This is a genomic window from Nocardia sp. CA-136227, assembly GCF_050955695.1.
Taxonomy (GTDB): Bacteria; Actinomycetota; Actinomycetes; order Mycobacteriales; family Mycobacteriaceae; genus Nocardia.
On record NZ_CP192081.1, the window covers coordinates 6037310 to 6093114 of the forward strand.

Annotated in this window: 57 protein-coding genes and 1 pseudogene (1 of these 58 cut by a window edge); 27 read left to right on the forward strand and 31 right to left on the reverse strand. The window is 66.5% G+C overall.

The genetic code is table 11. From position 1 onward, the window contains the following. Positions 1 to 302: 302 nt before the first annotated feature. Both ACQP06_RS28010 and ACQP06_RS28015 read left to right on the forward strand, forming a co-directional pair. Positions 303 to 899, forward strand: a complete 597-nt coding sequence (locus tag ACQP06_RS28010; RefSeq protein WP_433667532.1) for a hypothetical protein — start codon at positions 303 to 305, stop codon at positions 897 to 899. Between the two features lie 70 nt (positions 900 to 969). After that, positions 970 to 1467 (forward strand): hypothetical protein, encoded by a 498-nt coding sequence (locus tag ACQP06_RS28015; RefSeq protein WP_433667534.1) that lies wholly within the window; start codon positions 970 to 972, stop codon positions 1465 to 1467. 99 nt (positions 1468 to 1566) lie between these two features. On the opposite strand, the gene ACQP06_RS28020 is transcribed toward ACQP06_RS28015, so the two are convergent. After that, the gene (locus ACQP06_RS28020; RefSeq protein ID WP_433667536.1) at positions 1567 to 2250 is read right to left on the reverse strand and encodes a GntR family transcriptional regulator; all 684 of its coding nucleotides are present in this window, start codon (positions 2248 to 2250) and stop codon (positions 1567 to 1569) included. An 89-nt stretch (positions 2251 to 2339) separates the two neighbouring features. On the opposite strand from ACQP06_RS28020, the gene ACQP06_RS28025 reads away from it, so the two are divergent. Genes ACQP06_RS28025 through ACQP06_RS28035 form a run of 3 tightly spaced genes read left to right on the forward strand, consistent with a single transcriptional unit; the run spans position 2340 to position 3990 of the window. Further along, positions 2340 to 2873 carry a YbhB/YbcL family Raf kinase inhibitor-like protein gene (locus ACQP06_RS28025; protein WP_433667537.1) on the forward strand — a complete coding sequence of 178 codons (534 nt, stop codon included), beginning with the start codon at positions 2340 to 2342 and terminating at the stop codon, positions 2871 to 2873. Next, the gene (locus ACQP06_RS28030; RefSeq protein ID WP_433667539.1) at positions 2870 to 3130 is read left to right on the forward strand and encodes a hypothetical protein; all 261 of its coding nucleotides are present in this window, start codon (positions 2870 to 2872) and stop codon (positions 3128 to 3130) included. Before ACQP06_RS28025 ends, ACQP06_RS28030 begins: the two co-directional genes overlap by 4 nt. Positions 3131 to 3147: 17 nt before the next feature. Further along, entirely contained in the window at positions 3148 to 3990 is an 843-nt protein-coding gene (locus tag ACQP06_RS28035; RefSeq protein WP_433667540.1) for an SDR family NAD(P)-dependent oxidoreductase, read from the forward strand. 135 nt (positions 3991 to 4125) lie between these two features. Here the strand turns inward: ACQP06_RS28035 and ACQP06_RS28040 are convergent, their stop codons facing one another. Continuing rightward, entirely contained in the window at positions 4126 to 4506 is a 381-nt protein-coding gene (locus ACQP06_RS28040) for a hypothetical protein (protein WP_433667542.1), read from the reverse strand. Between ACQP06_RS28040 and ACQP06_RS28045 the strand changes: the two genes are divergently transcribed. Continuing rightward, positions 4477 to 4956 (forward strand): hypothetical protein, encoded by a 480-nt coding sequence (locus ACQP06_RS28045; RefSeq protein ID WP_433667544.1) that lies wholly within the window; start codon positions 4477 to 4479, stop codon positions 4954 to 4956. The genes ACQP06_RS28040 and ACQP06_RS28045 overlap by 30 nt on opposite strands. A 95-nt stretch (positions 4957 to 5051) precedes the next feature. Here the strand turns inward: ACQP06_RS28045 and ACQP06_RS28050 are convergent, their stop codons facing one another. Further along, on the reverse strand, positions 5052 to 5339 hold the full coding sequence (locus tag ACQP06_RS28050; RefSeq protein WP_433667546.1) for a hypothetical protein: 288 nt from the start codon (positions 5337 to 5339) through the stop codon (positions 5052 to 5054). A 1258-nt stretch (positions 5340 to 6597) separates the two neighbouring features. Between ACQP06_RS28050 and ACQP06_RS28055 the strand changes: the two genes are divergently transcribed. Continuing rightward, complete coding sequence (locus ACQP06_RS28055; RefSeq protein ID WP_433667548.1) at positions 6598 to 7299, forward strand: hypothetical protein; 702 nt, start codon at positions 6598 to 6600, stop codon at positions 7297 to 7299. Positions 7300 to 7517: 218 nt separating this feature from the next. On the opposite strand, the gene ACQP06_RS28060 is transcribed toward ACQP06_RS28055, so the two are convergent. Next, positions 7518 to 8186 (reverse strand): hypothetical protein, encoded by a 669-nt coding sequence (locus tag ACQP06_RS28060; protein ID WP_433667549.1) that lies wholly within the window; start codon positions 8184 to 8186, stop codon positions 7518 to 7520. A 332-nt stretch (positions 8187 to 8518) separates the two neighbouring features. Then, the gene (locus ACQP06_RS28065; protein WP_433667551.1) at positions 8519 to 8815 is read right to left on the reverse strand and encodes a hypothetical protein; all 297 of its coding nucleotides are present in this window, start codon (positions 8813 to 8815) and stop codon (positions 8519 to 8521) included. Positions 8816 to 9170: 355 nt separating this feature from the next. Between ACQP06_RS28065 and ACQP06_RS28070 the strand changes: the two genes are divergently transcribed. Beyond that, positions 9171 to 9476, forward strand: a complete 306-nt coding sequence (locus ACQP06_RS28070; RefSeq protein ID WP_433667553.1) for a hypothetical protein — start codon at positions 9171 to 9173, stop codon at positions 9474 to 9476. Positions 9477 to 9514: 38 nt separating this feature from the next. Here the strand turns inward: ACQP06_RS28070 and ACQP06_RS28075 are convergent, their stop codons facing one another. After that, entirely contained in the window at positions 9515 to 10159 is a 645-nt protein-coding gene (locus ACQP06_RS28075) for a hypothetical protein (RefSeq protein ID WP_433667554.1), read from the reverse strand. A gap of 948 nt (positions 10160 to 11107) precedes the next feature. Here ACQP06_RS28075 and ACQP06_RS28080 point away from each other — a divergent pair. Beyond that, positions 11108 to 12016 carry a MerR family transcriptional regulator gene (locus ACQP06_RS28080; protein WP_433667556.1) on the forward strand — a complete coding sequence of 303 codons (909 nt, stop codon included), beginning with the start codon at positions 11108 to 11110 and terminating at the stop codon, positions 12014 to 12016. An 86-nt stretch (positions 12017 to 12102) separates the two neighbouring features. Here ACQP06_RS28080 and ACQP06_RS28085 read toward each other — a convergent pair whose 3' ends face one another. From ACQP06_RS28085 to ACQP06_RS28110, 6 genes are all read right to left on the reverse strand, one after another. Then, positions 12103 to 13056 carry an NAD(P)-dependent alcohol dehydrogenase gene (locus ACQP06_RS28085; protein WP_433667558.1) on the reverse strand — a complete coding sequence of 318 codons (954 nt, stop codon included), beginning with the start codon at positions 13054 to 13056 and terminating at the stop codon, positions 12103 to 12105. Positions 13057 to 13223: 167 nt separating this feature from the next. After that, the gene (gene galK, locus ACQP06_RS28090; RefSeq protein WP_433667560.1) at positions 13224 to 14312 is read right to left on the reverse strand and encodes a galactokinase; all 1089 of its coding nucleotides are present in this window, start codon (positions 14310 to 14312) and stop codon (positions 13224 to 13226) included. Then, positions 14312 to 15400 (reverse strand): galactose-1-phosphate uridylyltransferase, encoded by a 1089-nt coding sequence (galT, locus tag ACQP06_RS28095; RefSeq protein WP_433667561.1) that lies wholly within the window; start codon positions 15398 to 15400, stop codon positions 14312 to 14314. Before galT ends, galK begins: the two co-directional genes overlap by 1 nt. Beyond that, positions 15397 to 16191 carry a DeoR/GlpR family DNA-binding transcription regulator gene (locus tag ACQP06_RS28100; RefSeq protein ID WP_433667563.1) on the reverse strand — a complete coding sequence of 265 codons (795 nt, stop codon included), beginning with the start codon at positions 16189 to 16191 and terminating at the stop codon, positions 15397 to 15399. Before ACQP06_RS28100 ends, galT begins: the two co-directional genes overlap by 4 nt. Before the next feature lie 50 nt (positions 16192 to 16241). After that, positions 16242 to 16514: a hypothetical protein gene (locus ACQP06_RS28105; RefSeq protein ID WP_433667565.1), complete on the reverse strand. Its 273-nt coding sequence runs from the start codon at positions 16512 to 16514 to the stop codon at positions 16242 to 16244. 35 nt (positions 16515 to 16549) lie between these two features. Next, positions 16550 to 18253, reverse strand: a complete 1704-nt coding sequence (locus tag ACQP06_RS28110; RefSeq protein WP_433667567.1) for a sodium:solute symporter family protein — start codon at positions 18251 to 18253, stop codon at positions 16550 to 16552. A 128-nt stretch (positions 18254 to 18381) separates the two neighbouring features. On the opposite strand from ACQP06_RS28110, the gene ACQP06_RS28115 reads away from it, so the two are divergent. Continuing rightward, a complete protein-coding gene (locus ACQP06_RS28115) occupies positions 18382 to 19185 on the forward strand; it encodes an aldose 1-epimerase (protein ID WP_433667569.1) in 804 nt (267 codons plus the stop codon). A 27-nt stretch (positions 19186 to 19212) separates the two neighbouring features. Here ACQP06_RS28115 and ACQP06_RS28120 read toward each other — a convergent pair whose 3' ends face one another. Genes ACQP06_RS28120 through ACQP06_RS28130 form a run of 3 tightly spaced genes read right to left on the reverse strand, consistent with a single transcriptional unit; the run spans position 19213 to position 22634 of the window. Then, positions 19213 to 19500 carry a hypothetical protein gene (locus tag ACQP06_RS28120; protein ID WP_433667571.1) on the reverse strand — a complete coding sequence of 96 codons (288 nt, stop codon included), beginning with the start codon at positions 19498 to 19500 and terminating at the stop codon, positions 19213 to 19215. A 59-nt stretch (positions 19501 to 19559) separates the two neighbouring features. Further along, on the reverse strand, positions 19560 to 21269 hold the full coding sequence (locus tag ACQP06_RS28125) for an aldehyde dehydrogenase family protein (protein ID WP_433667573.1): 1710 nt from the start codon (positions 21267 to 21269) through the stop codon (positions 19560 to 19562). A 9-nt stretch (positions 21270 to 21278) separates the two neighbouring features. Next, positions 21279 to 22634: a flavin monoamine oxidase family protein gene (locus tag ACQP06_RS28130; RefSeq protein WP_433667574.1), complete on the reverse strand. Its 1356-nt coding sequence runs from the start codon at positions 22632 to 22634 to the stop codon at positions 21279 to 21281. A 113-nt stretch (positions 22635 to 22747) separates the two neighbouring features. Here ACQP06_RS28130 and ACQP06_RS28135 point away from each other — a divergent pair, with 113 nt between their 5' ends. From ACQP06_RS28135 to ACQP06_RS28145, 3 genes and pseudogenes are all read left to right on the forward strand, one after another. Continuing rightward, entirely contained in the window at positions 22748 to 23398 is a 651-nt protein-coding gene (locus ACQP06_RS28135) for a TetR/AcrR family transcriptional regulator (protein ID WP_433667575.1), read from the forward strand. 176 nt (positions 23399 to 23574) lie between these two features. After that, positions 23575 to 23766: pseudogene (locus ACQP06_RS28140) on the forward strand (FAD-dependent oxidoreductase); the annotation flags it as partial. Positions 23767 to 24169: 403 nt separating this feature from the next. Then, a complete protein-coding gene (locus tag ACQP06_RS28145; RefSeq protein ID WP_433667577.1) occupies positions 24170 to 24835 on the forward strand; it encodes a flavin monoamine oxidase family protein in 666 nt (221 codons plus the stop codon). A gap of 24 nt (positions 24836 to 24859) precedes the next feature. Here the strand turns inward: ACQP06_RS28145 and ACQP06_RS28150 are convergent, their stop codons facing one another. Then, a complete protein-coding gene (locus ACQP06_RS28150) occupies positions 24860 to 26371 on the reverse strand; it encodes a multicopper oxidase family protein (protein WP_433667579.1) in 1512 nt (503 codons plus the stop codon). 94 nt (positions 26372 to 26465) lie between these two features. Beyond that, positions 26466 to 27401 carry a MerR family transcriptional regulator gene (locus ACQP06_RS28155; RefSeq protein ID WP_433667581.1) on the reverse strand — a complete coding sequence of 312 codons (936 nt, stop codon included), beginning with the start codon at positions 27399 to 27401 and terminating at the stop codon, positions 26466 to 26468. A gap of 107 nt (positions 27402 to 27508) precedes the next feature. Here ACQP06_RS28155 and ACQP06_RS28160 point away from each other — a divergent pair, with 107 nt between their 5' ends. The 3 genes from ACQP06_RS28160 (at position 27509) to ACQP06_RS28170 (ending at position 30504) form a co-directional block, all read left to right on the forward strand. Then, a complete protein-coding gene (locus ACQP06_RS28160; protein ID WP_433667583.1) occupies positions 27509 to 28144 on the forward strand; it encodes a TetR/AcrR family transcriptional regulator in 636 nt (211 codons plus the stop codon). A gap of 88 nt (positions 28145 to 28232) precedes the next feature. After that, positions 28233 to 29366: a phosphotransferase family protein gene (locus ACQP06_RS28165; protein ID WP_433667585.1), complete on the forward strand. Its 1134-nt coding sequence runs from the start codon at positions 28233 to 28235 to the stop codon at positions 29364 to 29366. A 49-nt stretch (positions 29367 to 29415) separates the two neighbouring features. Further along, positions 29416 to 30504 (forward strand): TIGR03857 family LLM class F420-dependent oxidoreductase, encoded by a 1089-nt coding sequence (locus tag ACQP06_RS28170; protein ID WP_433667587.1) that lies wholly within the window; start codon positions 29416 to 29418, stop codon positions 30502 to 30504. A gap of 33 nt (positions 30505 to 30537) precedes the next feature. On the opposite strand, the gene ACQP06_RS28175 is transcribed toward ACQP06_RS28170, so the two are convergent. Further along, on the reverse strand, positions 30538 to 31851 hold the full coding sequence (locus ACQP06_RS28175; protein ID WP_433667589.1) for a family 1 glycosylhydrolase: 1314 nt from the start codon (positions 31849 to 31851) through the stop codon (positions 30538 to 30540). Between the two features lie 125 nt (positions 31852 to 31976). On the opposite strand from ACQP06_RS28175, the gene ACQP06_RS28180 reads away from it, so the two are divergent. Further along, positions 31977 to 33299, forward strand: a complete 1323-nt coding sequence (locus ACQP06_RS28180) for a DUF2252 domain-containing protein (RefSeq protein WP_433667590.1) — start codon at positions 31977 to 31979, stop codon at positions 33297 to 33299. On the opposite strand, the gene ACQP06_RS28185 is transcribed toward ACQP06_RS28180, so the two are convergent. Both ACQP06_RS28185 and hrpB read right to left on the reverse strand, forming a co-directional pair. Beyond that, positions 33283 to 33948 (reverse strand): quinone oxidoreductase family protein, encoded by a 666-nt coding sequence (locus tag ACQP06_RS28185; RefSeq protein WP_433667592.1) that lies wholly within the window; start codon positions 33946 to 33948, stop codon positions 33283 to 33285. The genes ACQP06_RS28180 and ACQP06_RS28185 overlap by 17 nt on opposite strands. 249 nt (positions 33949 to 34197) lie before the next feature. Further along, positions 34198 to 36672 carry an ATP-dependent helicase HrpB gene (hrpB, locus tag ACQP06_RS28190; protein ID WP_433667594.1) on the reverse strand — a complete coding sequence of 825 codons (2475 nt, stop codon included), beginning with the start codon at positions 36670 to 36672 and terminating at the stop codon, positions 34198 to 34200. Positions 36673 to 36817: 145 nt separating this feature from the next. Between hrpB and ACQP06_RS28195 the strand changes: the two genes are divergently transcribed. Beyond that, positions 36818 to 38377 carry a DUF4185 domain-containing protein gene (locus tag ACQP06_RS28195; RefSeq protein WP_433667596.1) on the forward strand — a complete coding sequence of 520 codons (1560 nt, stop codon included), beginning with the start codon at positions 36818 to 36820 and terminating at the stop codon, positions 38375 to 38377. Positions 38378 to 38501: 124 nt separating this feature from the next. Further along, positions 38502 to 39611, forward strand: a complete 1110-nt coding sequence (locus tag ACQP06_RS28200) for a HoxN/HupN/NixA family nickel/cobalt transporter (protein ID WP_433667598.1) — start codon at positions 38502 to 38504, stop codon at positions 39609 to 39611. 1 nt (position 39612) lies between these two features. On the opposite strand, the gene ACQP06_RS28205 is transcribed toward ACQP06_RS28200, so the two are convergent. Continuing rightward, a complete protein-coding gene (locus ACQP06_RS28205) occupies positions 39613 to 40986 on the reverse strand; it encodes a cutinase family protein (RefSeq protein WP_433667600.1) in 1374 nt (457 codons plus the stop codon). A gap of 267 nt (positions 40987 to 41253) precedes the next feature. Between ACQP06_RS28205 and ACQP06_RS28210 the strand changes: the two genes are divergently transcribed. Continuing rightward, positions 41254 to 41808 (forward strand): DUF1772 domain-containing protein, encoded by a 555-nt coding sequence (locus ACQP06_RS28210; RefSeq protein WP_433667602.1) that lies wholly within the window; start codon positions 41254 to 41256, stop codon positions 41806 to 41808. 84 nt (positions 41809 to 41892) lie between these two features. Next, positions 41893 to 42030, forward strand: a complete 138-nt coding sequence (locus tag ACQP06_RS28215) for a hypothetical protein (RefSeq protein ID WP_433667603.1) — start codon at positions 41893 to 41895, stop codon at positions 42028 to 42030. A gap of 21 nt (positions 42031 to 42051) precedes the next feature. Here the strand turns inward: ACQP06_RS28215 and ACQP06_RS28220 are convergent, their stop codons facing one another. Next, a complete protein-coding gene (locus ACQP06_RS28220) occupies positions 42052 to 42759 on the reverse strand; it encodes a ubiquinone/menaquinone biosynthesis methyltransferase (protein WP_433667605.1) in 708 nt (235 codons plus the stop codon). 1 nt (position 42760) lies between these two features. Beyond that, positions 42761 to 43333, reverse strand: a complete 573-nt coding sequence (locus ACQP06_RS28225) for a TetR/AcrR family transcriptional regulator (RefSeq protein ID WP_433667607.1) — start codon at positions 43331 to 43333, stop codon at positions 42761 to 42763. 164 nt (positions 43334 to 43497) lie between these two features. On the opposite strand from ACQP06_RS28225, the gene ACQP06_RS28230 reads away from it, so the two are divergent. Beyond that, on the forward strand, positions 43498 to 43896 hold the full coding sequence (locus ACQP06_RS28230) for a DUF6463 family protein (protein ID WP_433667608.1): 399 nt from the start codon (positions 43498 to 43500) through the stop codon (positions 43894 to 43896). A 52-nt stretch (positions 43897 to 43948) separates the two neighbouring features. On the opposite strand, the gene ACQP06_RS28235 is transcribed toward ACQP06_RS28230, so the two are convergent. Beyond that, positions 43949 to 44173: a hypothetical protein gene (locus ACQP06_RS28235; protein ID WP_433667609.1), complete on the reverse strand. Its 225-nt coding sequence runs from the start codon at positions 44171 to 44173 to the stop codon at positions 43949 to 43951. A gap of 154 nt (positions 44174 to 44327) precedes the next feature. Between ACQP06_RS28235 and ACQP06_RS28240 the strand changes: the two genes are divergently transcribed. Both ACQP06_RS28240 and ACQP06_RS28245 read left to right on the forward strand, forming a co-directional pair. Further along, positions 44328 to 44546 carry an EF-hand domain-containing protein gene (locus ACQP06_RS28240; RefSeq protein WP_433667611.1) on the forward strand — a complete coding sequence of 73 codons (219 nt, stop codon included), beginning with the start codon at positions 44328 to 44330 and terminating at the stop codon, positions 44544 to 44546. A gap of 319 nt (positions 44547 to 44865) precedes the next feature. After that, positions 44866 to 45576 (forward strand): histidine phosphatase family protein, encoded by a 711-nt coding sequence (locus ACQP06_RS28245; protein ID WP_433667613.1) that lies wholly within the window; start codon positions 44866 to 44868, stop codon positions 45574 to 45576. 408 nt (positions 45577 to 45984) lie between these two features. On the opposite strand, the gene ACQP06_RS28250 is transcribed toward ACQP06_RS28245, so the two are convergent. The 4 genes from ACQP06_RS28250 to ACQP06_RS28265 form a co-directional block, all read right to left on the reverse strand. After that, positions 45985 to 46416 carry a hypothetical protein gene (locus tag ACQP06_RS28250; protein ID WP_433667615.1) on the reverse strand — a complete coding sequence of 144 codons (432 nt, stop codon included), beginning with the start codon at positions 46414 to 46416 and terminating at the stop codon, positions 45985 to 45987. Positions 46417 to 46690: 274 nt separating this feature from the next. After that, positions 46691 to 47647 carry an AraC family transcriptional regulator gene (locus ACQP06_RS28255; protein ID WP_433667617.1) on the reverse strand — a complete coding sequence of 319 codons (957 nt, stop codon included), beginning with the start codon at positions 47645 to 47647 and terminating at the stop codon, positions 46691 to 46693. 1058 nt (positions 47648 to 48705) lie between these two features. Continuing rightward, positions 48706 to 49515, reverse strand: coding sequence for an acyl-CoA thioesterase domain-containing protein (locus ACQP06_RS28260; RefSeq protein ID WP_433667619.1), 810 nt, complete (start codon positions 49513 to 49515; stop codon positions 48706 to 48708). A gap of 54 nt (positions 49516 to 49569) precedes the next feature. Further along, positions 49570 to 50838, reverse strand: a complete 1269-nt coding sequence (locus ACQP06_RS28265; protein ID WP_433667620.1) for a cytochrome P450 — start codon at positions 50836 to 50838, stop codon at positions 49570 to 49572. A 150-nt stretch (positions 50839 to 50988) separates the two neighbouring features. Between ACQP06_RS28265 and ACQP06_RS28270 the strand changes: the two genes are divergently transcribed. Both ACQP06_RS28270 and ACQP06_RS28275 read left to right on the forward strand, forming a co-directional pair. After that, positions 50989 to 52191: a cytochrome P450 gene (locus ACQP06_RS28270; RefSeq protein WP_433667622.1), complete on the forward strand. Its 1203-nt coding sequence runs from the start codon at positions 50989 to 50991 to the stop codon at positions 52189 to 52191. Positions 52192 to 52196: 5 nt separating this feature from the next. Further along, positions 52197 to 53093: a TIGR03619 family F420-dependent LLM class oxidoreductase gene (locus ACQP06_RS28275; RefSeq protein WP_433667624.1), complete on the forward strand. Its 897-nt coding sequence runs from the start codon at positions 52197 to 52199 to the stop codon at positions 53091 to 53093. Between the two features lie 1261 nt (positions 53094 to 54354). On the opposite strand, the gene ACQP06_RS28280 is transcribed toward ACQP06_RS28275, so the two are convergent. Continuing rightward, positions 54355 to 54531 carry a hypothetical protein gene (locus ACQP06_RS28280; protein WP_433667626.1) on the reverse strand — a complete coding sequence of 59 codons (177 nt, stop codon included), beginning with the start codon at positions 54529 to 54531 and terminating at the stop codon, positions 54355 to 54357. Positions 54532 to 54561: 30 nt separating this feature from the next. Between ACQP06_RS28280 and ACQP06_RS28285 the strand changes: the two genes are divergently transcribed. Beyond that, complete coding sequence (locus tag ACQP06_RS28285) at positions 54562 to 55101, forward strand: hypothetical protein (RefSeq protein WP_433667627.1); 540 nt, start codon at positions 54562 to 54564, stop codon at positions 55099 to 55101. A gap of 158 nt (positions 55102 to 55259) precedes the next feature. Here ACQP06_RS28285 and ACQP06_RS28290 read toward each other — a convergent pair whose 3' ends face one another. Next, positions 55260 to 55454, reverse strand: coding sequence for a ferredoxin (locus ACQP06_RS28290; RefSeq protein ID WP_433667629.1), 195 nt, complete (start codon positions 55452 to 55454; stop codon positions 55260 to 55262). A gap of 345 nt (positions 55455 to 55799) precedes the next feature. Further along, positions 55800 to 55805, reverse strand: the end of a protein-coding gene (locus ACQP06_RS28295; protein ID WP_433667631.1) for a MarR family winged helix-turn-helix transcriptional regulator. It continues 507 nt past the right edge of the window; only the last 6 of its 513 coding nucleotides appear in the window; the start codon falls outside the window, past its right edge — the gene reads right to left on this strand; it ends in the stop codon at positions 55800 to 55802.

The window sequence follows — 55805 nt, forward strand, 5'->3', positions numbered from 1 at the left end:
GTCCATCGATCGCACCATAATGCCGAATGCTGTGCGGTTCACAGCCGCGATATTCCTTGCTCGCCGAACCGCTCCGCGTCTACCGTCGTCCGGCTGCGGCGCACTGACATGCCGCCTACCCCGCTGACCGAACCGGCCAGCGCGCGTAGCGGAAGATCAACCGGCAGAGCCGATCCGATGCCTGCGGAACGTCCGCTACTGCCGAATGGCGTGCGTTAGAGACCGGCATCGGCGACGTGCTCGCAGGAAATTCCCGAAGGCGTACATTTGGCAGGGGTACCGATCCAGGACAGGATCAGGGTGTGGGTGTCGATATCTATCCAGCCATCGCGCACTGGGATCGTGTAGCCGAGACCTTGAATGTGTCCGGTATCCAAGGTATCTGGCGCCTGTTCAACCTTCTGCCTGACGGGGACGACAACGAACCCGACGATGTTCGACTGCGGTGGCCGCTGATCGTTGACCCCTGGTACGCCGAATGCACATTCCGTGGATTGGGCTCGACAGGCTCGTACAAACCCCACTTCTTCCTGGGCGAACTATGGGAACACACGCGTGAACGGCCCAACGCGCCAGCCGATGTCGTGGCCATGTTCGATCAGTTCATCGGTCGACTGCTGCTCGACGAACCTCCTGCACGAGTCGATCTATCGGAGCTGTTGCCCCCGCAGGCCGAGCTGATGAACTGTTTTCCACCGAGCGAAGTCCGCAGACTCGCCCGGCTGTGGCGCGAGTGCTCGGATCGGATGGGTGTGCTGGGGCCAGCCATCGCCGCCCAGCTCACCGAAGATCGCTGGTTCGGTGATGTCAAGCATGTGCTTGCGTTGCTGCAGGATTGGGGCGCCGTGCTTCATGAGGCCGAGTCCCGAGGCTGGGGTTTGTTCTACCTGACGTCGTGACGCACATCCCCTCATGCCGCGTCCCGCGCGTCTGCTCGGGCGGTTCGCCGGGACCGCGGCATCGTGAAGGATGGCTCCCTCCTCCGACCTCGATGTCACCTTCGCCGGTGACGACCTCGTGCTCCGGCTGGCCGCCCTGGCTTACCTCGCCCGCTTCTCCGCGGTATCGCGGATCCACACCAAATCCGATCTACGCCTGTACTTCCAGTGGTGTACCGACCACCAACTGACCCCGCTCGCGGTCGCGCGAACCGAGATCGAACGGTACATGCGGTGGATGCAGGAAGTCCGCCGCTTCAAACCCGCGACCATCGCCCGTCGCCTGGCAGTGGTCGCGGGCTTCTACCGCACCTGCGTCATCGACGGAGTCCTGGACCGCTCGCCGGCGCAGTACGTGCGCCGACCGCGGGTATCGAACGAGTCACCGACGCTTGGGCTTTCGCATCTGCAGTTCGAGGCGCTGCTGTGCGCGCGGCCCGCGACTCGGACAACCCGCCGGACTTCGCGCTGGTCGCCATGCTCGGACTGCCCGGCTTGCGGATCAGCGAAGCCTGCCGCTGCGACGTGACCGACCTCGGGGAAGAACACGGCCACCGCGTCCATGGCATCGGCTACATGACGCCTCAAACATCCGCACATGCCGAATTGAGTCTGTTCGTCGGACGAGTCAGCCTTCTTGCTCTGTCAGTGCGGCCGTTGTCAGGGTGAGGTGTTGAGTCAGTATGTCGGCGGCGGTGTCGGTGTCACGTGCCAGCGCCGCCTCCTCCAATCGGCGATGCTCGTCAATGCCGTCGCGCTCAGGGTCACGGTGTGCTGACAAGCGGCGGGCCAGCTCGCTCGCGACCCACAGCCGGTCGAAGGTTTCCAGCAACACCGCATTGCCGCACCCTTCCAAGAGCGTGCGATGGAATGCCCGATGGGCCTCGGCCCATTCTTCGCTGTAGTACTCGCCGTTCTGCGGGGTGAATACCGGCGTGCGCGCCAAGCGGTGGTGGGCAGCCCGTACGTCTCCTTCCCAGTTGACGTCACCACGTTCGATCGACATGCGTAGCAGGACTGGCTCGATGGTCCGGCGGGCCTCCCCGATCTGTTGCCAGCGGTGAGCGGAAAGAGCTGGTACGGCGAAGCCGCGATTGGTCAGCCGTTCGGCCAGGCCCTCGCCAACCAGCCGCACCAGCGCCTCGCGCACCACAGCCAGGCTCACACCGTGTCGCTTGGCTAGATCCTGCGGTTTGAGCGCGTCACTGGGCGCGTACTCGCCGCGCATGATCGCGTTCCGCAGTTGTGCGTAGACCTGCTCGGAAAGCATCTGCTTCGCCGGCTGGGTTGGGCTGGGGATTGTCCGAGTCATCACTTGATCATAGACGATTTGACAAATCATCGATTATTTCTGTTATCGTCGATCTTGCACATCCGGTACGACTCGAAAGGCGCGACACGATGAGCGCAAACGATCCCTTCGCACGCCTCCCCGAGGCAGCCGCATTCACGGTCACCAGCACCACAGTGAGCGACTGTGCCGCCTGGCCACCCGCGCAGTGGTCCTCCGGCGCCCCCGGCGGTAAAGACATTTCCCCGCAGTTGAGTTGGACTGGCGCCCCAGCGGGTACCAAGAGCTACGCGGTTACCGTGTACGACCCCGATGCCCCCACCGGCTCCGGGTTCTGGCACTGGGCTGTCGCCAACATCCCGGCCACGACCACGACCCTTCCCGAGGGCGCCGGAGACGACGCGGGCAGCGGCTTGCCGGTCGGCTCCTTCCAATTGCCGAACGACGCGCGCCTACCTCGATACATCGGTGCGGCACCGCCGGCAGGGCACGGTAAGCATCGCTATTTCGTCACCGTGCATGCTCTGGATGTGGATGACATCGGCATCGCCTCCGACTCCACGCCAGCTCTGCTCGGCTTCGCCATCGCCGGCCACATCCTGGGCCGAGCCACGCTCGTCACCACGGCGGAGACAGTGCAGTGAATTCGGTTCGAATCGCCGGTTCCGCCGCCAACGCGGATTCGTTGTCGATGACCGAGTCGATCCCCTGTGATGTCGAGATCATTCGTCACTCGCAGCGCGACGGCGACGCCATCGTCCGCTGGGCCGAGGTCATCGTGAACGGCATACCGATGCCGGCCACCGGCGAGCCGCGGGTCGTTCACACGCCTCTCGGCACGCATGTCGCGCTCGACCTGACCGCAACTTCGGTCAGCATCCGGACCGAGGACCGGACATGAGACTTCAAGGAAAAACTATGAGCGACAACGATATCGACCGCATGGACGATCGCACCGTGCTGATCACGGGTGCGACGGACGGACTCGGCCGCGAACTCGCCGTGCGGCTCGGCGCAGCAGGTGCCCGGCTGATCCTGCACGGCCGCAACCCCGATCGGGCCGCAGCGGTCGCGGCCGAGGTGACAGCCGCGAGCGGGCACGCTCCGCTGATCATCCTGGCCGACCTGTCACGACTCGCGGAGGTGGACCGGCTGGCTGACGAGATCATCGCCTGCACTCCACGATTGGATGTTCTCGTGAACAATGCCGGCACCGGTGGTCGGTCGGACGGGAAACGCGAACTCAGCGCCGATGGCAACGAATTACTGTGGGCGGTCAACCATCTGGCTCCGTATCGGCTGACCCGGCGCTTGCTTCCGCTGCTGCAGGCAGCGACACCGGCGCGGGTGGTGAACGTGGCCTCCGCCGGGCAGCAGGAGATCAACCTCGACGATCCGACCCCCGAGCACGGCTACGACGTGTACACCGCCTACTGCCGAGCCAAGCTGGCGATGATCATGGCGACCATCGAGTACGCCGAGGAACTCGACGGAACCGGTGTCACCGTGAACGCCCTGCACCCGGCCACTCTCATGCCGACGACTATGGTGCTGGACGCCGGTGTGACGCCGCTCAGCACTCTCACCGAAGGCGCGGACGCGACCCTCCGGCTGATCTGCGATCCGGGCCTGTCGCAGACGACAGGCCGGTATTTCGACGGCACCAGGCAGAGTCATCCGCACGCGCAGGCCGACGATCCGAAGGCGCGCCGTCGCCTGCTCGAAATCAGTGACACCGCTGTCGTTTCGGCAGTCGGCTGAGGTGGTGGGCTGAGGCGGTGGGTCGCGGGACCCACCGACCCACCACCCCGACTCTGCAGATTGTGTCCTTCGCCGAACGCACTACATTGCCGCATACCGCGCTGACCGAACCGGCCAGCGCGGGCGGGGCGAAGATCAACGGGCCGAGCCGATCCGAGGCCGGCCGGACGCACTGAAATGCCGGGTGGAGCGCGTCCTGGTGCCTATTCGGCGGCGTTCGGAAGGCGATTGCCAGCGGCGTGTGGATGGGTGGATCAGTTGGTCTCGGGGATGGTGATGCCCTCGGGTGCGCGGTCGAATCGCAGTCCGCGCCAGGATGGATGGCGCAGCCCAGTGCGCGGTGACCGCGATCGACGACGGTACCGCGCCGGCGACCGGCGGCGTCGCGGTGGACAGTGCCAGCAGCTCGAGGTGCAGCGAGCGGCGCGCGGAGTCGGAGAACCCGGTCCCGACCGAGCCGAGGAGCACCAACTGCCCGTCCTGGTCGTGGGCGGCGACGAGCAGGGATCCGAACACCTCGCCGCCGGCGTGGCCGGGCAGCCATCCGACGACGACCGCTTCGGTCGCGCGCCGCAGCGGGAGTTTCCGCCAGGCCTGAGACCTTCCGGCCCGGTATGTGGAGACGCGTACACCGCCTACTGCCGCGCCGAGCTGGCGATGATCATGGCAACCATCGACTATGCCGAGGAACTCGACGGAACCGGTGTCACCGTGAATGCCCTGCACCCCGCAACCCTCATGCCGACGACCATGGTGCGCGAAGCCGGTGTCACACCGATCGGCACCGTCGCCGAAGGCGCAAACGCCACTCTCCGCCTGATCTGCGATCCAAGCCTGGCCCAGACAACAGGCAGGTGTTTCAACGGCACCCGACAGAGCCATCCGCACACACAGGCAGACGATCCGGCGACACGCCGACGGCTACGCGAAATCAGCGACACAGCAATCGGTTTGGTCGTGACATGAGCACCTGGTGGGCCGGGAGGTCGCGCACCCCTCCCGGCCCACCATCATGCTGAAGGGTGCGTCGGATACCTCAGAGCCGGGCATCGCACCCCGAATCAGGAGCCGGACTTGGACTGGCCCGCGGTGCCGTTGATCAGACTGAGGATGTTGATGATGGCGTGGCTGCCGTTGTCGAGTGCCGAGCTGCCGGAGTCGAGCATGGCAGAACCGGAGGACGAGCCTGCCGAACCCGAGGACGAGCCGGCGTCAGCCGAACCAGAGGACGAGCCTGCCGTACCCGCGCCGGTGGCGGGAGAGCCGGCAGCGGAGGCCGCCGCGACCGGGCCGAGGAACAGGGCGGCGGCCGAGAGGGTCGCGGCGGCAACAATCTTGCGAGAGAACATGTAGGGAGCTTCCTTTCACAGTCCAGATAACGACGCCATCACGACGCACACCAAAATGTTATGAAGAAGAAACCCGCAAAACCACTCCTGGTTCTGTGCGAATAATCACCGTTAACAATGGGCAAACAGCGAATTTTGCCGAGGTAAATCTATTTGATCTTCATTCCGCCCCCGAATTCGATGATCGAATTCGATTGCTTTTTCTACGGCTCCGCGTATCGGGCTGCGGCGGAGGAGATTTCGTATCGGACCTCCGATCCCGGCCCGGCGCGACCTCGAGCTGAACGACCCGCTCGGGGACCCGTTGATATGGCGGCGATCCGCCGTTCCCGAGTGAACGCGAGGGCGCGACATGCTCAGAGGACGATGCCGTCCTCGACGTCTCTCCCATCCTGTGCTACTCGGGCCAGCGGCTCGGCGCAGCGCGTACCGCGCGCCGCCGCACCCCTGGCTCGGTGCGGTTCGGCGTCACCTGATCGCGAAGTGATCAGCTGAAGTGGCCGATGCCGTCAGCGGTGAGTTTGCGGAGCACGCGCTCGACGCTGGCGGGGTCGCGTCCGGTGAGTACAGCGAGTTGGTTGCCGTCCGAGGGGCCCACCGCCAGACGCCCGGACGACCCGAATCCGGGGCGGCGCGCCGGCGGTGCTACACGTTGCCGCCGCCCGTGTTGGCGGTGCAACCGGTAGGCGAGAACAAGCACAGCAGGAGGGCGAGGACGGGGTTGAGGAGACCGACCGATCCGCTGGAGGAACCGGTCTCCGCGACCGGGGCTGGCGCGTCGGCGAAGGCCGGCGGCGAAGAGTTAATCATTTCCATTTCAAAACATCCGGCGGATTCAGTGCGCCGAGAGCCCCGAATTCCATGCGGTTCGGCGGCGATTTGTGGAGGTACCCGCGCCCCTTCCGATGGCGGTCGGGCTGTTCGGAAAACGATCATCTGCCGAGCCGGGACACCCGCCGTATCCGCCCGGGTTGTGACTCGCAGCGCTGCGCTGCGTGGCGGTGTTCTGGCACCGTCAGATGGCACCGAGTTCCGCGGCGAGGGTACAGGCTTCCACCGCCTGCCCGACCGCTTCGGGTCGGCCGTCTACGGCCGTTCGCACGGCCCGTCAATGGCGACCGCGCCCTGCGCCCCACCGACGAAACCGTTCGCGCCGAGTACGAGCAGATTCGCTCCTTGTAATGCGCAAGGTCGCTGGTCAGGCCAGTCTGCGGTGGCAGAATGGAGCCCCATCGATCGCCCTGATTGAGGAGCGGGCATGAGCCGTGCGGAGAGAGATCCTCGACCTGATCAGGACAGTGATCAGGCACCGGGGACCGGGGACGGTGAAGGGCAAGGCGCGCAACCGCCGGAGCCTGCCGAGCAAGCCGGTGCCAGGAGCGCGTTGGAAGTTGCGAGCCGCAGCGGACGGTATGCGTTGACCGCCGCGTTGATAGCAGCGATCGTCTCTAGCTTCGTTTCGGCAGGTTCCGCGCTGTATGTCAGCGTCAATGAGTCGAATCGAAGTGAGCGGCAAGCTGCTGTTCACGACCTCCGGACTGACCGTCAGAAGATCTATACCGACTTCTCGACCGCAATGTTCGGGGTGTCTCGCGAGCTCGGGTTTCTCGCTAGCCGGCTGAGGACGCACCAGAGCCGAGGCGCTGTGCACGAACAGATCATCGCGTACGCCGAAGCCATGTTGAAGTTCGATGCTCAGCTGAACCTGGTCCTGATGGCCGGGAGCGATGGGGTAGTAGAAGTCGTCACGAAATTGGTTGATCCCGTTCAAAAATTCACAGCCGACTATCAGACCCCCTTCACCAAAAAGTGGCCCAGAGAACCAGCTTCAGAAGCACAGGACCAGGCGGGGTGGGAACAGGCCGAAGACGCGTTCAAGATCGCTGTCTTGGCGCAGCTGCATAACCTGGCCAAACTGAATGGCGGGTTCATCGAAGCCGGACAGAAGGACCTTCGCTAGCCACCGGACAGGCGCTGCCAACTCGCAACCAAGAACTGCGCGCCTGGGTTCACCGTTCGGAAAACGATCCTCTGACGAACCTGAACGCGCCGCCGGACACGGCTGGCGTGGAGTAGCGCCCGGAACACTCGACACCCCCACGCATGTCATCGCGCCGACGTAGGGCCACAGCATCGAGGCCGTGACCGCGCCCGGGACGCCGGTTGGCTAGCTAGCCGTCATGCATTCGGGAAGCACCCCGGATACCACTCCTGTTCGTGCTTGATCGCGCCCGGTGTGATGTGGTCGCCGTCGAATTTCACCGAAGAATATTCGCAATTCGCTCCAGCCTTGCCGCTCGGATTGCCCGGCACCGTTGAGGCGCACCAGCCCCACTGGGTGTCGTAGCGGCCTCCGATCGCGGTGCACGCCGCAAGTCGATGCTGTTCGAACAACTTGTCCGCCTGCGCCTTACTTGTCGCGGCGGCGGCTGAAGAGATTGCCGCTGATGTGGCCGCCGCGGAGGCAGACACATCGGAGTCAACGGCGTTGTCGCACTTCTGAATCGCTGCGTCGGCGATCGCGCGTGCCTGCGGTGGCGTAACGCCCACGGCATCAGCGAAGTTCTGGTCGTACCACGGGTCTCCGCTGTTGTCGCCGGTTGCCAGGTAGTGCAGGAGCTGCTGGCCGAAGTCGCACCCTTTGTGACGGGCCGCGACCAGACCATTCGCGGGTATGGCGGAGGTAGGAGACGCCGACGGGGTGAACACCGGCACTCCCGGGCAGGCGAAGATCGGGGTGCCCGGTCCACACGCCGGTGCACTGTCAGAGCTGTGATGCGAGCATCCGATGATTGCCGCGGCAGCCACGAATACGGTGCCGACCAGCACCGCGACACGCAGATTCACTGAAGTACCCGATCTTTCGATAGGTCGAAGTGGTGTCGCCTGCACGCGAGGAATCTGGGCCGGGAGTAGGGGTCTCGATTGCCGAACGCTGGGATGTGCGTTTGGGACCGGCAGAGTCGAGACACCTACCCATTATCTCCGAGCGAACCCCCAGCACTCGGCGACGACGACCACTATAGACAGGGAAGGACGGCGCAACAGTGCTGAAAGGTATGACCTTTCGTGCCAGAAGCCTGGGTTCGGCAACCCCTCAGTGAATCTCTACCCCGGCTGGCTCACGCCGGATGCCGGTCGGCGAACAAGCCCAGGCGGGTGAACTACCGTGCCGGTCTTCACCAGTGATGGCGGGGCGGGGCTGCGGTAGTCATCGGCACTGTGCCCGTGGGTTCTGTGAGCCGGTGCCGGCCACCGGCCGCGGGCGCCACCGCGGCCGGGTGCTCGACGGTGGGTGTGTCCAGCAGAGCGTGCAGTCGGGCGATGAAGACGTCAAGGCTGCCGTAGCGCGCGAGGACCTGCGCGAGCAGTTCGTGCGCGGTCGATCCCATCAGATCGGTCATGTCCACCCCATGAAGGTTCACCGACCGGTCGGGCCGGTTCTGTCCGGCATTCTGCACGACAATCTTGATCACTTAGCTAATTCCGAGATGTCGGTGACCACCCGTGCCGGGACACTCTCGATTCGTGCCATCCGAGCCGTATTCGGGCCGCTCCAGCCCAGGATCTCGCTACGGTGCGGTGCGGGTGAGCCGATCGTGGAGCGCGGCGGGGATCCGGCGGGTTATCGCGCCGCATTTACATTTCGGATCATCCGACCGGGGTCAACCGTGGACGACTCCGGAATCGATGCCCCGCTTCGCCAGCTCGAGCGGCGCATCGTGCTCGGGCCGGGTGGATCAGCCCGCAGGGCTCCTCCCTATCCACCCGGCCCGAGCAGCAATGTGGACCGTCACGGCAGAAATCGTCGCTCGAAGAGGAAGTGCTCGCGTGCAGATGTTCATCAGCGGCCGGGTCAGCCGCTGCGGTAGTGAGGCTCATGTCGTCATCGGTGCACCGCGCCCGGTCCCCGGGTGCGCCCGCGGTGACAAGGTCTGCCACGTCGAAGTCCGCCGCGCGGGCACCCTCGTGCGACTACGCCCCCAGCCGGGGTCCACGCGAGCGGCACTCGACAACGCGCTGCGTGAGGTCACCCAACATCTGGGCATCGACCTGCCGGCGTTTCTCGCACACGTCGCGATCGGTCCCGCGGTGCAGCCTCAGCCCGCCAGCCCTGGCATCGACAGTCACCTCTGAGCCCCGATGCCCGGAAATACGGGCCGCAAGCCCGTGTCCTACAGGTCGATGGTCTCCTCGATGATGTTGGTGCCCAGTTCTTCGGGGAACAGCGGGTTCCGGTCGGCTGCCGCGCCGAGGATGAGACCGTCGAAGTCTCTGTTCTCGTAGTCGAAGCCCTCCGCGGTGTCGCCCGGGCCTGCGACCTGGAGTCTGCGGGGTCGAACCGGCCAGGAACCGACGCTGTTGAGCACGTCGGCCTCTGCGGCGGTCAGGGCAGGGCTGGCGTAGGACACGAACTCCCAAGTCCGGTGGTCGATGAGGTCGCACTCGCACCTGGCCAGGGTGTAGCGCAGCTGCAGGGCGCCGCGCCCGATCCCGCACACCGTGAGCGGAGTCAAGCCCGAGCGCTCACCGTTCGCGCGGAGCAAGACCTCCAGCACGCTGTTGTGGGCGTCGCCGTCGAGGGTCTCGCATGTGCCCAGCGACACCAGGATCAAATCGGCGCCGGCGGCGCGCAGCGCTGCCCGGAACGAGTACCCCGCGCTGTCGAGTTGCCGGGCGAAGGCGTCGGGATCGGCGGCCGTGATGTCGGAGTCGCCGACCAGGATGAACGGTGCGCTCAGGCCGCTGTCCAGGGCGGGGAACACCGCTGCGCTGCCGAGCATGAGAGGCCAGGTACTGGCCGGTGCCACAGACGTCATCGTCGAACTCCTCACGTGGTCGAAAAGATCCGGAGAAGAACCGAACTGCCGAGAAATATCGTATGCGCGGCGGCCCGATCAGGCCCTTTCACCTCGCCGCCGCCGAGGGTGGTGGCCTGCCTCGAACCGGATTGGGACAACGATGTCTGATGGACGAGGGTCTCGCCCCAGCGCGTCGCGTAGTGCACGTGGGGCGAGACCCTCGTATCGACTCAGCGGTCAGGTCAGGGTTGTTGTGTGCTGCGCCGACACTTCAGCCCATACCAATGGGGCAGTCTTCTCAACCGGTCGGTGCGCGATCGTGGCCGACAGATGATGAGGTCGTTACCGGCTCTCCGGAACCCCGAGATACCGACGAATGACCCTGGTGCGTCTGCTGATTCGGGACTGAACGAACGGGCCGCGCGGATCACACGGTTGTGTTCGCACAGTTGCGTTGCAGTGATGTCGACACCGAAGCCGCGGTGGCCCATGCTCGCGTTCGGAAAACGATCGTTTAGCCGAACCCGAACACCTCGCAGGATCCGTGCGCGTTTCCGCAGGCCGAAGTCTTCGGAAACCCGTCCATTTACAGGTCGCCTTGGCACTGCACCGACGGAACGACTGAGCCCCGCCCAGAACACCGGGCAGGGGCTCATGCGCACCCGCGACGACATCGCCGACCTGATCGATAACCTGCGCCGCACTGTCAAGTTCGCGCCCGCCAGCCTCTCTGCAGTGCCGGCCGACCTCGCATCCTGTAATGCCGCGTACCGCGTTGACCGAACCGGCCGGCTCGAGGCGTCAGCAGCCGGAACCTGCTGCGGTGCAGAGCATCCGCACCGCCGATGGACGTTCAAACGTTTCCGCAGCCTAGGGGCTGTAGCTCCGAGCCTGCGATCGGCGTGCGATCTGGTGCGATGCGTGTCGAGTTGACCTGACAGTGGGTGGCAGGTGCAGGTTGGTGCCATGCACGAAGACACCGAACTGTTCACGGTCGGCCAGCTCGCGCAGCGAACTGGGTTGTCAGCGCGAACGATCCGATTCTGGTCCGATATCGAAGCGGTGACTCCGGTAGCGCGATCGGGTGGCGGATACCGGCTCTTCGATGCTGCCGCGGTCGAGCGCCTCGAACTGGTTCACACGCTTCGGCAGCTGGGTCTGGATCTGCCGACCGTGCACCGTGTCCTCGATCAGCAGGCGACCTTGGCTGAGGTCGCGGAAACACATGTGCGTGCCCTCGACGCGCAAATCCAGTCGTTGCGGCTGAGTCGAGCCGTGTTGAGCACTGTCGCCAAGCGCGGCACGTCCACACAGGAGATGACATTGGTACACAAGTTGGCGCAGCTGTCCGCGCGTGAACGTCAGCAGATCATCGACGGGTTCGTCGATCGAGTGTTCGCTGGAGTCGACGACGTGGACGCCCTGGTCATCGCGGAGTTCATGCGAGAGATGCCTGCCGCTCTGCCCGACGAACCTTCGGTCGAACAGGTCGACGCCTGGGTGGAATTGGCCGAACTGGTTTCCGATGAAGGGTTCGAACAGGTGTTGCGCCACATGGTTGTCGACGGAGGCTCCGACAATCGCATCGAGTTCGGTCTCAGCATCCGACCTTTGGTGATCGAACACGCCGGCCATGCTGTCGCAGCGGGTATCGCGCCCGAATCCGAGCAGGGTCGAATGACCCTGGACCGCATCGTGCCGATGGACTTGTCTGCGACCGAACAGGTCTCACTCTTGACCTGGCTCGATACCGTTACCGAACCACGTGTCGAAAAGTATTGGCAGCTGCTGAGTCTGATCAACGGCCACGCACCTGAAGAGCCGAGCGTGCCAGCCTTCAAATGGTTCGCCGAAGCCCTGCGCAGGCACCGATAGGCGCGCACCTCAGGCAAGCGCACTCATCTGCCGCGTTCTGGGCGGTCGGGAGCGTTCCAGCCGTTGACCGCCCGAGCCCGCGCCGATCAGCGGATCTCGACCACCACTTTGCCGAGGGCACCCCCGGCACCCACATGAGCCAGCGCGGCCGCGGTCTCGTCGAGGGGGAAGCTGCGGTCGATGTGGATATCGATCCGGCCCGCGACGCACGACTCCGTGAGGGGTGTGAAGTGCGCGGGGCCTTCCTTCACCGCGAGGACCCCGAGCCTGCGGCCGGTCACCATCCCGGCGACCACACCAACCGTCGTCATCCGCAGCAACGCGCTGGTGGTGCCGCCGACGCAGCGGTACCGGCCGCCGGGTGCGACCGACCTGCGATAGGCGAAGACCGATCGGTGGGCGACGAGGTCGAGTACCCGGTCGTATGGTCCGGTTCGGGTGAAGTCCTCGGCGCGATAGTCGATGACCTCGTCGGCGCCGAGGGTGCGCATGAACGCTAGTTTGGCTGCGTTGTCCACCGCGGTCACGTGCGCTCCCGCGCGCTTGGCCAACTGGATCGCGAACGCTCCTGAGCCCCCGCCCGCACCGTTGATCAACACCGACATACCGGCGGTGATGTCGGCCGTGCCCTGCAGTGCGATCGCGCCTGCCTGCGGCAGGGTCGATGCCTCGGTGAAGCTCAGCGACGCCGGTTTTCGAGCCAACGCCGATTCGGGAGCCACGGCATATTCCGCGAAACCGCCCTTGAGCGTGAGATTGTCGCCGTAGACCTCGTCACCCGGCGCGAACAGAGTGACCTCGGAGCCGACGGCCTCGACCCGTCCGGCGATATCGGATCCGAGAACCGGGGTTCTCGGTGCCCGGAGCCCGCCGATGCGCGAATACAGCGGCGTCCCCCGCAGCGTCTCCCAATCGGAGAGGTTGATCGACGTCGCGTGCACCTGGACGAGAACCTGTTTCGGCCCAGGGGAAGGTACCGGGATTTCCGCGATCGACAGCACCTCGGGACCGCCGTAGCGGTCATACACGATGGCCCTCACGCGATTCCGGCACGGAGGAGCGAACGACGGTGTGGCACACCGCGAAGTCTAGTCGGAGGACTATCTCACGATGGGCGAACAGTGCGTCGGCGTTCGTGAACAAGGCCTCCCCCTGATGGACCGGCCGTCACGATTCGTGGGCAACGGCCGTCATAGATGACGGCCGGCTACGGGAGTAGGTGTGCGCCGGCGCCCGGGCGGATCTGGGTGCAGGCCGGGCGTGGATGTCCGGCGGCGGCGACCGCGTCCGGTAGCTCCGCGGCTATGCGGGCGGCCGCGGCGGCCGGGGCGTAGGCGATCACGGTGCCGCCGAAACCGCCGCCGGTCATGCGGGCGCCGTACGCGCCCGCGGCTACCGCGGTTGCTGCGATGAGATCAATTGCGGGGGTGGTGATCTCGAAGTCGTCGCGCATCGAGGCTTGGGAAGCGGTCATCAGGGCTCCGAAACCGGCGGCGTCACCGGCTCGCAGCGCGGCGGCGCCGTCGAGCACGCGGCGGTTCTCGGTGAGGACGTGCCGGGCGCGGCGGCGCACCTCGTCGTCGGCGAGTCGGCGCCAGGCATCGTCGTCGGCCTCCCGTAGGGATACCACGCCCAGCAGTTCGGCGGCCCGCTCACAGGCGCGGCGCCGGCGGCCGTACTCGCCGGCGGCGTTCCGGTGGGGGGTGCGCGATTCGACGGCCAGCCACACGCCGTCGGCGGGCTCCAACGGAACCGGGGTCACCCGCACGGACCGGAAGTCGACCAGCAGTGCGGTGTCCACGGCGCCGTACAGCGCGGCGAGCTGGTCCAGCATTCCGGTCGGTGCGCCGACGTACTCGTTCTCCGCCCGTTGCGCGATCCGGGCCAGCTCGACGCGGTCGATATCGGAGCCGGACGCCACCGTCAGCGCGTACAGCACCGCGCACTCCAGTGCCGCCGACGAGGACAGGCCCGCACCGACCGGCACCGACGAGGTGATCCGCATCCGACCGGCCGGCACCGCAACACCGTGTTCGCGCAGCGCCCACACACAGCCCGCGATGTAGCCGCCCCACCCGGTGATCCGATCCGGACCCGGGGCCGTGCCGAGCGGGACCGCCACGATGTCGGGCTGCCGGTCCGACTCGGCGTGGATCGTCGCGTCCTGTCCACCCGCCTCGAACTCGGCGACGGTGCCGGCCTCGAGCGCGACCGGCAGCGCGAATCCCGAGTTGTAGTCGGTGTGTTCGCCGATCAGGTTGACCCGCCCCGGCGCGTACGCCCGTACCCGGGTCATCACAGCACCGCCCGCAGTTCGGCGGCGATGGTCTCCGGAGTCTTGTCGTTGACGAACGCGTCCCGCCCGGACTCCGAACCGGCCAGGAACTTCAGCTTGTCCGCGCTGCGCCGGATGGAGAACAGTTCGGCGTGCAGGTAGCCCTCCGCGGCGTCCGCCCGGTACTGGTGCCAGGACGCGATGTAGGGCAGCGGCCGCGCGTAGAGCGCGTCGAAGGCCCGCAGTACCGTGCGGTAGACCCGGGCCAGATCGTCGGCTTCGTCGTCGGTGAGCTCGGTCAGGTTGCGCACGTGGCGATTCGGGAGAATGTGCACCTCGACCGGCCAGCGCGCGGCATACGGAACGAACGCCGTGGTGTGCGCGGTGCGCACCAAAACCCTGGTGCCGTCGGCGATCTCGGCTGCGAGGAGCGCCTCGAACAGGTCCGCGCCGTGCTCGGCCCGGTATTCGGCGGCCGTCCGCAGCAGGGCGCGGGTGCGCCGGGTGCGGAACGGATAGCCGTAGATCTGACCATGCGGATGCGGGAGGGTGACACCGATCTCCGTGCCACGGTTCTCGAAACAGAACACCTCGGCGATGTCGTCCCGCGAGTACAGCTCGGCGGTGCGCTGCGCCCACACGTCGATCATCAAGCGGGCGTGGTCATCCGGGAGTTCGGCGAAGGAGCCATCGTGATCGCTGCTGAAGCAGACCACTTCACAGCGGCCGGTGCCGGTTCGTTCGCGGCGCAGCGAATTCTCCTGCGAATCGGCCGGATACGGCACCTGCGGGGTGTCCAGCGACGGAAATCGATTCTCCAGCACCGCGACCCGGTAGTCCGCGGCGGGGATCTCGCTGGAAAGCCCCTCCGGATCCGGGCACAGCGGGCACATCTGCCGGGGCGGGAAATAGGTGCGTTCCTGCCGGGCGGGTGCCAGGATCACGTGGTCCCCGGTGCGCGGATCACGGCGCACGGTGGTGGTGGGCAACGCCGGTCGGAGCGGCAGGCCGCGCCGGTCCACCCCGAGCTCGGTGTCCGTGTCGAACAGCAGGATCTCACGATCGTCGGCGAGCCGGCCGCGGACCGGGGTCGGCAGCACACGACTCATGCCGGGGCTCCTTCCGCGATCGTCAGCGGCACTACCGCATCGAGTACCTCCCGCGCCGCCGCGCTCAGCCCGGCGTCGGAGATCAAGCCGTCGACGGCGTCGAAATCGGCGAACAGATGGGTGCCGATCTCGCCGAACTTGGTGTGATCGGCCAGCATCAGCGTCGAGCGGGAGGCGCCGATCAGGCGCCGATTGGTCTCCGCCTCACCGATATTCGGGGTGGTGAAGCCGGCCGCGGGGTCGATGCCGTGGGTGCCGAGCAGCGCCAGATCGCAGCGCACGCGTTCCAGCATGGCGTTGGCGACCGGTCCGACCAGGGCGTCGGACGGTGTGCGCTGTCCGCCGGTGAGCTGCACCTCGCCGGCGGGCAGGTGATCGTCGTCGGGATCGGTGAGGACATGGAAGATCGAGATGGAGTTGGTCACCACCGAGACCGCCCGCCCGCGCAGCAGCCGGGCCAGCTGCAGGGTGGTGGTGCCGGCGCCGATCGCCAGCGTCATGCCGTCCTCGATCCGGGTCGCCGCGGTCCGCGCGATGGCCAGTTTCTCGGCGATCTCGCGTTCGGCCTTCCGGGCCGAGGTCGGCTCGAGGCCCCGATTGGCCGAACGGCCACCGGCACGGACGGCACCGCCGTGTACTTTGACCAGCTCTCCGGCCGCCGCCAGCCGGTCCAGATCGCGTCGGATGGTCATCTCCGACACGTTCAGCTCGGCGGACAAACCGAGCACCCGGACGACGCCGTAGGCGATGGCGGTGTCGAGGATCCGGCGGCGGCGTTCAGCGGCGAGCATTCGCTGAAACTATCATCATCGAACACAAATCAACTATTCCGAACATCGGCTCAGGCGCGGCCGGCTGGGCGCAGCACGACCCAGGCGGCGAAGACCAGGGTGATCAGCACCAGAATGCCGCCCACCCACAGGTTGGCTCCACTGCCGGCCGCCAGGTCGGCGCGATCCGGCGAGTGCGTCGCGGCGCCGGCGCCGACTCGCGCCAGACCCGGTGCGAGCCCGGCGACGAGCAACACCACGCCGTACACGCCCAGCAGCGCGGCGATGATGGACCGGATATCGAACAACAGGGCCCATCGGCTCGGCTTCTCGGGGGTGTTCACGATACGACTCCTTCTGTGCGTGAACGGGATACGGGTCAGTGGAAGACGATGCTGAGCGCCACGGCCGCCCCCAGCACCACGCAGCCCAGCGGCACCGGACGGGCGAACCACGCGGCGCCCGCGTCGTCGCCGGCGGAAGCGGTTCGGTCCGTGCGCGAATAGACCAGGCCCGCCAGTTCGGACTCCGGGCGCGGCGTCGTCACCAGCGACACCGCGACCGAGACCGCGATATCGGTCACGAACGCCACCGAGGCCGCCACGAAGGCCATGCCCTGCCCGGGCAGGTCGATCACCCCGGTCTCCTGCAGTACGAAAACAGTCACGGCGGAAGCGGTTCCGGCCACCAGCCCGACCCAGCCCGCGGTCGCCGTCATCCGCTTCCAGAACATGCCGAGCAGGAAGGTCGCGAACAGCGGCGCGTTGAAGAAGCCGAACAAGGTCTGCAGGTAGTCCATCAGATTGGAGTAGCCCGCGGCGATGGTCGCGGTACCGATCGCCAGCACCACCGCCACCGCGGTGGCCACCTGGCCGACCCGGATGTAGTACCGGTCCTCGCGGTCGCGGACCACGTACCGCTGCCACAGGTCGAAGCTGAACACGGTGTTGAACGCGGACACGTTCGCCGCCATCCCCGCCATGAACGAGGCGATCAGGCCGGCCACCGCGATGCCCAGCAGCCCGTTGGGCAGGATGTCGCGGATCATCAGCAGCATGGCGTCGTTGTAGGTGATCCCGTCGGACGCACCGGTGTTCTTGAGATTGATCATGTCGCCGACCATGGCGGCGCAGATCATGCCCGGCACCACGACGACGAAGGGGATCAGCATCTTCGGGACGGCGGCGATGATCGGCGACCGGCGGGCCGCGGACATCGAGTCCGAGGCCATCGCGCGCTGCACCTCGACGAAGTTGGTGGTCCAGTAGCCGAAGGACAGCACGAACCCGAGGCCGAACACGATCCCGACCACCGACCACACCGGCGAGGAGAACCCGCTCAGCGCCTGCCCCGGCCAGGACCGCATCTGCTCGGCGGCGGTCGCGGTGACCACGCCGTCGGCATTGTGGGTGTCGATCAGCTTGTCCCGCAACCCACTCCAGCCGCCGACCTTGATCAGGCCGATCACAGTGAGGGGCACCAGCGCCGCGAGGATCACGAAGAACTGCAGGACCTCGTTGTAGATCGCGGCGGACAGCCCGCCGAGCGCGGTATAGGTGAGCACCACCGCCGCCGCCACGATCAGCGACACCCAGCGCGGCCAGCCCAGCACCGCGTTGACGACCGTCGCGAGCAGGTAGAGGTTCACGCCGGCGATGAGCACCTGCGCCACAGCGAAACTCAGCGCGTTGACCAGGTGCGCGCCGGGCCCGAAGCGCCGGAGCATGAACTCCGGCACGCTGCGCACCTTGGAGCCGTAGTAGAACGGCATCATCACCAGGCCGAGGAAGACCATGGCCGGGATCGCGCCGATCCAGTAGTAATGCACGGTCGCGATGCCGATCTGGGCGCCGTTGGCGGACATGCCCATGATCTCGACCGCGCCGAGATTGGCGGAGACGAACGCGATTCCGGTCACCCACGCCGGGAGGCGCCGCCCGGACAGGAAGAAGTCGAGGCTGGAGGACACCTGGCGCCGGGCCAGGTAGCCGATGCCGAGCACGAATACGAAGTAGATCGCGATCAGCGAGTAGTCGAGAGCGCCGACGTTGAGCCGGAGCGGGGCGTCGAGTGCGAGGGACACAGCCGACGACCTCCTCACAGAGAAGTTCGAGTAGATGGTCCCAGAACCTAACAGATACGAACATTTCGCCTGAGCGAAACTGTTGAGACCCGTCTGATTCTGGTGCGCACGTTGCTATATTCGCGGCCATGAGCCTCCCGCCGGACGCGGTCACGCTGCGCAGCGCCGACGCCGCCGTCCACCTCACCCCGGACAATGGCGGCCGGATTCGCGGCCTCACGGTGGCCGGGCACGAGCTGCTGCTCGACGGCGACCCGCACGGGAGCTTCCCGATGGTTCCGTGGTGTGGCCGGCTGCGCGACGGCGTGCTGCACCACGCCGGGCACTCGTATCCGTTCCCTCGCGACGCCCCACCGCATGCCCTCCACGGCCTGGGCTGGACGCGCGCGTGGACCGTCACCGCGGCCACCGAGACCACCGCGGAACTGTCCTTGGACCTCGGCGCACCCTGGCCGTTCGGCGGCACCGCCACCCAGCGGATCTCGATCGACGACCGCGGCCTCGACTTGGAAATGACGATTTCCGCTGCCGCCATGGACTTTCCGGCCCAAGCCGGATGGCACCCCTGGTTCCGCCGCACCCTGTCCGCGGGCGACGCGCCCGTCCGAATCGACTTCGCTCCGTCCTGGCAGGAGCTTCGTGGCGCGGACTACCTGCCCTCCGGCGAGCGCATCGCGCCACGACCCGGACCGTGGGACGACTGCTTCGGCATGCCCGAGGGCGTCGACGTGACGCTCACCTGGCCGGGCCGCCTGGAGCTCCGGATCACCAGCCCGGTGCAGTGGGTCGTCGTCTACGACGAACGCCTGGAGGGCGTGTGCGTCGAACCGCAGTCGGGACCCCCGGACGGCCTGAATACATTGCCGTACACCGTTACTCAGGCCACGCCCCTACGCGTCCGGAGCCGCTGGAGTTGGCACGCGCTCGGCTGATGGGGCGTCGCCGACCGTAAATCCACATCAACCCTCGGCGCGCCGCCGAGGGTTGATGTGGAGTCGAACACCCTTGTACACCACGGTGTTCGGCCGATCGTCGTCATTGTCCGGGTCGCCGGAGTCCGAAGGGTCCGGGAGTTCCGCCCGCTCCTCGATGACGATCTGGGCTCGTGCCGCGCCGGGGTCGAACATCTCCTGGAACGGACCGACAAACGAGCCACCGAGGCCGCGGTGCTTCGCGCGAACAGCCGCCCATCCGAGCACTGCCAATGGGCCGATGAAGGCGATCAGCAGCAACAATTCCCCGCCCATGTGGACGAGCGTACCGATGGGATCCTTATGCCTCGCTGAGAAGAAAGAGCAGGCTCGCACTATCCGCGCAGGGCGGAGGCGAAGATCGCGGGGAGTTTGGCCCAGGTGGGGTCGGCGGCGAACTCGGCCAGTTTGCGGCCGGTGGTGGCTGCGGTGCGGTTGGTGACGAACCAGGGCGGGCGGGGCGACAGGGTGAATTCTCTGGTGAGGATCGAGCGGGGGAAGGGGCGGAATGGGCCGCGGACGATGGTTCGTTCGGTGTGGTCGAGGAGGACGCCATTGTGGACGATGCCTATGCCGCTTTGTGCGTCGTAGATCGTGTGGCCGGGGAAAGCGCCCCAAGTGGCGCGGGCGGTCAGGTACCCGACGCCGGTCCATGCGTTGACGGCGATGGTGCCGTAGCGGAGGGGGGTGATCGCGTCGGTGAATTCGGCGCCGAGCTCGCGGGCGGTTCGGGGGTCGATGACGATGTTCGCGCCGAGGGTGCCGGCGAGGCGGGAGTTGGCGAATTCGACTGCGTTGTCGAGGAATTGGCGGCCGCGGCCCGGCAGGTAGGTGATGGCCAGCACCGGGCCGAAGTACTCCTCGGTGAACGCGACATCGTCGGCGGGGAGATTGTCGAGCAGGATCCGGCCCGTGCCCGGGAGGCGTTCGGCATCGGGGTGGGTGGCGAGGGCGCTCGCGCATCGGTCGTCGCTGCCGGGGTAGTACGGGGCTCGGGCGGGGGCGTTCGCGAGGGCCTTGCGCAGGGCGGCGACGAAGGCGTCCTTCTGGTCCCAGTCGCTGCTCAGCACCAGGACCTGGGAGGCGACGCAGTTGTAGCCGTTGTTGTGGAGTTTCTGGGTGACGATGTGTTCGGCCTGGTAGGCGAGGTCTCGGGCCGACCACTTGCCGGGGACAACGATAATTGGGGAGACTCCGCCGAGTTCGCTGGTGATCGGCTTGTTCAGCAGAGTCTCACCGCGTTCTCGGCGTGCCCGCCCCTCCGCGTCGCCGCCGAACACGATGGCGTCGTGGGATTTCACGCTGCCGGTGATGTGAACGTGCCCGATGCCGGGATGGGTCACCGCGGCGTGGCCGACGTCCGCACCGCCGGTGACGATGGCGACGAGCCCGAGTTCGATGCAGCGGGCGAAGATCTTCTCGAACACCGGCAGCAGCGGATCGGTGATCGGGTTGAGCTTGAGGAGGACTACCCGATTGTGCGCGAACAGTTCGTAGACGGTGTCCAAGGGCGCGATCGAGAAGATGTTCCCGGCACCGAGAACGACTCCGACGCCACCGGTTTCGGTCGGCGTGCGCTGCGCCAGGCCCGCGGCATCACGCAGATCCCCGGCAGAGATTCCCGGCTCGGACCAGACCTCGGCGGTGAATCCGTTCAGCAGGAGACGGTCGAATATGTTGTGTGGCAGCACCTTTACGGCCACGCGACCGCCGGGTGCACTGGACATGGGGAACCCCTCGAGCGGGCTGCGTCCCCCGTCGAGCGCCGTCAGCGATTCCGACAAGGCCGCGAGACTGCTGAGCAGCGCATAGGGTCCGCTGATCCATTCCTCACCGACCAGCGCGGAATCGGCCGGGAGCTGTTTGATGCGGCACGCGACGTCGACCCATTCCTGAGCATGACGCCGCGTCGCCTGGGACAGGGTGTTCAAGAGATCGCGGCGATCGCGCAAGGACATTGCCGCCCAGATCTTTTCGCCGTCACGCAGGCGGTCGACGGCGGCATCCAAGGGTGGGACCGCGACGCGGTCGGTTGATGTGGTCACGATTCTCCTTCAGGAATTCAGGCGGAGGTCGACTTCGGCGGCCGCGCGGTAGCCCGATCGCACGGCTCCGTCCATGTAGCCGTTCCACACATCGGAGGTCTCCGCGCCCGCCCAGTGGATACGGCCGACCGGCTCCGACAGCGCCGCGCCGTATTGGGTCCAGACCCCCGCACCCAATCGGCCGCCGTAGCACCCGCGGGTGTATTCCTCTTCCATCCAGTTCAATTCGAGGTAGTCGACCGGGTCCGCGGCCTGCGTGCCGAACAGCTTGGTCAAGGTCGCCACGACGGCCGTCCGGCGTTCGTCCGCACTCCACTGGCCGGCGATCCGCGCGTGGGCCCCTTCGAAGAAGCCGACGATCACACCGCAGGATCCGTCCGGCGGGGAGTTGTCGAGGGTGACGCTGATCGGGTCGTCGAGGCTGAAGGCGAAGCCACTCAGTCCCGAGTCCCGCCAGAACGGCGTCGGGTAGGCGACCTGGATCTTGATGACGGATCCCATCGGGATCTGCTGGGTGAGGCCGTCGCGGGTGGCGGGCAGCGCCGGTTGGTAGTGCAGCCGCCCCGCGAGGGTGGGAGGGATCGCGACGATCGCGTACTCGGCGGAGATCGTTCCGCCCGAATAGTCCACTCGCACACCGTCATCGCCGTATGTGATCGAACGGACCGGGGCGTCGAGGGTGACGACCTCGTCGCCGAGTTCGGCGGCCAGCCGCTCCGCGATCTGATGGGTTCCGCCGACGACACGCAGCTCCTGCGCGCCGCCGGTCACGGCGACCAGGATGTCGATCATGCCCGCGGACTTGATGTAGAACAGGAAGTGCAGCAACGACATCTCCGCTGTCTCGGCGGAGAACAGGCCCGGCACGACCGCGCCCCAGAACGCCAGGGCTTCGGCATTGCCGGTGTTCGTCCGCAACCACTCGTCGAGCGTCCGGCGATCGAGTTCCGCCGCGTGCTCCGTAGTCCACGGGGAGGACAGCGAGACGGTTTCGGCGAGCGCCTCCAGCTCGGCCTGCAGACGGCCCACTTCCAGGGCCGCCGCATCGGACAAGCCGAAAGTCGCGTCGCCGTAGCGAGTCAGCGTGCCGTTGTAGAGGGTGACCGCCTCACCGTCGTCGTAGGTGGCGAAGGTTTCCAGTCCGAGCTGCTCGACGAGCTCCAACACCTCGGTCTGCGTCCGGCCGATCCACTGGCCACCCAATTCCACCGGCACTCCGTTCGAGAGCGTGCCCCCGTGGTTGCGCCCGGCCACCCGGTCGCGCGCCTCGAGCACGCGCACGCTGCGCCCGGCCGCGCGGAGGGTTCTGGCCGCGGTCAACCCCGCGAGACCCGCGCCGATCACCACAACATCTACGTCGGTCATATCCGGTCCTTCGACAAAGAGTCAGTCAGCTGTATGACTGTAAGGTAGGTCACGGCGGCGCCGATATGCAAGAGTTGTGCCGAGGTTCGTCGGCCGTTGAACGAGGAGAGTCCGTGGTTTACGTCAAGGCGTCCGAGCGCGAGGAGCAGATCATCGCGGCCGCCATCAGGGTGCTCAGCGACGTGGGCGTGCCGGCCACCACCCTGCGCGGCGTGGCCGCCGAGGCCGACGTTCCGCTCGGGACCCTGCAGTACGTGTTCTCCAGCAAGGACCAGCTGCTTCGCCGGGTCATCACCAAGGTGATCCACGACATTTCCGAAGCGCTGCGGCCGCACCTCGACCTCGACAAGGGCGTCGAGCACGCCCTGCGCCAAGGGGTCACCAGCTTCTGGGAGAAGCTGGTGGACAACCGCATCGGACTGCAGATCATGCAGTACGAGCTGATGAGCTACTCCCTGCGCAACGAGTCCGGCGAGCTGGCCCGATTGCAGTACGAGAGCTACAGCTCGGTCGTCACCGACTTCTGCGAGCAGGCCGCCCGGGCAGCCGGGGAGCGCTGCGCCGTCGGCTTCGAAACCCTCGGACGCCTCGCGCTCGCCCAGGTCGACGGCCTGATACTGCAGTACATCGCCAAGCCCGACCCCGAGCGCGCCCGCCGCGACCTGCAGCAGGCCCTGGAGATGCTGGTCCTCTTCGCCGACCCCCAGCCGGTGGCGCGCCGGACCCGGCCGCGGCCCGCCGCGGCGCCGGCCGAGGACGGGTAGCCGCTTCGATTTCACCGCCTATTGCGTCCTGGGTCACATTCGATTTATCGTGACTCATACGGCTGACCGACTTTTTTAAGCCTTTGGAGCGTGGCGAGATGACCCAGCACCCACCCATCGATCACCCCGGCGATCGAGGATTCCAACAAGTCAGGGTTGCCGTGATCGGCGCCGGAATGGCCGGACTCGTCGCCGCACGCGAACTGCACCGGCAGGGCATCGACGTCCTCGTGCTCGAATCCGCCGCACGGCCCGGCGGGCGGGTGCTGGCCGAGACCACGGTGCTCGGCTCGCGAGTCGACCTGGGCGGGCAGTGGATCGGCCACGGCCATCACCGCTTCGAGAAGCTCGCCGCCGAACTGGGCACCGATGTCTTCGCCATGCGCACCCCCGCGCGGCCCGTCATCGCCGAAGGCGGCGCCACCCTCGGGCAGTGGGGTCGAGATGCCATGGCCGCCAACATGACTCTGCTGATCTGGGAGACCGTCTCCCGGCTCCGGACACCCCGGTCATGGAAGCGGCAGAGCGTCCAGTCGTGGCTGCGGCGGATTCCCGGTCGCCGCGCGCGCCGCCTGATGGAAGTCCTCGTCTCGGTATCGACCACCGCCGACCTCGACCGGTTCTCGATGTACGCCCTCCTCGACATGGTCCGCTACCAAGGCGGACTCGCCACCATGGTGTCCACCGCGGGCGGCGCGCAGGAAAGCCTCGTCACCCAGGGCGGCGGGAACGCTCGCCGAACGGCTGGCCGACGAACTCGACGGCAAGATCGTGTTCGACAGTCCGGTCACCGCCTTGCACCGCGACGCGACCGGAGTCACGATCCACTCGGCCTCCGGCACCTACCGCGCCGAGAAGGTGATCGTGACCGTCCCGCCCCCGATGGCCGCCCGCATCACACACCAGCCGCCACTGCCCGCCGATCGGATTCGGTTGCAGGACAACACCTACATGGGTTCGGTGTACAAGGCGATCGCCGTTTTCGAGCGACCGTTCTGGCGTGAGCGCGCGGACGCCGAGATGATCGTGCTCACCGAACCCGGGATGGCGGTATTCGACACCTCGCCACCGGACGGGCCGGGGCACCTGTGCGTTCTTGTCGCCGGTCCCGAAGCACGAGACCTCGGCGAGCTCGGTCCCGACGCCCGCCGCTCGACCATCCTCGGCCCTATCGCCGACCGCCTCGGCTCCGAAGTGCTCGAGCCGCGGGGCTGGCATGAAAAGGCCTGGCATCAGGACGTTCACGCCGGTGGGGGCTACTCGGCACTGCCGAGCATCGGTCACGACAAGGGCTACTTCCCGCACCCCGCCGAACCGACCGGGCCTATTCACTGGTCGGGGACCGAAACCGCCCGCGAGCACGCCGGGTACATCGAGGGCGCCATCGAGTCCGGCGAGCGCGCAGCTCATGAGGTCATCGCGGCACTGGTCCTGTAGGCGGACCATTGCCATGGCCCGCTGTCAGTGTCCGCTGTGGTGCGGCGTTCCGGGTTGTTGTCCCGGGTCCACGACCACGAACTGGCCCATCATTCCCAGGTCCTCGTGCCAGAGCAGGTGGCAGTGGAACATGTAGGGGGCGTTGGGATCTGCGGGGCCATCGAAGCGAACCAGCAGTGTGACAGTGGAGCCTGGGGCTACGAAGACGGTGTCCTTCGGGCCGCGCAGGGATTCGGGGGGTTGGTTGCCGTTGACCTCTGCGACCGCGAACTGGGTGTCGTGGATGTGGAAGTTGTGCGGGGTGCCGTCACCGTTGTGGACGATCCAGGTCTCGGTGGTGCCGCGCGTGACGGTGGCGTCGATGCGGCTCATGTCCATTGCCTTGCCGTTGATCTTGCCGAATTCCAGCTCGAATGACCGCTCCCCCACCGAGTCCGCGGCCTTCGGCGTCTGCGGGGTGACGAGGTGGTCGGGCAGGGGCGGGGCCGGGCGAAGGGTGGCGGCGGCTCGTAGTTCGAGGATGTCGAATCGGTCGTCGCCGCCGCTGAAACGGTTGGTGAACATGTCGAGTCCGGCGTCGAGGCGGTCGCTGCGCAGGGTCACTCGTTCGCCGGGCTTCACGCGGACCACGATTTCGGCGCGCTCGCCCGGGGACAGTTGCACGTGCTTCAGCTGGGCGGGGCGCTCGAGCAGGCCGCCGTCGGTGCCGATGAGCGCGAAGTCGCGGCCATCGGAGAGGCCGAAGTTGTAGATGCGCGCGGGGGACGCGTTGACCAGGCGCAGTCGCACCAGTTCGTCGCTCACCTCGCGGTACGGCGCGAGGGTGCCGTTGACCAGGACCTCGTCGCCCAGGAATCCGGCGTCGCGGAACGCGCCGTGCCCGAAGTCGAAGCGCCCGTTGCGGAATCGGACGTCCTGAACCAGCACCGGGAGATCGTCGACGCCGTAGGTGTGGGGCAGCGCGAGCGCGTCGCTTGCATCGTCGTCGAGCAGGAACATCCCTGCCAGCCCGCGGCTGACATGAGTTTCGGTGGCCCCGTGCGGGTGCGGGTGGTACCAGAGGGTGGCCGCGGGCTGTTCGACCGTCCACTCCGGCTTCCACTCCGCACCCGGTTCGACCATTTGATGCGGTCCCCCGTCCATCGCGGCGGGCACGTGCATGCCGTGCCAGTGGACGGTCGACGCTTCCGGCAGGGCATTGCGGACCCGCACCCGAACCTGCTCACCGCGGCGCGCACGCAGGGTCGGTCCGAGATGGTTCCCGTTGAACCCCCAGGTATCGATTGCCTGCCCGGGCCGGAATTCCGTACTGCCGGACCGCATGTCGAGCTCGAACTCCCGCGCACCGTCGGCCGCCACGGTGGACTGCGCGAGCGGCGGGATGGCCAGCGGACGCACGAAATCCACCTTCCCCACGGTGGATACCTCGGCCGAGGTGTACACCCAGGCCGTCGCACCGCTGAGCCCGACAAGCACCACCAGCACCGCCACGCCCAGCCGGACCAACACTCGCCGCATCCGAGACCCGTCACTCATCCCTCGAACGCTAAGGAAGACCGGCCTTTCCCCGGATCCGGCGGATCCCCCAAATCGCTCCCTGATTCACCCGAGGGAATCCCCGATGGAACCCCTAGGCCGGGTGGGCGCGGAGCGCGGCGGCGAACCAGGTGAACACCGGCCCCATGTCGGGCAGTTCCGGCCAGCCGTTGATGGCCGACACCAGCCGCCAATAGCGTTCCACACGTGGATCATTGGCCACCTCGAGCCGTTCCAGGATCCAGCGGCGCAGTCGCGCGCCGTCCGGCTTGCCGAAGGTCTCGGCATAGCGTGCGGCGAGCCCGTCGACCACCGCCGCGGCAGCCTGGGAATCAGCACTTATTCCGTCGGCGAGAGCCTTGCCGATGTCGGTGCGGACGGCTTCGGTCAGGTCGTGGTGCAGGCCGGTGGTGTCGCCTTCGGCGCGTTCGCGGGCCTGGTACTCGGCCATGGCCCGGACCGATTCCCGGAAGTCGTTGTCCCGCACCAGTTCCACGAGTTCCATCCACGCCGTGAGCTGCGCGACGGTCGGGTCGTCCGGCAGTTCGGGCATGCTGGCGCGCACCAGCTCCACCATGGCGGGATTGGCGTCCACGCCGCCGTACGCGGCGTCGATGAAGTCGTCGATCAGGCGGCGGCGTTCGGCCTCGGACAGGCGCATCAGGTTGTGCATGAGTTCCATTTCCTCTCGGCGGGAGCCCCGCTCGGCCACGGCTCGCAGCACCGCGCGCCGCATCCGCAGGATCCGGATCTGCACGTCGAGCGCATCGGCGTGGGCCGCGGCGACCGCGCTCAGCGAGGTCTCGCGGGCCAGCACCCGCGCCACGGTGGGCAGGTCGATGCCCAACTCACGCAGGGTGCGGACCAGTTCCAGGCGGGTGGCGGCCTCGGCGTCGTAGAGCCGGTAGCCGGTCGGGGTGTGATCGGTCGGCGGCACGATCCCCTTGTCGGAGTAGAACCGGATCGTCTTGACCGTCAAGCCGGTCCGTTCGGCCAGAGCCCCGATCGTGAAGAGCGTGTCGTCGTCCATGCCCCAACCTTCCTGTCTCCCCTGGATGGAGACTCAAGTCCTCCGGCTATCGTCGGACCATTGATCGGAGATTCCGAGATTTCGGGACATGCGAAACGGAAGCGGCGATGACCGAGACGAGTTCGACAATGCAATCCGCGGCCGGAACTCGCCTCAACCGCAAGGGGCGGGAGACCAGGCAGCGGCTGCTCGAGGTGGCCATCGGCTGTCTCGCGACGGGGTCCGGGGAACCGCTGTCGGCGAATCGGGTCGCCAAGGAGGCCGGGGTCAGCTGGGGGACGCTGAAGCATCAGTTCGGCGACATCGACGGACTGTGGGCGGCCGTGCTCGTCGAATTGACCGATCGCACCGGGGCGAACAGTCCCGAGAGCTGGCCGCAGGTGACCGGCACGACCCGGGAACGGGTGTGGGAGATGGTCGATGCCATGTGGACCATCCTGGGCACGCCCGAGGGGCGGGCGGTCGAGACGCTGCGGGCCGGACTGCCCAATGGGCGGCAAGAACGGCTCGAGGACTTCCCGCTGACCACGGCGGCGATGGCCGGGTACGAGGACGCCTGGCTCCGGGCCTTCGAGTACTTCCTCGCGGACCTGCCGCTCGACGCGGACAAACTGCATCGCGTCCAGGCGCTGATCCCGATGGCCATGCGCGGCATCAATAACGAGCGCCGGCTGTCCTCCCCCGCCGAACTGACCGAAGCCCGCCACTGCCTGGTCGACTCCATAGCGTCTTACCTGCAATAACCCACATTCTTTGAGAACCCTCGTTGACAATTGCGATGGGGAGGTCCACTGTTACCTCCAGCTTTCGCAATCCAGTCAGGAGTGACTCATGTCTCCGTCTCCCGATGATCAGGGCATGCGCCTGCAGCGCAGCAGCCGTGACACCGCCGCCCTGATTCCGCGCCTCACCGAATGGCTGGCCACCCAGCTGCCCGACGATGCGAATCCGGAGCTCACGCTGGGGTCCGGCATCGACAGCAACGGCATGTCCGCGGAGACGCTCACCCTCACATTGCGCTGGCAGGAAGCCGGAGCGGAGCAGGTCAACGACCTGATCGCCCGGGTTGTGCCCGCCCCCGGCGATTTCCCGGTCTACGAGCACTACAACCTGCGCGACCAGTTCGACGTCATGCGCATCGTGGCCGAGGCGAGCGACGTCCGCGTCCCCCTGGTGCGGTTCCTCGAACCGACCGGCGAGGTACTGGGCACGCCGTTCCTGCTGATGGATCGGGTCGAGGGCCTGGTGCCGCCCGACGTCATGCCCTACACGTTCGGCAGCAACTGGCTCTTCGACGCCGACCCGGCACAGCAGCGCAGCGTGCAGGAAAGCACCGTCGAGGCGCTCGCGAAGATCCACGCGATCCCGGACGCGGCAACCACTTTCGCCTTCCTCGACCCGCGGCAGCCCGGCGCCAGCCTGCTCGAGCGGAACCTGAATCGCGCCCGGGCATGGTACGAGTTCGCGGCCCGCGATATCGGCCCCTCACCGCTGGTGGAGCGAATCCTGAAGTGGCTCGGCGATAATCTTCCGGAGCCGTCGTCGTATGAGACCGTGCTCTCGTGGGGTGACGCACGGCTCGGCAACTGCATGTACCGGGACTTCGCGCCGGTCGCGGTGCTCGACTGGGAAATGGCCACGATCGGGCCGCGCGAACTCGATGTCGCCTGGATCACGTTCGGGCACCGCGTCTTTCACGCAATCGCCGAGAACTTCGGGTTCCCCGGCATGCCAGACTTCATGCGCGTCGAGGACGTGCGGGCCAGCTATGCCCGGCACTCGGGCGTCGAACTCGCCGACCTCACCTGGTACACGATGTTCGCCGCCCTCAACTACGCCGTCGTCTTCCTGCGCGCGGGCGGCCGGCAGATCCATTTCGGCGAGATGGAGCGCCCCGCGGACATCGAGGTGCTGCTCCACCACCGGGCGATCGTCGAAGAACTGCTCACCGAACTCGGCGCCTGACACTCCGGCGTCCGCCATTCTCGAAACCTATTAGGAAAGTGCAACTCTCGTGACCGACCAACTGAACGAACTGGCCTACTACTGCATCACCCGGCACCCCGCCGATGCCCGCGTCCTGTTGCCCGAGGCCCGCGACGCGGAGCGACTCGGACTCGGCTCCTGCATGATCGGCGAGCGCATGACGGTCAAGGACTCCGCGGTCCTGTCCGGCGGTCTCGCCGGATGCACCACCGATCTCGGAATCGCCGCCGCGGCAACCAATCACCACACTCGGCACCCCATGGTGACGGCGACCATCGGGTCAACCATGCAGGCGCTGACCGAGGGCCGGTACGCCATGGCCTTCGGGCGCGGCATGGCGGCGAACTGGAACGCCATCGGGCTGCCCGCCGTCACCGAAGCGCAGTTGCGGGATTTCGTCGGCATCCTGCGTCGCCTGTGGGACGGCGAGACGATCGTGAATCACGATGGGCCCGCGGGCAAATGGCCCGTGCTGTACCACCAGAACGGACTCGATGAAGCGCCCCCGATCGGCTTCGTCGCGGTCGGCCCGAAGACCATGGAACTCGCCGGTGAGATCGGTGACTTCGTCGTCCTGCACACCTTCTTCTCCGACGAGGCCACCGCGAACTCGGTCGCGGCGGTGCGGCGGGGCGCGGAGCGCGCGGGCAAGGACCCCGACAGCGTTCGCATCTGGTCCTGCCTGGCGACCGCGAGCGACGCGCTCACCCCCGAGGACCAGCTGCGGCGGCGGACCGGTCGCCTGGTCACCTATCTGCAGGCGTACGCGGACATCCTGATCAGCGCCAATGGCTGGGATCCGCAGGTGTGGGAGCGGATTCGCGGCACGCAGCTGTTCCAGGACGCGGCGGCGGCGGGCCCCATCGACGCGTCCGCCTCGGTCGACGTGCTGGAGCAGCTGGACGCGCTCATCCCGGACGAGTGGCTCGCCTCGGCCGCCTACGGCACGCCGGAGCAGTGCGTGCGGAAGATCTCCCGCGAGTACGACCTCGGCTGCCACTCGGTGATCATGCACGGGGCCAGCCCGCACGAACTGGAATCGGTGGCGGACGCCTACCGCGCCGACCGGCCCACCCTGCGCCGGGCCGTGGCCGCCAACCCCGGAAAGTTCGCCTGAGACAGGGGTTCTCGCTGTGCCTCGAACCGATGGTCAGCCATCGGCTCGAGGTGCGGCGACCGGGGTGGCGCAACTGGCGGGTGGATCGATCAAACGGCAGTCGGCGACCGGACGCAGGGGCAGGTAGTCGACGGGGACGCCGTCGTGCGCGATGATGGCGCGGTAGGTGGCGACGGCGTCCGTGGGGATTCTGCTCAGGGTCGGATCGGTGCGCACGTTCACCGTGTAGAGCCCGAATCTCGGTGTGTAGGAGCTCCATTCGTAGTTGTCGGTCAGGCTCCAGTAGTTGTAGCCGATGACATTCATACCGCCGGATTTCGCCCGCTGGAGCCAGTAGACGGTGTCTCGGAGGTGATCCGAACGGGTGTAGCCGTCCGCGCGGGGTCGAGCGTTCTCGGTGGGCATGCCGTTCTCGACGATCCACAGTGGCTTGCCGGGGAAGCGCTGTGAATAGTGCTGCAGCGCAAAGTAGATGCCCTCGGGACGGACGGGCAGATCCCACATGCCCGAGGGCGCGTTCGCGGCGCCGAGGTCCGGCGGTTCGTAGCCGAAGTAGTAGTCGACGCCGATGAAGTCGAGCCGGTCGCCGATACGGTCCATCAGGGGTCCGTTGACCTGCGACTCCGCCCCGGCGACATAGCCGACATTGCTGGTCACCAGGGCATTCGGCTGGACCTGGTGGATGTAGTCGTAGATGGTGTCGTGCGCCCGCGCCACACTGTCGAGCATCTGATCGGCGTCGGTTCCGTTCTGGCGGACCTCGTGCATGATGTACGCGACCGGCTCGTTGATGGTCACCCACACCGGATTGCGGGCGGCGTAACGGTCGACCACCTTGCGCATGTTGGTGAGCCAGTCCGAGACCATGCCGGGACCGCGCCAGCCGCCGCGATCGGCCGCCCAGCCGGGGTACACCCAGTGGTCCAGCGTCAGCATCGGACGCATACCGGCGGCGACGATGGTTCCGATCACGTCGTCGTAGTAGGCGAAGGCGGACGAATCCCACACTCCCGGTTCGGGTTCCAGCCGGGCCCATTCGATCCCGATCCGGAAGACCTTGACACCGAGACTCTTGGCGAGGGCGATGTCGGACCGGTAGCGGGTGTGGAAATCGACGGACCCGCCGAGGCGGTCCCAGCCCGGATTGGCGTCGATATAGCGCGTCCAATTGCTGTCGGGTGGCTGCCCCTCGGATTGGAACCCGGACGCCGCCACTCCCCAGAGGAAATCGTCCCCCAGCACACCGGCGCGTTCCTCCGACGCGGTACCGGACACACCGGGGACCAGGAGCAGTGCGGCGGCCGTGACGAGGGCGGACGCGACGAGACAACGAAATCGAGTGCGCATGAGCACTTCCCCGGGACCAGTACTCGAAATGAGTGAATGCGGCTACTTACTCCTGGATAGCTGCGAATTGTTTCGAGCGAGCAGCGGGTCGATAGTGGTTTGGCACAATCCATTAGAGTCAGCGCATGTCGAGATCGAAGGCGGGGCGGGCGGTGCGCAAGCGGGTGCCGCGGCGGTCGCTGGGTGAGTGGAAAGCCGCGGTGGATCGGCCGGATCCGGTGGCGGTACTGGAGCGGCAGGCCGCCACCCGACTGCCCGAACTGATCGGGATCCGGTACGAGCGGATGGCGGCCGGACGGCTCCCGTTCTTCCGGGGCGCGCCCGCCATCATGGCCGGGGATCTGGCCAGCGGCGCGAACACCGGCCTGCACGTGCAGTTGTGCGGCGACGCGCACCTGTCCAACTTCGGTCTGTTCGCCTCGCCGGAGCGGTCACTCGTGTTCGACGTCAACGACTTCGACGAGACGCTGCCCGGGCCCTTCGAATGGGATGTGAAGCGGCTCGCGGCCAGCGTGGTGGTGGCGGCACGGGCCAATGGCAGCGACGACGAGGAGGCCGCCGAGGCCGCGGTCTCGGCGGCGCGGGCCTATCGCGAGGCCATGAACCGGCTGGCCGAGCTCGGCGAGACCGACGTCTGGTACGAGATGATCGACGCCGACAAGGTCGCCGCCCTGATGCGGCCCAAACATCGCAAGATGACCGCCAAGGTGATCAGCCGGGCACGCACGCGCACCAGCCTGCACGCGTTGGACAAGCTCACCGAACTCGGGCCCGACGGCGCACCGCGGATCAAGGCCGACCCGCCCCTGCTGCTACCGGTGCCGAAAAAGGCACAGAAGCAACTACTTTCGGTGCTGGCGGACTACCGGGACACGCTGCCCGAGGAACGCCGCGTCCTGCTGGACCGCTACGAACTCCGCGATATCGCCATGAAGGTCGTGGGCGTGGGCAGCGTCGGCACCCGCTGCTACATCGCCCTGCTGACCGGACGCAATACCGGCGACCCGCTGTTCCTCCAGGTGAAGCAGGCCGAGCCCTCGGTGCTGTCAGCGCACCTGAGCCACAGCCAGTTCCTCCATCAGGGCCACCGCGTCGTGCACGGACAGCGGCTCTCCCAATCGGCCGGTGACATCTTCCTCGGCTGGGCCACCGGCCCCGACGGACGCTTCTACTACTGGCGGCAACTGCGAGACATGAAGGGCTCCTTGAGCATCGACGACATGTCCCCCGCGCAGCTGCGCGAGTACGCCGCCCTGTGCGGCCACACCCTGGCCCGGGGGCACGCCCGGTCCGGGGACCGGGCGGCCATCGCGGCCTATCTGGGCGGCAAGGACACCTTCGACCGGGCCATGGGCGAATTCGCGCTGGCCTACGCCGACCAGACCGATGCCGATCACGAATCCCTGCTCGCGGCAATCGAATCCGGTCGGATCACAGCTGGGAGTTGACCGCCAGGACCAGCTTGCCCGTCGAGGAGCGGCCCGCCATCAGCCGGTGCGCGTCGGCCGCCTCGGCGAGCGGGAACTCGGCGGTGATCGGCAGCCGCACCTTGCCGGAGGTGGCCAGGTCGAAGGCGTGAGAGGAGATCTCGCGCAACACATCCGGGGCGGACGCGCTCAGGCCCATGATGGAGAAACCGGCGACCGAACGGCCCTGCGGGAACAGTTCGGGCGCACCGACCTGCCACGGGGCCTCGCCACCGGCATTGCCGAAGGAGACCAGGCGACCGAAGCGGGCCAGCGACTCCACGGTACGGCGGAAGGTGTCACCGCCGATCGACTCCAACGCCAGGTCCACCCCACGGCCACCGGTGGCGGCGCGGACGTCGGCGTCGAAGGATTCATTCGAGAACGCTTCGTCATAACCGTATTCGCGGGCGTAGTCCGCCTTGGCCGGGCTGGAGACCACGCCGTACACCGCGCCGGCGCCCGCCAGCTTGGCGATCTGCGCGGCCACCGTGCCGACGCCACCGGCGGCGGCCTGCACCAGCACCGTCTCACCCGGTTGCAGTCGGCCGACCGTGTGCAGCAGGGCGTAACCGGTCGGCAGCACCGTGGGAAGCGTTGCGGCAGTGCGTAGATCGATGCCGTCGGGCACCGGGAAGACCGTCGCCGCGGAGACGACGACGACCTCGGCATACGCGCCGCCACATCGTCCGAACCCGGACGCACGAGTGCAGCATGCGCGACGAGCCGACTATTCCGCGGGCCGCGCGGGTGTCCCACGTCGGCCACAGGTCAGGTTCGGCGCTACGGACTCTCCTCATGTCGAGGCCGTAGCGCCTGTGGCCGTATGGGTCTCGGATGCACCGAGGCCCAGCGGAGGCGGAGGCGCCTCCGGCCCTGGCTAGCCCTGCCGGTTGGCGTTGCGGGCGGTGCCGCGGTGGGCGACGACGGTGGTGGGGTCCTCGGGCCAGGCGTGCTTCGGGTAGCGGCCGCGCAGGTCGGCGCGGACCTGGAGCCAGCCGGTACGCCAGAAGGACGGCAGGTCGGCGGTGACCGCCACCGGTCGTTGAGCCGGGGAGAGCAGGTGCAGGACAGGCGAAACGCGGCCGTCGGCCAGGCGCGGGGTTTCGGTCCAGCCGAAGATCTCTTGGACCTTGACGGCGAGGACCGGTGGGTCGGTGGAGTAGTCGAGGCGGACATTGCTGCCGGAGGGGACCTCCAGGCGTTCGGGGGCGAGTTCGTCGAGCCGGGCGGCCTCGGGCCAGGGCAGTAGGCGGCGGAGCGCTTGACCGGCATCCGCGCGCTCGAGGTCTGAGCGGCGGCGGGCGGTGGAAAGTTCTGGGGTCAGCCAGGTTTCGGCGTCGGCGAGCAGAGTGTCGTCGTCGACGGCGGGCCACGGCGCGCCCAGGGTGCGGTGCAGGAAGTCCAGGCGCTGTCGCAGGCTGCGGGCATCATCGGTCCAGCGCAGTAGGTCGAGGCCGGTGGCGCGCAGTCCCCGCAGCAAGGCCGCCGAGACCAAGTCCGGGTTCGGATCGCGCAGGGGCTGTTCGGACAACACGATCGCGCCCAAGCGGCGCACCCGGCGAGCCACCAGGTCGCCATCGACCCAGTCCACTTCGTCCACGGTGGTGAGCAGATTGGCGGCAGCCTGGCGGGCCAGTTCCTCATCAGCCTTGGCCGCCAACCGGATTCGCCCCTCGGATTGGCCCGGATCGCGCCCGGCCACAGCGATCGCCAACCATTCGGCATCGCCCAATCCGCTCCCGGGTGGCAGGGTCACCGCGGTCCCACCCGCCATCAGATAGCTGGCCGACCCGGATGCGCGGCGACGAGCGAGCCGCTCCGGATACGCCAGTGCCGCAACAAGAGCGGGATCATCGCCCCCGGGCGTGGAGCCCCGGCCACTGTCGATGTCGTCGCTGACGAGGCGCGCCAGGCGCAGCGCCTCCTTCTGCCAGCGCGCCGGGCGGTCGCCGCGGAGGGTGCGCAGGGCGGCGACCAGATCCACGCCGGGGGCCAGCGAGTCGTCGTCGAGCAGGGCCACTACCTCGGCGGCCGCGCGGGCTCCGACCTCGCTCGCGCCGTCGAGGAGGGCTCGGGCCAATCGGGGGTGGAGGCCGACCGCTGCCATGCGGCGGCCTCGATCCGTCACCGCGCCATGGTCGTCCACGGCGTCGAGGGCGCGCAGGACCGCGCGACCCGCGGCGAGGCCGCCCGCCGGGGGTTCGTCCCACCAGGCCAGGCCCTGGCCATCGACGGTGCCCCAGCAGGCCAGTTCGAGCGCCAGCCGGGTCAGGTCGGCGGTGCGGATCTCCGGTTCGGGGTAGGCGGGGAGGGTGGTGTGCTCGTAGTCGGGCCAGCAGCGCCAGGCGTGGCCGGGGCCTTCTCGGCCCGCACGGCCCGCGCGTTGTTCGGCGACGGCGGCCGAGACACGGACGGTGGCAAGGCCCGACAGGCCGCGGCGGTGGTCGATGCGCGGAACGCGGGCCAGTCCGGAGTCGACCACGGTGCGGACGCCGGGGACGGTGAGGCTGGACTCGGCGACCGCGGTGGACAGGACGACTCGGCGGCGGGAGCCCGGGCGCAGGGCAGAATCCTGTGCGGCGGCCGGCAGTCTGCCGTGCAGGGGGACGACGTCGACGTCGGGCAGGTCGGAGAGCAGGGCGGCGGTGCGGCGGATCTCGCCCGCTCCGGGGAGGAAGACCAGGACGTCGCCGGGGCTGTCGGTGAGGGCCCGGCGGGTCGTGCGGGCCACCTGCTGCTCGATGCGTTCGCGGGGCAGCGGTGGCACGTAATCGAATTCGACCGGGTAGGTGCGGCCGTGCACCTCCAGTACGGGGGCGGACGGTTCCGACTCGCCGCCCAGCAGGGTCGAAAGGCGGTCCGCCGCAACGGTCGCGGAGGTGGCCAGCACACGCAGGTCGGGGCGGAGTCCGGCGCGGGCGTCGAGGAGCAGTGCCAGCAGCAGGTCCGCGTCCAGGTGGCGTTCGTGGCATTCGTCGAGGACGACCACGTCGACTCCGGCGAGTTCGGGGTCGTTCTGCAAGCGCCGCACCAACAGTCCCGAGGTCACCACCTCGATGCGGGTGCGGGGTCCCACCTTGCGGTCGCCGCGCACCGAGTACCCGGCGGTCTCCCCGACCCGCTCCCCCAGCAACGCGGCCATGCGCGCGGCGGCGGCGCGCGCGGCCAGTCGCCGCGGCTCCGCCACCACGACACGCCCGGAGGTGGCGGCGGCCAGGGCCAGCGGGACCAGCGTCGTCTTACCGGTGCCCGGCGGGGCGACCAGGACGGCGGTGCCGTGCTCGGCCAGCGTGTCGGTGATCTCCCCGAGCGCGGCGCGCACGGGGAGGTCGGGGAGATCGGGCAGGTTCATTACCGTTCAGTCTGCCGCGTGCGCCGGATCGCGCCGCGACCACCTCACACGCGACGGATCTCGCGACCGGTTCACGGTGGTTCACCCCGCGACAAGATCGGTCTAAGGTGGTCGGGTCGATCGCGAACGAGGAGCCGCCTACCCCATGGGAATTCGATCCCGCCGTCGCTCGAACCCTGCTGAAATCCCTGCGGCGCTGTCGCTATCGGCCCCTGCGGCGGTGTCGCTGTCGGCCGTCGTCACGCTGGGCGCGATGCTGCTGCCCGCGACCCCCGCCGCCGCCGCGCCGCGACCGTGGGCGCCCGCTCCCGTGAACAGCTGTGGAGAAACGGGATTCGACCCGGTCAACCGGCAGGCCGACCCGAGCGGATCGACCTCGCAGCCGCCGCAGACCATCAAGGTGCCCATCCCGGTGCCGCAGATCGTGACGGTCAGCCAGTACGCGCAGAAGCCGGACACCACCCGGGTGGACGTCGCGCTGCCCACGGACCCGTGCGCCAGCCCGTGCCCGGACGTCCGCGACACCGTGGCCCCGACCCCGGCCCCGCCGGGCGGCGGCAGCGCGTCGCTGCCGCAGATCGAGATCGCCCCCGACCCCGAACCCATCCCGATCGTGGTGCCCGGCGGTGAACCGCCCGAACCGCAGCCCGCGCCCACCCCGGCCGTCCAGCCGTCGGAGCCCGCACCCGCGGCCGCCGCGGTGGCCGCGCCGCAGGTGGATTCGGTGGAACTGGTCAATCAGGTGACCGGGCGCGGGTCGGTCAACCGCACCGACACCCGCTGGTCGGTCGACGGCACCGACCTCGGGCTGATGTGGGAGAGCAAGCCCGGCCAGGTCGCGGTCGTCTTCGGCGACACCTTCGGCAAGGGCTGGAAGCCCGGCGGCGCGGGCACCGACACGCAGGACTGGCGCAGCAATGTGATCGCCTACAGCAGCACCCGCGATCTGTCGCAGGGTCTGGTCCTCGACGACTTCGTGCAGAACACCCGCTGCCACGCCACCGAGATCCTGGACAGCCGCAAGGTCAAGAACTTCGAGACCACCACCATCCCCACCTCCGGCTTCGCGGTCGGCGATCGCCAGTACCTGACCTACATGTCGGTCAATCGCTGGTCCAAGATCCCCGGCATGTGGTGGACCAACCTCGGCGGCATCGCCTGGTCCGACGACCACGGCCGCACCTGGACCAAATCCCAATGGGCGCGCTGGGACAACCTGTTCGGCGCCGGGCGCTTCCAGGTCGCGACGATGGTGCCGCACGGCGACTACGTCTACATGTTCGGCACTCCCAACGGCCGGCTCGGCACCATCGGGCTCGCCCGGGTGCCCACGGATCAGGTGCTCAACAAGTCCGCGTACCAGTACTGGGTCAAGGACGCTTGGATTGCCGCCGACGGCGCCAACGAACTGCTCGCCACGCCCCTGATCTCCGGCACGGCCAGTGAGCTGTCGGTCCAGTTCGACGCCGAGTCCAACCTCTGGCGGATGGTGTACCTCGACACCGTGCGCGGGCAGATCGTGCTGCGCACCGCCGCCGATCCCCAGGGCGCGTGGACCGAACCGGTCGCGCTGATCAATACCGAGGACTACCCGACCGCCTACGGCGGGTTCATCCACCCCTGGTCCACCGCCAAGGACCTGTATTTCACGATCTCCACGTGGAACAGCTACAACGTCTACCTCATGCACGCGAAACTGAAGTAGCGCAGTTGTTTTGTGTCCGGGCCCACCCCGCGCGGGCCCGGACTGATCGAATCTATGCGCGATCAGATCGTGGTGCGGGTGGTCGATCACGCCGGTCGGGGAACTTTCGACGCCATCGGGCACCATGGGTGGTCGTGGAGAGGTGCGTGGATCGATGCGGGTGACTCGGCAGGAATGGGTGCGGCTCGGGGCGATGGCCGGGATCATCGTGGCGCTGCACATCGTGGGATGGGTGACGCTGGTGGTGCTGGTCGCGCCGCAGCAGCTGAGCGTCGGAGACCGGACGCTCGGTATCGGGGTCGGGCTGACCGCGTACACGCTGGGGTTGCGGCACGCGTTCGACGCCGACCACATCGCGGCCATCGACAACACCACGCGCAAGCTCATGGGCGAGGGGAAGCGGCCGCTGTCGGTGGGATTCTTCTTCTCGCTGGGGCATTCGTCGGTGGTGTTCGGGCTGGCGCTACTGCTGTCGCTCGGGGTCAAGGCGATCGCGGGACCGGTGGAGGACGACTCCTCGTCGCTGCACCGCTACACCGGGCTGATCGGCACCACGGTGTCGGGGACCTTCCTCTACGTCATCGCGCTGCTGAACATCGTTGTGCTGGTCGGCATTCTGCGGGTGTTCCGGCGGATGCGGAGCGGGGACTTCGACGAGGCCGAGCTGGAAGCCCAGCTGGCGCAACGCGGTCTGGTGAATCGGCTGCTCGGTCCGATCATGAAGTCGGTGACCAAGCCGTGGCAGATGTACCCGATCGGGCTGCTGTTCGGGCTCGGCTTCGACACCGCCACCGAGGTCGCGCTGCTGGTGCTGGCCGGGACCAGCGCGGCGGCGGGACTGCCCTGGTACGCCATCCTGTGCCTGCCGGTGCTGTTCGCGGCGGGCATGAGCCTGCTCGACACCATCGACGGGACGTTCATGAACTTCGCCTACGGGTGGGCGTTCGCGAACCCGGTGCGCAAGATCTACTACAACCTGACCATCACGTCGCTGTCGATCGCGGTCGCGCTCATCATCGGCACGATCGAACTGCTCGGTCTGCTGGCCGAGGAGTTCGGCTGGACCGGCGGGCCGTGGGACACCATCAGCGGGCTCGACCTGAACCTCATCGGATTCCTGATCGTCGGACTCTTCGTCGTCACCTGGGCCGCCGCCCTGCTCACCTGGCGGTACGGCCGGATCGAGGAGAAGTGGGCGGCCGGATTGCAGCCTCGGACCGAGACTCTCGACTGAGTTACGAAACCGCCTGGGAGCCCAGGAAATCCAGCAGCAGATCGGTGTCGTCGCCGTAGTCGACGTGGGCCTTGGAGGCGTAGAAGTTGGCCAGGTCGACGCCCTGACGCGTCATCTCCAGCAGGTTGTTGACGCTGTCCGGATCGCCCAGGCTGATCAGGGTGCGAGCGGACGCGCGCAGGTCACTGCGGATGGCGGAGGTGAAGGGGCCGACCACCGAACCCGCGAGATCCAGACCCGCCGGGGTGAGGTTCACCAGTTCCGCCGCGGCGGCCAGCGCGTTGTCGCGGGCGAGGGCATCGGCGGCGCGGAACAGGCTCTCCTCCACGCGGCCCACATTGGCGGCGATCCGCACGATGTCGATCTGGGTCAGCGCGTCGGCCAGGACACTCGCCGCGGCGGTCCAACCGGTGGGGTCGACACCGCCCGCCGCCCGGATCACCGAGGCGACCAACGGCAGGTCCACACCGGCGGCGGCCTGGACGAGCGGGGTCAGGGCGGCATTCAGGTCACTCGCGATCTGATGCGCGGCGGGGATGTTGCCCGCCTCGATCAGGCCCTGCAGACCCGTGAGCTTGGTGAGGATGGCGGGGATGTTCGACGCGGTCGCGGACCAGCCCGCGCCCACCTTGATCGCCTGCGCGAAGATCGGGCCGGGATCGGTGCCCGGCGGGATCACCGACGCGATGGCATCGGGGTTACCGACCACCACCTGGCCGAGCGCCGAAAGGAACGGGGACGCCACGGCATTGAGCGAGCAGTACAGGTCGCCGTCGGCGCACATGGTGCGCACCCGGTCGGTCAGCGCGCCGAAATCCTGGGTCCGGATACCGGCGATGCCGTGGCCCGGCTGCGGAGTCCCCAGCGGGAGAGCGGTTCTCGGGTCGCGGTGCGGGTCCGCCACCAGGCCGACGCCCACCACCCGGTCGGGGGTGATCGGGCCCTCGCCATTGCCGATCTCGGTGGCGAAATCGCCGACGCCGTCCGCGCCCTGGCTGTACCCGGCGAGCATGACACGCGTCTTCGCGCACAGGCCGCTCACCATCTCGCGCAGTCGGGCTTCGAGGGTGCCCAGCGACTGGGCGTAGGTCAGGCCCTGGTCGAAAGCGCTTGCGGCATAGGGGGCGTAGAGGACGGTGATATCGGATCCGAACTGCCGTTGCAGGCCGTCGCCGATCGGCCGGAGCAGGCCGACGGGGATGGTCGGATCGGCGTCGGGATGGGTCTCCCAGGTGCCCGGCGCGAGAATCGCGGTGTAGCGGGTGCACGGCTCCGCGGCGGGCGTATCCGCCCGCGCCATGCCGATACCCGGGGTCCCGACCGTGACGGCCGCGGTGACCAAGATCGCCGCGCACGAGGTCGCCAGCCTGCTCATCGTTCCGATTCCTCTGCCGCCGAAGGGGTCCCGTTCCCGCGCCGCGAAGGACAGATCCGCAGCACAGTCATAGCTAATTCTGGCCGCTCGGCGGCGATTTCGCAGGGTTTTCAGACACATCGGCGTTTCAGTTGGTTGGCAATTTCCGCCATGCCGAATCGCTATCAATCACGCGGGCTAATCCGGCCATGCGCGAATCACCGTTGATCGAATACCCGGATCGACCGACGCTGAGTCGAACTCGAATCCGAACTGGAGTGAAACGACATGCAGCACAGCACATTACTCGCCGACGAAGTCCTCGATCCGCCGCACGCGCCCCCGACGTTCGGGGTCATCTCACTGATCGCCGCGACAGTGACGACCGGGCTGCTGGCGGGCGTGTTCTACGCCTACGCCTGCTCGGTGATGATCGGGCTGGGCAAGTTCGACGACAAGACGTACGTCGAGGTGATGAACAAGATCAATGTGGTGATCGTGAACCCGGTGTTCATGCTCAGCTTCCTCGGCTCGCTGGGCTTCTCGGTGCTGGCCGGGGTGTTCTATCTACGCGCGGACCTGCGCTCGGTGCTGATCTGGGTCGCCGTCGCCGCCGCGCTCAACCTGCTGAGCCTGATCATCACCTCGGGCTTCAACGTCCCGTTGAACAACAACCTGGCCACCGCCACCGACGCCGCGCCCGGCCTCGCCGACTACGCCGCCCTGCGCAAGGACTTCGAAACCCCCTGGCTGACCTGGAACATCGTCCGCGCCCTGGCCAATACCGGGGCCCTCACCGCTCTCGCCTGGGCACTGGTCCAACACGGTCGCCTGACCAAGTGAAACCGGCTCCACCAGGCGATCAGCGCCTGATTGGGATCTCGTTGGTGAGCGGCGCGACCGTTGGGCCACTCCGCTCACACACCAATGAACCTTCGCCCCGCAGCCGCCGCCTTGGCCATCGCCGCCGGCGCCATCATCCTCGACAAGAACCTCACCCGAGTCGGCGTCTCCGTCATCTACAAGGACAACCACCAGCACTGGACGGTCACCTTCGCCAGCTGACCCGAGTGGCGCGGGAGCTGTTCAACGCGCCTTGGCGGCCCAGAGGATGACGTTCGTCCCGAAGAACTTCTTGCGCCATCCGATGTCGCGAAAACCCGTTCGGCGCAACAGGTCAGCGACCTGCTGTGGTGATTCGAAATCGCGCGTGCTGGATTCGAGATAGGTGTAGGACGATCGGTCACCGGATACCAAGTGCCCGAGCAGCGGGACGATCGTGCGCATCCCCCACTCCACTACCGGCTTCACCGGTCCGCTGGGCGGGCAGGTTTCGAGGATGACGAGGCGGCCGCCGGGCCGGAGCACCCGATGCTGTTCGCACAGTACCGCTTCGAGGTCTTCGACATTGCGCAACAGGTAGCCCTCGGTGATGGCGTCGAACGACTCGTCGCCGAAGGGCAGGTGGGCGGCATCGGCCTGCCGCCACCGGATGACGTCCGCCCCCGGCTTGGTCCTGGCGTGCGCCAGCATCCGCTCGGAGAAATCGGCACCGGTTACGGTGACGGTGGGATGGATACGAGCCGCCTCCAGCGCGATCACGCCGGTACCGGTCGCGAGATCCAGCAGGTCCCCGCCCGCGGCTGGCGCCGCGCGCTCGGCGACCTCACGACACCACCGGCGATGACGACCGAGGGTCATGATGAAGTTCATCCGATCGTAGTAGTCGGCGATCTTCTGGAAGATCCCGTGCACCTCAACGCTTTTGCCGTGCGGCATGCTGTCGGTCGTCATCTCACAGACCCTCCGTCGGACTCGGGCGGTTCAGGATCAGATCGCTGGCGCGAGCGATGACCTCTTCGCGGGTGCGGCCGGGGTGGTCGGCGGCGAGGAAATGGCTGCCGATGGCCCCGCAGAAGGCGAGCAGGCTGCGAGCCTCGACCTCGTCGGGGTCCGAGCAGACAGTGCCGATCGCGTCGCGAAGCAGGTCCATACGCCGGTTGTCCACTCGGCGTAGACGTTCGGCCACACCGGCGTCGCGGCGGGCCCAATCGCGAATGGCCAGGTCGACGGGGAGCAACCGGTCGCTGGAGAACGTGAGCCGACCCGCCAGCCGAGCCTTGTCGAGCGCATTGCCACCTGCTCGCTCGACCTCCTCGAGGACATCGTCGACGGCCTCCCGCTCCCAGGTTTCGAGCATCGCCGTCAGCAGCGCATCGCGATCGGCGAAGTAGCCGTAGAACCCGCCCTTGGTCACTCCGAGCGCCTTGGCGAGCGCCTCGATGCGCACGGCATCGACACCGCCGGCCTCCAGCGCCCCCAGCCCCGCGTCGATCCATTTCTCGCGCGGCGTGCGCAAAGCACCCATGCCGTGATTCACCTCACCTCGATGTTGTACGGAACCGTATAACGGCTCTAATCTCTGATTATACGCAACCGTATAACAGCAGAGGACGGTGCCATGTCCGATCGACTCCCCCACCCCGCGCACGCGGCTTCCGCCATGCCCTCGCACCGAACCGAGGTGGTCCGGTGATTGCGTGGGCGGGTCGGCTCATAGTTCTCTTCGGAGCCGCACATACCATCCTGGCCCTGACCCTGATGCGTGCCGCACGCTATGCCGACGACTGGTTCAGCGGCGCGCTGTGGCACGACGACCTCTCCGCGATGAGCCCCGCGAACAGCGCACTATGGCTGTCGTTGGACAGCTTCGGAATTCCGCTCGTAATGGTCGGACTGACCGTGCTGTGGCTGGATCGCCGCGACCTCACCCCACCACCGTTCTTCGCCTGGATGCTCGGTGCATGGACCGCATTCGGCGCGCTTGTCATGCCGCTCACACCATGGCCGATCATGGCGATCGCCACCGGCCTACTGGTAGCCGGGGCCAGACGTGCCGTCCCCGCCCCAGAAGCGGCGAAAACCGTGTAATAGCCACTGCGAGAGGGGTTCGAGGACAAATCGAACCCCTCCGTCAGGGTGCTCATTCAGGCGGTCGACGCCCGCCCGACATCGTTGCCATGAGCCCGGCGGCCCAGCACGCCGGACAACCACGCAAGGCGATCACACCGACCGCGGCGAGCAACAGACCCACCGGCCCAACGAAGGGTGTCGCCACCAAAGCCCCCATAAGGCTGCCGAATCCGATCGCACCGCGAAGCAGCTGGCCGGTCAGCGATGCGCTCGCAAGGCTCCGGTTGGACGTCATTGCCGTTCTCCTTCCGCCATTTCATGACATCCACAAGAGGCGCCCGACCAGCAGAAGGATTCAGCCGATACCGCTGCGCGGATCAGTATTGGTCGGCCGAGTGCGATACTCCTTGGGCTGGTTCGGTGTTGGGAAGAGAACGAAGGAGTGCGTCATGGGTGGGTTCACCGTGGCAGAGGCCAAGGCCGTCTTCGAGAAGGTCGACGTCAACAGTGACGGCTACATCACCCTCGAGGAGTACACGCAAGCGGTCGAGGCCTACGGCTTCTCTTCCGAGGCCGCCAGAAACGCCGCATTGTCCATCCTGGCGAAAGCGGACCTGAACGGCGACCAGAAGATCAGCCTCGAGGAGTTCATGACCCTCGTCAGCTGAGGTTGGGTCGTTCGGAGGCGGACGGGCGCGGCGCATGTGCCCCCTCCCGGAGCGATGGCCGACAATACGAAGCGGCCCGGAACCAGTTGGTTCCGGGCCGCTTCGCTGGTAGTGGGGACCCGCACGACCTCTCGTCGGGTCGGAGCAGGTCCGGTGTGCGAAGGATCCCGATGAATGGGATGCCTCGTAGTCGATTCGGACAAATTGCTGCTTCTGTGAGACGCGACACGCCACTTCGGCATACCTGAAGTGGCGTTCGCCACAATGAAAGGCATTCCCACCCATGCGAATCCGATCTCTTCGATCGTTTATTGCGGTGATGGCGACCGCGGTCGCGGCCACAACCGCTACCACCGGCATCGCGTCCGCCGATATCGACCTCGGAAACTCCGGCAGCAGCTCGGGCAGCAGCGCCGGCGAAATGGTCATCACCCTGGTGCGCCACGCCGAATCCGCCGGTAACGTCTCCGGCCTGATCGACACCAAGGTGCCCGGACCCGACCTGACCGCACGCGGCCGGACACAGGCAGACAACTTGGCCCTCCAGCTGGCCGACAAGAAGTACGACTGCGCCTTCGCGTCCAACATGGTGCGTACCGAGCAGACCGCGGCACCGACCGTCGCCAAGCACAACCTGAGCCTCAACATTCAGCCCGGTGTCCGGGAGATCGAGGCCGGCGACTACGAGGGCACTCCCGAGGCCCAGGCGATGTCCGGCTACCTGCAGGCGCCGCTCAAGTGGCTCTCCGGTGACCTGAACGCACGGATTCCGGGCTCCATCGACGGCAACGAGTTCGACGCCCGCGTCGATCAGGCACTGCTCGATGTGCAGCGCCGCAACTGCCTCAACCCGGTGATCTTCTCGCACGGCGGCACCATCATGTTCTGGTCCATGCTGAACGCCGGCAACGCCGACAAGAGCAAGCTCGGCACCGATCCGATGCGCAACGGCGGCCACGTCGTCCTCAAGGGCAGCCCGCAGAAGGGCTGGACGATCGTCGAGTGGGTCGGCCACCCGGACCTCGGCTGATCTACCCCTTCCGCGCCCCGGATGTCACCGACACAATCGATGGCACCGGGGCGCAGTCGTATCTCAACCCAGGGTCCCCGTGGCGACATCGGCAACAGCCTTCATAGTGATGCGACGACCTGAACGGCCCCTCGGGTACGACCTCACCGACTGGCCGGCTTCGGAATTCGGCTCGTAATGGTCGGACTGACCGTGCTGTGGCTGGATCGACGCAACCTCACCATCGCAGTCACAACCGGCCTACTGGTAGCCGGCGCCCGACGTGCCGTCCCCACCCCAGAACCGGCGGAAACTGTGCAATAACCACCGAGAGGGGTTCGATGACACATCGAACCCCTCTCATAGGGGACCAGGCCCGGAAGGATGCCCCCTTCGCGCCCTCCCGAGCCGGATCCCGTGCGAGACAAGTCAATACACGCGCGCGTGTCGGGTGCTGCTCATTGCAGGAGCACCGGCAGGCGGTTGTGCCTTGATCGGCCGTGCGTACTGGCTCACCACATCGCAGCGCCCGTCGACGCAGAACCCATCGATCAGCGGCCCGGCCCGACGCTCGACGATCTCGTGCACCCGATGCAGATCGACGCCACTGAGAGCAGCCGTGATCGGCGACCGGTGGCGCTGGTGGGTGGCCCCGGCACTGCGTATCGCGTTCGGCCGCGACTCCATCATGGGTCGGACCGGGCACTCGGCCGGGACGCCGAGTTCCCAGATGCTCGGGTCAGCCGGGAAGCGGTTCACATCGTGGAGGATCCGTACCGCCAGCTGATATCCGAGGACCAGGGTCGCCGGGACGCCCGGCGCGAGGTCCACGGGTGCCAGCGCGCCGTATCGCGCACGCATGGCCCGATAGTGGCGGTGTGGGTCGGCCGCGAATGACTCTGTGTAGAGGGCGATGCGGGGGGCGCCGTTGCCCCCCGCCGCCGTCGAGAGTGATGAACTGTCGCTCACAAGTGCCTTTCACAGACCGCATCGGCCGGTAGAACCTGTCGGTACCGCCTCCTTGGGCAGGGATCACGCTAACCGCGATACTCGAGACATTTCTGGCATGTTTGTGGCCCATTTCGGCAAGACGGGTCCGCTGATCCGATCGCTCGAACCCGGTCGCACGCGACGGCTATCCGAGCAGTTGTTCGCGCATCTGCCGCGGGGTCTGCTCGAACTGACGCTGAAAGGCTGAGCTGAACCGGCGAACCGACGAATAGCCCGCCGCCTCGGCGATCTGGCCCATATCGATGGTCCCGGGGTGCGACAGTCGTTTGCGCGCTCGGTCGAGGCGAATCTCTCGTAGCAGCGCGGCCGGTGTGACACGGTCCGATTTCGTCAGGGCGGTGTGCAGCGTCCTCCTGGAGACTCCACACTTCCGAGCAACGACATCCGGCGTCAGTCTGCGGTCGTCGGCGAGGGCTTCCATTGTTTCCCGGGCTTGCGCGGCCACCAACGTGTATCGGTCCCCCGGGAGCGCCTGAGTGCGGTCGAGCAGCCCGTCGAGCAGCGAAAGCGTACTGCGATATGCGATACGGAAGTCGTGCGCGTTCCACGCCCCGTGGTTGGCGTGGAGCTGTTCGATCTGGTTCACCAGCATCGGGACCAGTGGGCGGCTCACATCCAGCGCGAGGGGGGCGGGATCGGCCAGGCCGCGATTGACCAAATGCCTTGGTACGGTCATGATCAGCGATTCCAGCGGCTCATCCTGCCGCATGACCACGGGCTGGTCCCAGCGAATGAACGCGACCTTTCCCGGTCCGAAGATCTCGGCTTGGTCGCCCTGCGCGAGCTTGAACTCTCCCTGCAGCGGCACCATCAGGCGATAGCCATCGTCGCCATCGCGCTTGGCATCGTGGGCGGTTCGACGGTAATGCACTGGGCCAGAAGAGAATCGCACGAGTTGCAGATCACCGGCGGCCTGGGCGAGCGTCTTCCAACCGAAGTCGCCCCCGCTGTCTCGCACGTTGAAAGCCAAGCCGAAACTCCCCTGCCGACGCTGCAGGTAGTCACGCCAGTGGTCTCTCCGCTCCGCAACGGTCTCGGACTCAGCCGGCGATTCCTCGTCCCACCAATAGTCCGAATTCAAGGTTCATTCCTTCCCCCACCCCTCCAAGCCTCAATGTAGCAAGCAGCTTCGCCCTCCGCAGCACGCAATTACCTTGGCCAACAAGCCATTTCATACTCGACAGTGGATCGCGACCAGCCGAACCCGACCAATCGGAGCTGGCGGTTCCCAGCAGGGCGGTCTGCGACGACGGCCCCGACATCGCGGGGCCCGTATACGAAAACAAAGCGGCTCCGGAACCATTGGTTCCGGAGCCGCCTCTTAGTAGCGGGGACAGGATTTGAACCTGCGACCTCTGGGTTATGAGCCAACCGGACACCGTCCCCCACCCGCCCTCACGTGCCACAGCATCCCACTCGCGCAGGTCAACGGAATCTTCGCTGTCCACGATGTCCGTCCAATCCCACTGTGTCCCATGGTTGCCATGCTGTCGTGATGCCAAATTTGATGCCAAATCCCCGGCGCTGACCAGTAATCTCGTCGCCGGTTCGCAACCGACGACCGCACGGCAGACGGCAACAACAGCTGCTTCGGCATCGCCTGTCCGTGCCGGAAACAACCACGACGACAATAGGGTTCGCCATCGCCATCGTTCGTAACGCGCCCACGGTACGCGCGACTCCTGCGGTTCGGTCAACACCGCCAGACCCCCCGGTCACCTTCGTACAGCGAGTTAAGCACCGGGCAACGCAAGCCTCCACGTGATAGGCGATGTGACCATCACGGCTGCCGTCCCCGCCTTCGGCACGCAGTAGGCGCAACACCAGCACCGGCACACCCAGCGTTCGACGCAAATGGGCGACGACCGGCTCGACTCCGACCACCAGGGGCTGTCCACCGGAAAAGGCCCGGCGACACCAAGAGAATCCGAGCCCACCGTGACCCATGCGCTAACTGTCCGGCTCATTGCCTACAAGCATCACGGTCCGTGCCGGACAGGGACAGCGAATTATGCGGGAGCCCTCCGGTCCGCAGACGCAGCAGGTCCTCTGGCACCGTCGCCGCTTCGGTGCCCCAGCGGCGGCGCTCCAGCATCGACTCCACGCCGCCGTTCGAAGAGCGCCGACACTCCTCCGCGGCTACGCCTCGGCAAAGTGTGCGATCCAGGTGGGCATGTCAATCTGGTGTTGGGCATTGGAGAGACCGGTGAGGACACATGTTCCCAACGGCCCAAGCCGGTCGTACATTGTCGCGGTTCCCACTGAGATCCCCGCGGCCGCAACCTGATCCTGCGCCAGCAAGCCCAGTTCCGGCCCCACTGGAAGTCGGGACAGGGTCATCGTCATATCAGTATTGATGTAGCCGATGCCCTCGGTTCCCCAGTTGCACACCATGTTGGAAGTGTCGGCGACAAACGCCGCCCGCTGGAACGGGGTGATTTGCTCGCCTTCCACCAGCGGCCATACGTTCTGCCACGAATACTTGCGCTCATCATTCTGGCCCGCCACAAAGTCTTCGCTCCAATCTGCATCGCCAGACTTGAACAGCAGACCATCTCCCCCTGGCGCATCCAGGCGATGGGTCGGTGCGGGAAATTGATGGGCCGCCTGCCAGACCGCTCCCGGCGGTTGCTGGGAAATAGCCAGGAACATGGCAGTTGCGCGCACTCGCACAACGCCGTGTTGCACGATCGAAGCATCGACAACACGAACCCGCCTCCCGTCGCGCACGATGCTGCTTTGCACAACAACTGGCTCATTCAGCACCGGCTTGAGGAGATCGACAGTCATCCGCGCCGGAATGAAATCCTTTCCCGGAGAGTGTGTCTCCAACTCTCGGGCCAGTATGCCGCAGACACCGTGGCCACCGAGCTGCGTGGGAAGCCACGGGCTGGCAGCCCAACTGTTTCCAACATAGCAACCGTCAACGATCTTGAAGTATGCGGACATTCAGAAGCTCCTTACGATTGGGTGCGGCACCATTCGAACGTGCGACGAATTCATTTATGTCGTCTGAAGTCGGACCGGCATGCGACGAACTCCGACATGCTTGTTGCTTCGCGAATACTCCAGCGGACCTGTACTTGTCGGCTCCGCAACGTGGTCAAGTAGCTCGTTGAAGACGAGCCGCATCAATATGCGCGCGAACGCCGCGCCCATGCAGAAATGGCCGCCGATACCGAAGGTCACGTGCGGGTTGGGGTTGCGGCGGATATCAAAGTTATCCGGGTTGCTGAAGACTGCCGGGTCGCGGTTGGCCGATGCCCACCACAGAGTGACCTTGTCACCGGCGGCGATCCGGGCACCACCCAGTTCAGTGTCGCGCGTCGCGGTCCGTCGGTTGTACGTACTCACGGACGTGAAGCGAAGCATCTCATCAACCGCGCCGGAAAGCAGGCCACGGTCGGCACGAAGCTCATGCCACACTTGTGGCCGGTCGATAAGCGCCTGCATCCCCAGCGCTATCGAGTTTCGGGTCGTCTCGGCACCGGCGGCGATCAGGAGGCTAAAGAGGGTCGAGGTCTCAAGTTCCGTCAGTGGTGCGGGTACGCCATCCAGGCCCGGAACTTTTCCATGAACTGCCAAGGACAGCACATCATCAGCCGGGCATTTCCGCTTACTGTTCAGCAGCTCGACACTGTAGTGATACATTTCGTCCATCGATTTATGTAGCGACGGGCTCGTACCGCCGGGATCGCGGTCGACATGATCGAGGGATGCCACTGTCCATTCGAGCAACTTGTGACGATCTTCCTGCGGCACACCCAATAGCATGGCGGTCGCCTGCAATGGCAGCTCCGCAGCCACATCCTGCAAAAAGTCGCATTCCCCTTGTGCGATGGCGCCAGCGACAATTGCCTTCGCGCGTACTGCCAGTTCGTTTTCGTGGCCGGCAAGCGCCCTTGAAGTAAAGGGCGGGCTGAGCAGCTTCCGAACATGCATGTGACGCGGGTCATCGGTCATATTGAGCAGCACACCTGCCACCAGCCCGACTGGTAAATCATCGATCAGCACTCCGCCACCTTCGGTGCGCGGACCACCGTGGCTGGAAGAAAATGTCTTGATGTCCCGGGCCGCCGATACGACGTCTGAATATCGACTTACCACCCAGAACCCTTCGCCTCCTGGCGTGAATTCGGTCGGAGGATGCCATCGCACCGGATCATGTTCGCGCAGTCGGGCAAACTCATCGTAGGGAAACCCGTTTGCGAATAAATCCAAGTCTGTCAGATCGGCATACGGTTGTAGCGTTGAATTTGTATGCTGTGTCACAGATCCCCCTCACTCACGACTGTTGGTCCAACAGCAGACGTTATCACCACGTTGCGTCGATGCGTTTGGCATAATACTGCCAACGAAATGGCAGCATTATGCCAACACGGACACTAATGCGGATGTCCTGCATTCATATATGGTCCGAATATGACTGACATCAATCTGCCCCCGGCATTTCCGTTCCCGTACCACGAACGGCGGCTCGCTCCGGAGTTCGCGGACCGGCGAAAGTCGTGTCCATTCGGGACCGTTCGCCTGCAGAGCGGACACGACGCTGTACTGCTGGTTCGCAACGCCGATGTCGCTGCCGCTCTCGCCGACACCAGGCTCTCGCACAACATGACGGCCCCGGGATCGCCGCGCTTTGTCGAGGGCCCAAGCTATCTGGACGACCCTACGATGTTCGCGAACATGGAAGGGGCCGAACACCGCCGCATACGCCGCATCATCGCCTCCGCGTTCACTCCCCAGAGCATTGCGAACTGGCATCCCATGATCGAGCAGGTCGCCACCGAACTGGCCGAGGCCCTCGATCACGGCGGAAATCGGGCGGATGTCATGTCCGACTTCTGCATTCCCTTGCCCGTGACGATCATCAGGCGGCTGATCGGCGTGCCGGAAAGCGACGCGCCACAGTTCCGTGCCTGGTCCAACGCCTTTGTCTCTGGTGCGAAAATGACACTGGAACAGCGGATTCAGCAGATGACCGAGTTCACCGGGTACGTCGCTGAGCTGATTGCATACAAGCGAGCCCACCCTGGCACAGACCTGATCGACAAACTGATATCAACGCGCGACGGCGACGACCGACTCAGCGAACCCGAGCTCGTCACTCTGGTCACTTCGACCATCGCGGGGGGCAACGAAACGACCTCGAATTCGCTTGGCAGGCACCTACTGACGCTGCTCGACGATGACGGCGCACTCTGGAAGCAGCTCGTCGCCGACCAAGACCTCATACCGGCCGCCGTCGACGAACTCCTGCGCACAACCAAGCTCGGGGCCTTCTTTCCGATGCGACTGGCCACCGAGGACGTCGACCTGCCGTCCGGCCGCATCCTCGAAGGCCAGGCCGTTGTCGTCGCCGTCGCGTCCGGGCTGCGGGACGAGACCGTGTACCCCGACCCGGAAACCGTCAAACTCGATCGCCCGCAGGTACCCACACTGGCATTCGGTCGTGGACCGCATACCTGCCTCGGTATCAACCTCGCGCTGGCGGAGCTGCGCATCGGCCTCCGCGTGCTGGTGGAACGTTTCCCCTCGCTCCGACTGGACTGCGATGCGGACGAGTTGCGCTACACCGAAGGCGGACTCCTGAGTTCGCTCGTTTCCCTTCCGCTCGCGTGGTGACGTCAATGAAAATCGGGTTTTCCCTTCCGCAGATCGGGGCGCAGGCCCACCAGGCTGCGGGGATCGCGGAGTACGCCGCCGAGCTGGAGCGGGCTGGGGCGCACAGTCTATGGGTGGCGGAGCGGCTGATCGCTGCGACGAACCCGAAAATCGGCTACGGCGGATCATCGACCATTCCCGCATTGTTCAACTCGGTCCTGGACCCGTTCGTGGTCCTCGGGCTCGCGGCGGCTGCGACAAACCGGGTGCGCCTTGGCACGAATGTGCTGATAGCTCCCCTGTACAAGCCTGCCATGCTGGCGCGTTCGCTCACCACGCTCGAGGTGGCGAGCAACGGGCGCCTCGACACCGGTCTCGGGATCGGCTGGTCGCCGGACGAATACGAAGCGGCGGGCGTGCCATTCAGCCAACGCGGGGCGCGCCTCGATGAGATGATCGATGCACTCAAGGCCATCTGGACCAACGACCCGGCGAGCTACACCGGCAAGTACGTCTCGGTGCCCGAGCATCGCAGCGAACTGAAATCGTTGCAGCGCCCGCACCCGCCGATTCACCTGTCCGGTACCGCACCCGCCGCGCTCACCCGCATTGGGCACCGCGCCGACGGCTGGCTCCCGATGCTGTCCGAGCCGGGCCAGCCAGAGACGGACGCGCACCTGGTGGAGCTGCGCACGCAGATCGACCGCGCCGCCGAGGAAGCTGGCCGCGACCCCGCGTCGATCGCCACCGTGGTCCGCGTGAACGTCGCCCGCGGCACCAGCGACGACGAGATACTGGCCACGGTTGAAACCACCGCCAAGGTCACCGGATTCGACCACTTCCTCATCGAACTGCTGCAAGTCGGCGACGATCTCGAGACGATGACCGGCGTTGCGCTGCGTCTGCTGCAGCGCTGCGGATAGATGCTGCCTGTGGCTTCGGAGCCGCCGATCGCCGTGGCGCTGCGAATCCTGTGCACTTACGTACAGGCTCACTGAAGCAGAGAAGAAGGCGGTTGGCCTGGACCCCGCCCGGCACCAGCCAGCAGGAATAGGCCGAGAAATGGAACGCCGCGCTGACCGCGGTCGAAAACTGCCTATTCAGAACTCATTACGGGTGGCGCAATCGACCGAAATGGACACGTCTGACCCGATCGCTGGCGGCCCGCGGAATCCGGCCGAATGCCATCGGTGGGTTTGCTCGAGCTCCCAGAGATGATGCTCCGTCGCGGGCATCGGCCAGCAGCACTCGGCACGGTCCTGGTTCAGGTTCTTGTGCGGCAGATCGATGCCGCCCGATGTAGCCGAGAGCTTTGATCTCGTGGAACACGGTGCATCACCGGGGCGGCTTCGCGGCGTTGATGCGGGTGGGCGCGGTAGGGATCGGTCAGGCAGGCTCGATGGGGCGGCGGGCGGTGCGACCGGCAGGTTGTGAACCGCGCGGCAGTGGTTCAAAGTTGTTGTCTCGCGGTTCAATGTCTGCCGCTTCGGCCCGTCGCCGCCCAGGCCGGTACGCGCCACAGATGCCAGCGGTCGCTGATTTGCACTGGTGTTCATGTAGCCATGTCTCGAGCGTTCAAAGCGGACAAGCGGGAAGCGCTGTGCAGCAACTGGTTTCAGCGGAGATTCTTGAGATCGTCAACGCTCGATCCTCGAGGACAGGCCGTTGCGGCACGGGGATACGCGGCAGCACCTGCACCGCGGCCAGTCGGGCAGTGCTGCGCTGGTAGCATTCGCGAACTCTGTGAATCCGATCGCGAAATGCATTGCAGCACTGCGGTATCACAGTAGAGCGACGGACGGACACGCACCCACGTGAACACCGACCGGACGTTCAGCGACAGGTCTGCCGCCATTCGGTTGCGATAGCTGTGAACTCGCACACACCGCCAGGCGCGTTGCCGCCTTGGCCCGCGCCACCCACCGTCCGCTATCCGAACACCTTCTCTGGTCAATGGCAATTACCCGAAATAGCAAGCCCTACAACGTCATCCGCCTGACCCAGTGGGGACTCATGGCGTCAACCAGCCCCGACCACCGCCGAAAGTGCGCCAGAGCCGTCACTGATCTACTGTGAACAACGGAGGGGAGCGTGGCGATGTATTCAGCTACTGATGTAAGCACTGAAACTGGTGTCCGACTTGCTGATCAGGGTTCCGCGGATATCGGGTGGCTATTGGCGGAGTCACGTCGGCTGCTCGATCATGCGATAGCTGAGCACCATGACGCTCGTGAGAACGACGGGAATGTGATTCGGCTGCGACCAGGGGAAGGCTGGCAGTGCAATCTGCATCAGCTTCTCCAACGTGGTCACCAGGAGGCTTTGCTGGCGGTCGCGAGTCCGTTGCGGATTCAGCCGCATTATCGGGAGGGTCGGCGACTAGTTGCCGACATGCTCTCGACCGGCAAGGAGGTTCGCTTACTCTTCTCCCAGCGCTATACAACGACTCGTGATCACGAATCGTTGCGCGAGCAACCGGAGTTGCGCGATCAGATCAGGGTTTCCGAAGCGAACTTCGACAATATGATCATTATCGATCGGCAGATCGCGGCCGTCTGGGGTGGCACGGATGAGGAGCGTCCCTATGGCTTCGTGGTCAGCGATACGGACTTGTTGCGGGTCTTGCATCAGTTCGCCACGGTGCTCTGGGAGTCGGCACCGGGGTTGCCGGCCCATCTGACTCTGCGGCGGTCGGAGCTCGACCCGATCACGCTGGCGGTGCTGGGTGCGCTCGATCTCGGATTGACGGACGAGTTGGCTGCGCGTCGGCTCGCGGTGTCGGTGCGCACCTATCGCCGCCATGTCGCCGACATTATGGCTCGCCTAGGTGTTGCGACCAGATTCCAGATCGGTGCTCGTGCGATGGAGCTCGGTCTACTCAAAGCACCGGCCGAAGACTCGCTGCGGACAGTCACGTCCGTGGCCAACTAGTACCAAAACCGCGCAATCGGTGTGCGGCTTGGGTGTGTCACGCGGAATGGGTGGTGAATGGGGCAGCGGAACTGCCGGTAGAGAAGTGTTGTCCGCCAGGACATTCCCGCTCGACCGAGCAGTTCCGCGCCTACGTACGGGCATGCTGCTGCCACGAACTACGGCTGATGAATCAGCGCTAGTGCCCGCGCCGGGCATTGTCCGATAGCGTACTCGACGTCTTCGAGGTCGGCTTCGGTGATGGCATCGGTCAATCGACGCACCTGACCGTCGCTTCCCACTTCGAACAGATCAGGCCGGATGCCTTCACAAACGCCGTGACCAGTACAGGTCTGACCGACAACAAGCTTCATATCGATCTCACCACCCGACCGGAAGGGAAATGGGCGAGCTCAGAAGTCCGCCTTCACGATCCACGAGCACGCTCCGCTGATTGAGTAGGTAAGAAAACGGAAATGGACGGATATAACGAATGTCGGTCACATACAGAGCATATATAAATATGAGACATCTGGATTGGTCTCAACAATGGCAGAAAGCGGCCAATATATTGGTAGCATCCTGCCAGCCATCCATCGCAATATCCTAATGAAGTATTCGATAGCGAAACAACTGTCGGGAGTAGAGAAACGAAACTCACAGCCACCTGACCGAACAGGCGATTTGGCTGTGCTCGCCAGGGTTGTCGATTCATCCCGTCATGC

Bases quoted from the DNA above. Each gene is read 5' to 3' on its own strand.
- ACQP06_RS28155 (WP_433667581.1), bottom strand. From the start codon at position 27,401: ATGGACGACGACACGCTCTTCACGATCGGGGCTCTGGCCGAACGGACC.
- ACQP06_RS28270 (WP_433667622.1), top strand. From the start codon at position 50,989: ATGACTGACATCAATCTGCCCCCGGCATTTCCGTTCCCGTACCACGAA.
- ACQP06_RS28055 (WP_433667548.1), top strand. From the start codon at position 6,598: ATGAGCCGTGCGGAGAGAGATCCTCGACCTGATCAGGACAGTGATCAG.
- ACQP06_RS28115 (WP_433667569.1), top strand. From the start codon at position 18,382: ATGAGCCTCCCGCCGGACGCGGTCACGCTGCGCAGCGCCGACGCCGCC.
- ACQP06_RS28245 (WP_433667613.1), top strand. From the start codon at position 44,866: ATGGCGACCGCGGTCGCGGCCACAACCGCTACCACCGGCATCGCGTCC.
- ACQP06_RS28280 (WP_433667626.1), bottom strand. From the start codon at position 54,531: ATGCGGCTGAATCCGCAACGGACTCGCGACCGCCAGCAAAGCCTCCTG.
- ACQP06_RS28020 (WP_433667536.1), bottom strand. From the start codon at position 2,250: ATGACTCGGACAATCCCCAGCCCAACCCAGCCGGCGAAGCAGATGCTT.
- ACQP06_RS28160 (WP_433667583.1), top strand. From the start codon at position 27,509: ATGACCGAGACGAGTTCGACAATGCAATCCGCGGCCGGAACTCGCCTC.
- ACQP06_RS28210 (WP_433667602.1), top strand. From the start codon at position 41,254: ATGCAGCACAGCACATTACTCGCCGACGAAGTCCTCGATCCGCCGCAC.
- ACQP06_RS28180 (WP_433667590.1), top strand. From the start codon at position 31,977: ATGTCGAGATCGAAGGCGGGGCGGGCGGTGCGCAAGCGGGTGCCGCGG.
- ACQP06_RS28240 (WP_433667611.1), top strand. From the start codon at position 44,328: ATGGGTGGGTTCACCGTGGCAGAGGCCAAGGCCGTCTTCGAGAAGGTC.
- ACQP06_RS28120 (WP_433667571.1), bottom strand. From the start codon at position 19,500: ATGGGCGGGGAATTGTTGCTGCTGATCGCCTTCATCGGCCCATTGGCA.
- ACQP06_RS28130 (WP_433667574.1), bottom strand. From the start codon at position 22,634: ATGACCGACGTAGATGTTGTGGTGATCGGCGCGGGTCTCGCGGGGTTG.
- ACQP06_RS28275 (WP_433667624.1), top strand. From the start codon at position 52,197: ATGAAAATCGGGTTTTCCCTTCCGCAGATCGGGGCGCAGGCCCACCAG.
- ACQP06_RS28015 (WP_433667534.1), top strand. From the start codon at position 970: ATGGCTCCCTCCTCCGACCTCGATGTCACCTTCGCCGGTGACGACCTC.
- ACQP06_RS28235 (WP_433667609.1), bottom strand. From the start codon at position 44,173: ATGACGTCCAACCGGAGCCTTGCGAGCGCATCGCTGACCGGCCAGCTG.
- ACQP06_RS28195 (WP_433667596.1), top strand. From the start codon at position 36,818: ATGGGAATTCGATCCCGCCGTCGCTCGAACCCTGCTGAAATCCCTGCG.
- ACQP06_RS28075 (WP_433667554.1), bottom strand. From the start codon at position 10,159: ATGACGTCTGTGGCACCGGCCAGTACCTGGCCTCTCATGCTCGGCAGC.
- ACQP06_RS28150 (WP_433667579.1), bottom strand. From the start codon at position 26,371: ATGAGTGACGGGTCTCGGATGCGGCGAGTGTTGGTCCGGCTGGGCGTG.
- galT (WP_433667561.1), bottom strand. From the start codon at position 15,400: ATGAGTCGTGTGCTGCCGACCCCGGTCCGCGGCCGGCTCGCCGACGAT.
- hrpB (WP_433667594.1), bottom strand. From the start codon at position 36,672: ATGAACCTGCCCGATCTCCCCGACCTCCCCGTGCGCGCCGCGCTCGGG.
- ACQP06_RS28035 (WP_433667540.1), top strand. From the start codon at position 3,148: ATGAGCGACAACGATATCGACCGCATGGACGATCGCACCGTGCTGATC.
- ACQP06_RS28205 (WP_433667600.1), bottom strand. From the start codon at position 40,986: ATGAGCAGGCTGGCGACCTCGTGCGCGGCGATCTTGGTCACCGCGGCC.
- ACQP06_RS28050 (WP_433667546.1), bottom strand. From the start codon at position 5,339: ATGTTCTCTCGCAAGATTGTTGCCGCCGCGACCCTCTCGGCCGCCGCC.
- ACQP06_RS28100 (WP_433667563.1), bottom strand. From the start codon at position 16,191: ATGCTCGCCGCTGAACGCCGCCGCCGGATCCTCGACACCGCCATCGCC.
- ACQP06_RS28025 (WP_433667537.1), top strand. From the start codon at position 2,340: ATGAGCGCAAACGATCCCTTCGCACGCCTCCCCGAGGCAGCCGCATTC.
- ACQP06_RS28225 (WP_433667607.1), bottom strand. From the start codon at position 43,333: ATGGGTGCTTTGCGCACGCCGCGCGAGAAATGGATCGACGCGGGGCTG.
- ACQP06_RS28175 (WP_433667589.1), bottom strand. From the start codon at position 31,851: ATGCGCACTCGATTTCGTTGTCTCGTCGCGTCCGCCCTCGTCACGGCC.
- ACQP06_RS28080 (WP_433667556.1), top strand. From the start codon at position 11,108: ATGCACGAAGACACCGAACTGTTCACGGTCGGCCAGCTCGCGCAGCGA.
- galK (WP_433667560.1), bottom strand. From the start codon at position 14,312: ATGACCCGGGTACGGGCGTACGCGCCGGGGCGGGTCAACCTGATCGGC.
- ACQP06_RS28290 (WP_433667629.1), bottom strand. From the start codon at position 55,454: ATGAAGCTTGTTGTCGGTCAGACCTGTACTGGTCACGGCGTTTGTGAA.
- ACQP06_RS28215 (WP_433667603.1), top strand. From the start codon at position 41,893: ATGAACCTTCGCCCCGCAGCCGCCGCCTTGGCCATCGCCGCCGGCGCC.
- ACQP06_RS28260 (WP_433667619.1), bottom strand. From the start codon at position 49,515: ATGTCCGCATACTTCAAGATCGTTGACGGTTGCTATGTTGGAAACAGT.
- ACQP06_RS28200 (WP_433667598.1), top strand. From the start codon at position 38,502: ATGGGTGGTCGTGGAGAGGTGCGTGGATCGATGCGGGTGACTCGGCAG.
- ACQP06_RS28250 (WP_433667615.1), bottom strand. From the start codon at position 46,416: ATGCGTGCGCGATACGGCGCGCTGGCACCCGTGGACCTCGCGCCGGGC.
- ACQP06_RS28285 (WP_433667627.1), top strand. From the start codon at position 54,562: ATGCTCTCGACCGGCAAGGAGGTTCGCTTACTCTTCTCCCAGCGCTAT.
- ACQP06_RS28220 (WP_433667605.1), bottom strand. From the start codon at position 42,759: ATGACGACCGACAGCATGCCGCACGGCAAAAGCGTTGAGGTGCACGGG.
- ACQP06_RS28165 (WP_433667585.1), top strand. From the start codon at position 28,233: ATGTCTCCGTCTCCCGATGATCAGGGCATGCGCCTGCAGCGCAGCAGC.